The 42,510-nt window shown below is 70.1% G+C and carries 48 protein-coding genes and 1 pseudogene; 26 read left to right on the top strand and 23 right to left on the bottom strand.

What is annotated here, in order from left to right:
• Window positions 1-256: pseudogene (locus AC5L3X_RS38395) on the bottom strand (hypothetical protein); the annotation flags it as partial.
• A gap of 401 nt (window positions 257-657) precedes the next feature.
• On the opposite strand from AC5L3X_RS38395, the gene AC5L3X_RS38390 reads away from it, so the two are divergent.
• The 3 genes from AC5L3X_RS38390 (at window position 658) to AC5L3X_RS38380 (ending at window position 1,983) form a co-directional block, all read left to right on the top strand.
• Complete coding sequence (locus AC5L3X_RS38390) at window positions 658-855, top strand: SHOCT domain-containing protein (protein ID WP_494863651.1); 198 nt, start codon at window positions 658-660, stop codon at window positions 853-855.
• A gap of 415 nt (window positions 856-1,270) precedes the next feature.
• Window positions 1,271-1,705, top strand: a complete 435-nt coding sequence (locus AC5L3X_RS38385) for a GNAT family N-acetyltransferase (protein WP_494863650.1) — start codon at window positions 1,271-1,273, stop codon at window positions 1,703-1,705.
• 35 nt (window positions 1,706-1,740) lie between these two features.
• Complete coding sequence (locus AC5L3X_RS38380; protein WP_494863649.1) at window positions 1,741-1,983, top strand: hypothetical protein; 243 nt, start codon at window positions 1,741-1,743, stop codon at window positions 1,981-1,983.
• Window positions 1,984-2,412: 429 nt separating this feature from the next.
• Here AC5L3X_RS38380 and AC5L3X_RS38375 read toward each other — a convergent pair whose 3' ends face one another.
• Window positions 2,413-2,916, bottom strand: a complete 504-nt coding sequence (locus AC5L3X_RS38375) for a hypothetical protein (protein ID WP_494863647.1) — start codon at window positions 2,914-2,916, stop codon at window positions 2,413-2,415.
• A 208-nt stretch (window positions 2,917-3,124) separates the two neighbouring features.
• On the opposite strand from AC5L3X_RS38375, the gene AC5L3X_RS38370 reads away from it, so the two are divergent.
• A complete protein-coding gene (locus tag AC5L3X_RS38370) occupies window positions 3,125-3,433 on the top strand; it encodes a hypothetical protein (protein ID WP_494863645.1) in 309 nt (102 codons plus the stop codon).
• An 80-nt stretch (window positions 3,434-3,513) separates the two neighbouring features.
• Here the strand turns inward: AC5L3X_RS38370 and AC5L3X_RS38365 are convergent, their stop codons facing one another.
• Complete coding sequence (locus AC5L3X_RS38365) at window positions 3,514-4,248, bottom strand: DUF8817 family protein (protein ID WP_494863644.1); 735 nt, start codon at window positions 4,246-4,248, stop codon at window positions 3,514-3,516.
• A gap of 25 nt (window positions 4,249-4,273) precedes the next feature.
• Window positions 4,274-4,861 carry a PadR family transcriptional regulator gene (locus tag AC5L3X_RS38360; protein WP_494863643.1) on the bottom strand — a complete coding sequence of 196 codons (588 nt, stop codon included), beginning with the start codon at window positions 4,859-4,861 and terminating at the stop codon, window positions 4,274-4,276.
• 319 nt (window positions 4,862-5,180) lie between these two features.
• Here AC5L3X_RS38360 and AC5L3X_RS38355 point away from each other — a divergent pair, with 319 nt between their 5' ends.
• A complete protein-coding gene (locus AC5L3X_RS38355) occupies window positions 5,181-7,319 on the top strand; it encodes an SPFH domain-containing protein (protein ID WP_494863641.1) in 2,139 nt (712 codons plus the stop codon).
• A 183-nt stretch (window positions 7,320-7,502) separates the two neighbouring features.
• A complete protein-coding gene (locus tag AC5L3X_RS38350) occupies window positions 7,503-8,693 on the top strand; it encodes an FAD-dependent monooxygenase (protein WP_494863640.1) in 1,191 nt (396 codons plus the stop codon).
• A 39-nt stretch (window positions 8,694-8,732) separates the two neighbouring features.
• Here AC5L3X_RS38350 and AC5L3X_RS38345 read toward each other — a convergent pair whose 3' ends face one another.
• A complete protein-coding gene (locus AC5L3X_RS38345; RefSeq protein WP_494863639.1) occupies window positions 8,733-9,257 on the bottom strand; it encodes a DinB family protein in 525 nt (174 codons plus the stop codon).
• A 122-nt stretch (window positions 9,258-9,379) separates the two neighbouring features.
• On the opposite strand from AC5L3X_RS38345, the gene AC5L3X_RS38340 reads away from it, so the two are divergent.
• A complete protein-coding gene (locus tag AC5L3X_RS38340; RefSeq protein ID WP_494863638.1) occupies window positions 9,380-10,033 on the top strand; it encodes a TetR/AcrR family transcriptional regulator in 654 nt (217 codons plus the stop codon).
• Window positions 10,021-10,317 (top strand): DUF6204 family protein, encoded by a 297-nt coding sequence (locus AC5L3X_RS38335; protein WP_494863637.1) that lies wholly within the window; start codon window positions 10,021-10,023, stop codon window positions 10,315-10,317. Before AC5L3X_RS38340 ends, AC5L3X_RS38335 begins: the two co-directional genes overlap by 13 nt.
• Window positions 10,318-10,326: 9 nt before the next feature.
• Here AC5L3X_RS38335 and AC5L3X_RS38330 read toward each other — a convergent pair whose 3' ends face one another.
• Together AC5L3X_RS38330 and AC5L3X_RS38325 are read right to left on the bottom strand one after the other, a co-directional pair.
• Window positions 10,327-11,316 (bottom strand): NADPH:quinone reductase, encoded by a 990-nt coding sequence (locus AC5L3X_RS38330; RefSeq protein WP_494863636.1) that lies wholly within the window; start codon window positions 11,314-11,316, stop codon window positions 10,327-10,329.
• Entirely contained in the window at window positions 11,316-11,783 is a 468-nt protein-coding gene (locus AC5L3X_RS38325; protein WP_494863635.1) for a pyridoxamine 5'-phosphate oxidase family protein, read from the bottom strand. The genes AC5L3X_RS38330 and AC5L3X_RS38325 overlap by 1 nt, the downstream gene beginning before the upstream one ends.
• Before the next feature lie 168 nt (window positions 11,784-11,951).
• Between AC5L3X_RS38325 and AC5L3X_RS38320 the strand changes: the two genes are divergently transcribed.
• The 3 genes from AC5L3X_RS38320 to AC5L3X_RS38310 all read left to right on the top strand — a co-directional run bounded on the left by AC5L3X_RS38320 (window position 11,952) and on the right by AC5L3X_RS38310 (window position 13,636).
• Window positions 11,952-12,395 (top strand): hypothetical protein, encoded by a 444-nt coding sequence (locus AC5L3X_RS38320; RefSeq protein WP_494863634.1) that lies wholly within the window; start codon window positions 11,952-11,954, stop codon window positions 12,393-12,395.
• Window positions 12,396-12,524: 129 nt separating this feature from the next.
• The gene (locus AC5L3X_RS38315) at window positions 12,525-13,187 is read left to right on the top strand and encodes a DUF433 domain-containing protein (protein ID WP_494863633.1); all 663 of its coding nucleotides are present in this window, start codon (window positions 12,525-12,527) and stop codon (window positions 13,185-13,187) included.
• The gene (locus AC5L3X_RS38310) at window positions 13,184-13,636 is read left to right on the top strand and encodes a PIN-like domain-containing protein (RefSeq protein WP_494863632.1); all 453 of its coding nucleotides are present in this window, start codon (window positions 13,184-13,186) and stop codon (window positions 13,634-13,636) included. The genes AC5L3X_RS38315 and AC5L3X_RS38310 overlap by 4 nt, the downstream gene beginning before the upstream one ends.
• A gap of 115 nt (window positions 13,637-13,751) precedes the next feature.
• Here AC5L3X_RS38310 and AC5L3X_RS38305 read toward each other — a convergent pair whose 3' ends face one another.
• Together AC5L3X_RS38305 and AC5L3X_RS38300 are read right to left on the bottom strand one after the other, a co-directional pair.
• Entirely contained in the window at window positions 13,752-13,919 is a 168-nt protein-coding gene (locus AC5L3X_RS38305) for a VOC family protein (RefSeq protein ID WP_494863631.1), read from the bottom strand.
• Between the two features lie 48 nt (window positions 13,920-13,967).
• Window positions 13,968-14,705, bottom strand: coding sequence for an SAM-dependent methyltransferase (locus AC5L3X_RS38300; RefSeq protein ID WP_494863630.1), 738 nt, complete (start codon window positions 14,703-14,705; stop codon window positions 13,968-13,970).
• Window positions 14,706-15,009: 304 nt separating this feature from the next.
• On the opposite strand from AC5L3X_RS38300, the gene AC5L3X_RS38295 reads away from it, so the two are divergent.
• A complete protein-coding gene (locus tag AC5L3X_RS38295; RefSeq protein WP_494863629.1) occupies window positions 15,010-15,741 on the top strand; it encodes a class I SAM-dependent methyltransferase in 732 nt (243 codons plus the stop codon).
• Window positions 15,742-15,764: 23 nt separating this feature from the next.
• Here AC5L3X_RS38295 and AC5L3X_RS38290 read toward each other — a convergent pair whose 3' ends face one another.
• On the bottom strand, window positions 15,765-16,073 hold the full coding sequence (locus AC5L3X_RS38290; RefSeq protein ID WP_494863627.1) for a winged helix-turn-helix transcriptional regulator: 309 nt from the start codon (window positions 16,071-16,073) through the stop codon (window positions 15,765-15,767).
• Between the two features lie 71 nt (window positions 16,074-16,144).
• Complete coding sequence (locus AC5L3X_RS38285) at window positions 16,145-17,449, bottom strand: MFS transporter (RefSeq protein ID WP_494863626.1); 1,305 nt, start codon at window positions 17,447-17,449, stop codon at window positions 16,145-16,147.
• A 57-nt stretch (window positions 17,450-17,506) separates the two neighbouring features.
• Here AC5L3X_RS38285 and AC5L3X_RS38280 point away from each other — a divergent pair, with 57 nt between their 5' ends.
• The gene (locus tag AC5L3X_RS38280) at window positions 17,507-18,592 is read left to right on the top strand and encodes an ArsR/SmtB family transcription factor (RefSeq protein ID WP_494863625.1); all 1,086 of its coding nucleotides are present in this window, start codon (window positions 17,507-17,509) and stop codon (window positions 18,590-18,592) included.
• A 19-nt stretch (window positions 18,593-18,611) separates the two neighbouring features.
• On the opposite strand, the gene AC5L3X_RS38275 is transcribed toward AC5L3X_RS38280, so the two are convergent.
• The 3 genes from AC5L3X_RS38275 to AC5L3X_RS38265 all read right to left on the bottom strand — a co-directional run bounded on the left by AC5L3X_RS38275 (window position 18,612) and on the right by AC5L3X_RS38265 (window position 21,055).
• The gene (locus tag AC5L3X_RS38275) at window positions 18,612-19,595 is read right to left on the bottom strand and encodes an aspartyl/asparaginyl beta-hydroxylase domain-containing protein (protein ID WP_494863624.1); all 984 of its coding nucleotides are present in this window, start codon (window positions 19,593-19,595) and stop codon (window positions 18,612-18,614) included.
• 45 nt (window positions 19,596-19,640) lie between these two features.
• A complete protein-coding gene (locus AC5L3X_RS38270) occupies window positions 19,641-20,843 on the bottom strand; it encodes a CgnE/CgnB domain-containing protein (RefSeq protein WP_494863623.1) in 1,203 nt (400 codons plus the stop codon).
• A 77-nt stretch (window positions 20,844-20,920) separates the two neighbouring features.
• Window positions 20,921-21,055, bottom strand: coding sequence for a hypothetical protein (locus AC5L3X_RS38265; RefSeq protein WP_358471862.1), 135 nt, complete (start codon window positions 21,053-21,055; stop codon window positions 20,921-20,923).
• 381 nt (window positions 21,056-21,436) lie between these two features.
• Here AC5L3X_RS38265 and AC5L3X_RS38260 point away from each other — a divergent pair, with 381 nt between their 5' ends.
• Window positions 21,437-22,870, top strand: a complete 1,434-nt coding sequence (locus AC5L3X_RS38260) for a M28 family peptidase (RefSeq protein ID WP_494863622.1) — start codon at window positions 21,437-21,439, stop codon at window positions 22,868-22,870.
• Between the two features lie 109 nt (window positions 22,871-22,979).
• Here the strand turns inward: AC5L3X_RS38260 and AC5L3X_RS38255 are convergent, their stop codons facing one another.
• Both AC5L3X_RS38255 and AC5L3X_RS38250 read right to left on the bottom strand, forming a co-directional pair.
• Complete coding sequence (locus AC5L3X_RS38255) at window positions 22,980-23,852, bottom strand: SPFH domain-containing protein (RefSeq protein ID WP_189124438.1); 873 nt, start codon at window positions 23,850-23,852, stop codon at window positions 22,980-22,982.
• Between the two features lie 61 nt (window positions 23,853-23,913).
• Window positions 23,914-24,987: a class III extradiol ring-cleavage dioxygenase family protein gene (locus AC5L3X_RS38250; RefSeq protein ID WP_494863620.1), complete on the bottom strand. Its 1,074-nt coding sequence runs from the start codon at window positions 24,985-24,987 to the stop codon at window positions 23,914-23,916.
• 195 nt (window positions 24,988-25,182) lie between these two features.
• On the opposite strand from AC5L3X_RS38250, the gene AC5L3X_RS38245 reads away from it, so the two are divergent.
• From AC5L3X_RS38245 to AC5L3X_RS38235, 3 genes are all read left to right on the top strand, one after another.
• Entirely contained in the window at window positions 25,183-25,722 is a 540-nt protein-coding gene (locus AC5L3X_RS38245) for a MarR family winged helix-turn-helix transcriptional regulator (protein WP_189124440.1), read from the top strand.
• Window positions 25,723-25,913: 191 nt separating this feature from the next.
• Window positions 25,914-26,111, top strand: a complete 198-nt coding sequence (gene thmT, locus AC5L3X_RS38240; RefSeq protein WP_189124441.1) for a 2-hydroxymuconate tautomerase — start codon at window positions 25,914-25,916, stop codon at window positions 26,109-26,111.
• Window positions 26,108-27,553 carry an aldehyde dehydrogenase gene (locus tag AC5L3X_RS38235; protein ID WP_494863617.1) on the top strand — a complete coding sequence of 482 codons (1,446 nt, stop codon included), beginning with the start codon at window positions 26,108-26,110 and terminating at the stop codon, window positions 27,551-27,553. The genes thmT and AC5L3X_RS38235 overlap by 4 nt, the downstream gene beginning before the upstream one ends.
• 62 nt (window positions 27,554-27,615) lie before the next feature.
• On the opposite strand, the gene AC5L3X_RS38230 is transcribed toward AC5L3X_RS38235, so the two are convergent.
• On the bottom strand, window positions 27,616-29,172 hold the full coding sequence (locus AC5L3X_RS38230; protein WP_494863615.1) for an MDR family MFS transporter: 1,557 nt from the start codon (window positions 29,170-29,172) through the stop codon (window positions 27,616-27,618).
• Window positions 29,173-29,322: 150 nt separating this feature from the next.
• Between AC5L3X_RS38230 and AC5L3X_RS38225 the strand changes: the two genes are divergently transcribed.
• A complete protein-coding gene (locus tag AC5L3X_RS38225) occupies window positions 29,323-29,913 on the top strand; it encodes a TetR/AcrR family transcriptional regulator (RefSeq protein WP_494863613.1) in 591 nt (196 codons plus the stop codon).
• A 33-nt stretch (window positions 29,914-29,946) separates the two neighbouring features.
• On the opposite strand, the gene AC5L3X_RS38220 is transcribed toward AC5L3X_RS38225, so the two are convergent.
• The gene (locus tag AC5L3X_RS38220; RefSeq protein WP_494863611.1) at window positions 29,947-30,534 is read right to left on the bottom strand and encodes a DUF305 domain-containing protein; all 588 of its coding nucleotides are present in this window, start codon (window positions 30,532-30,534) and stop codon (window positions 29,947-29,949) included.
• A 196-nt stretch (window positions 30,535-30,730) separates the two neighbouring features.
• Here AC5L3X_RS38220 and AC5L3X_RS38215 point away from each other — a divergent pair, with 196 nt between their 5' ends.
• Window positions 30,731-31,747, top strand: coding sequence for a hypothetical protein (locus AC5L3X_RS38215; protein WP_494863609.1), 1,017 nt, complete (start codon window positions 30,731-30,733; stop codon window positions 31,745-31,747).
• A gap of 19 nt (window positions 31,748-31,766) precedes the next feature.
• On the opposite strand, the gene AC5L3X_RS38210 is transcribed toward AC5L3X_RS38215, so the two are convergent.
• Both AC5L3X_RS38210 and AC5L3X_RS38205 read right to left on the bottom strand, forming a co-directional pair.
• Entirely contained in the window at window positions 31,767-32,780 is a 1,014-nt protein-coding gene (locus AC5L3X_RS38210; RefSeq protein WP_494863607.1) for a zinc-dependent alcohol dehydrogenase, read from the bottom strand.
• A 65-nt stretch (window positions 32,781-32,845) separates the two neighbouring features.
• A complete protein-coding gene (locus tag AC5L3X_RS38205; RefSeq protein WP_494863605.1) occupies window positions 32,846-33,199 on the bottom strand; it encodes an ArsC/Spx/MgsR family protein in 354 nt (117 codons plus the stop codon).
• A 163-nt stretch (window positions 33,200-33,362) separates the two neighbouring features.
• On the opposite strand from AC5L3X_RS38205, the gene AC5L3X_RS38200 reads away from it, so the two are divergent.
• A complete protein-coding gene (locus AC5L3X_RS38200) occupies window positions 33,363-34,583 on the top strand; it encodes an NAD(P)/FAD-dependent oxidoreductase (RefSeq protein WP_494863604.1) in 1,221 nt (406 codons plus the stop codon).
• A 106-nt stretch (window positions 34,584-34,689) separates the two neighbouring features.
• Here AC5L3X_RS38200 and AC5L3X_RS38195 read toward each other — a convergent pair whose 3' ends face one another.
• Together AC5L3X_RS38195 and AC5L3X_RS38190 are read right to left on the bottom strand one after the other, a co-directional pair.
• Window positions 34,690-35,340 carry a carboxymuconolactone decarboxylase family protein gene (locus AC5L3X_RS38195; RefSeq protein WP_494863602.1) on the bottom strand — a complete coding sequence of 217 codons (651 nt, stop codon included), beginning with the start codon at window positions 35,338-35,340 and terminating at the stop codon, window positions 34,690-34,692.
• Window positions 35,337-35,735, bottom strand: coding sequence for a rhodanese-like domain-containing protein (locus tag AC5L3X_RS38190; RefSeq protein ID WP_494863600.1), 399 nt, complete (start codon window positions 35,733-35,735; stop codon window positions 35,337-35,339). Before AC5L3X_RS38190 ends, AC5L3X_RS38195 begins: the two co-directional genes overlap by 4 nt.
• Before the next feature lie 100 nt (window positions 35,736-35,835).
• Here AC5L3X_RS38190 and AC5L3X_RS38185 point away from each other — a divergent pair, with 100 nt between their 5' ends.
• The 5 genes from AC5L3X_RS38185 to AC5L3X_RS38165 all read left to right on the top strand — a co-directional run bounded on the left by AC5L3X_RS38185 (window position 35,836) and on the right by AC5L3X_RS38165 (window position 41,530).
• Window positions 35,836-38,292: an ATP-binding protein gene (locus AC5L3X_RS38185; RefSeq protein ID WP_494863598.1), complete on the top strand. Its 2,457-nt coding sequence runs from the start codon at window positions 35,836-35,838 to the stop codon at window positions 38,290-38,292.
• A 132-nt stretch (window positions 38,293-38,424) separates the two neighbouring features.
• Window positions 38,425-38,688, top strand: coding sequence for a hypothetical protein (locus AC5L3X_RS38180; RefSeq protein ID WP_494863596.1), 264 nt, complete (start codon window positions 38,425-38,427; stop codon window positions 38,686-38,688).
• 46 nt (window positions 38,689-38,734) lie between these two features.
• On the top strand, window positions 38,735-39,679 hold the full coding sequence (locus AC5L3X_RS38175) for a DNA polymerase domain-containing protein (RefSeq protein ID WP_494863594.1): 945 nt from the start codon (window positions 38,735-38,737) through the stop codon (window positions 39,677-39,679).
• Window positions 39,680-40,022: 343 nt separating this feature from the next.
• Window positions 40,023-40,391 carry a hypothetical protein gene (locus AC5L3X_RS38170; RefSeq protein WP_189124453.1) on the top strand — a complete coding sequence of 123 codons (369 nt, stop codon included), beginning with the start codon at window positions 40,023-40,025 and terminating at the stop codon, window positions 40,389-40,391.
• A 146-nt stretch (window positions 40,392-40,537) separates the two neighbouring features.
• Complete coding sequence (locus AC5L3X_RS38165) at window positions 40,538-41,530, top strand: NAD-dependent epimerase/dehydratase family protein (protein WP_494863592.1); 993 nt, start codon at window positions 40,538-40,540, stop codon at window positions 41,528-41,530.
• 458 nt (window positions 41,531-41,988) lie between these two features.
• Here AC5L3X_RS38165 and AC5L3X_RS38160 read toward each other — a convergent pair whose 3' ends face one another.
• A complete protein-coding gene (locus tag AC5L3X_RS38160; protein ID WP_494863590.1) occupies window positions 41,989-42,255 on the bottom strand; it encodes a hypothetical protein in 267 nt (88 codons plus the stop codon).
• A gap of 63 nt (window positions 42,256-42,318) precedes the next feature.
• Here AC5L3X_RS38160 and AC5L3X_RS38155 point away from each other — a divergent pair.
• Window positions 42,319-42,510, top strand: a 192-nt coding sequence (locus AC5L3X_RS38155; protein ID WP_494863588.1) for a hypothetical protein, incomplete at its 3' end; no start/stop codon positions are given.

Raw genomic sequence — 42,510 nt, 5'->3', positions numbered from 1 at the left:
CGGCGACGGCCACGGTGAGCGAGGCACTACGCGTCGCCTTCCTCCCGAACCCTCCGTCGCCGGTGGGATGACGCCTCGCGGGGCGCGAAGCCGGGGCGCCGAGTGCGCGCAGGACTTTCAGGCCGACCGACTCCACCACGATCGCGAACAGGAACATCAGCATGGTGGCGGTCTGCGCGCCTGAGTATGGGAGGGCGGCGGCGCCAGGTGGGACCCCGTGCCGGCGGCGCATGCCCCAGAGGACGAAGCTGTCCACGCCGTTGACATCAGCGCCATGAGGCGAGGGATCACCTCCGGGACCAGGTGCTCATACGCGGCGTGCCAGGCGGCGCGGCGGCGCTTCCCGGTGCGGCGTTCGGCCCGGTACAACCGGAACGCGACCGTGCCCTCCAGCGCGAGCACCGCGAACGCCACCGCCTCAGCGGCCACGATCGCCGGCCGCGGGACCGACACGCCGGATACCAGCAGGACCACGAGGAGAAGTGAGCTCCCCCCTGTTCGCCACTACGGGACCATCAGCACGCTCCAGTGGGACCAACGGCCCTGCCGGTCGTTGTCTCCGTCGTGACACGTTCGAACGGAGACCTCCTGAAAGGAGGGCTAGGGGCAATGATGTGGGGTTACGGGACTGGCTATTGGCTGGTCATGGGGATAACCATGATCCTGTTCTGGGGATTGATCATCGCTGGGATCGTGGCGCTGGTTCGCTACATCGGCGGCTCGCGGAAGACGGAAGCACGTGGGGTCCACGGCCCACAGCGGCCAGAGGACATGTTGGCTGAGCGGCTCGCCCGAGGCGAGATCGACGTCGACGAATACAAACGTCGTCTGGAGTTGCTGCGGGAGCGCAGATGAGTGTCCTGCGGCAGAGAGGATGGCTGGCGGCTGGTGCGTTGGCCGCGGTCGTGCTAGGCACCACGTCCACGACGGCCCTGGCGGGACTGGCGGCGGAGCAGGAGAGTGCAGGATCAGTCTCCCCGCCGGTCAGCGAGTGCCAGGTACCGGCATTGCCCGGCACCGTGGTTCAATCGCCCCCGGCTCCATGGGCTGGACGACTTTGACGCTCAAGCCGGGCCGTTACGAGTTGATCTGCGATCTGCCTGGTCACTACGGCGCCGGCATGTACGCGGAGCTGGACGTCAGGGCGTAGGGCGCCGGAAGATCGCTGACCGGCCTCGATCTCGGCCTCGGGACCGGTCCCGGCGGATGGCGCTCGGCCACGCGAAATTCGTTCGCTCCGAACCGGGCGCCGCTGACATACTCCACCAGCGTGACAGCGGACTCTGTCTCGACCTTGGTCGTCGGCGACGACGATCCCGAGTTGAGCAAGCGACTCGACGATGCACTGACGGCGTTCAACGAAGCCGCCACCGGCACGGCCTACGGTGACTCCTTCTCCATCAAGGTCACCGACGGAAACCGCGAGTTGGTCGGTGGCCTGACCGCCTGGACCTGGGGCGGGCTCTGCGGGATCTCCCTGCTCTGGGTCCGCGGGGACAGCCGCAAGCAGGGATGGGGCAGCAAGATCCTGCGAGCCGCCGAGGCGGAGGCCGTACGACGAGGGTGTGACCGGGTCGCCGTCTCCTCCTTCACCTTCCAGGCTCCCGGCTTCTACCAGCGGCACGGCTACGTCGAAACCGGTCGGATGCTCGGTATTCCCGACGGTCACGAAGACGTGCACCTGTTCAAGCGGCTGACCGCCTGAAAGGGCGCCTCCGGCGGGGGCGCTCCGACTCCAGGGTGATCATCAAGGACGTGCTCATCTTGCGTTGTAGGCGACGGCGTGAACGCCTGGGGTTCACGCCAGATCACGCCGAACAATGCTTCGGCGCAGTCAGCTCGCCCCGCGCGGCGGCCGGAACTGAACGCTCGGCCAGCTGGGTGAGTCAGTCAGAGCTGCTCACGCCGCCACCGTACCGCCTCACCCAGCTCGAACCGCTGCACGGCGACAACCAGAATGCCGCTGCCGTGGAGAGCCCTTAGGGACTTCGCGGTTATCCACCCAACAAAGTCGCCAAGCGGATCCACAACGGGGACGAGCATGACCTTGAGGCGTTCCTCAAGTACGCCATGACAGGCCGTGAAAGCCTTCGGACGCTTGCTCATTCGGGGCGACGTCGTCTGGGGCGATGCTGAGCGGCACGCTCCACCGCCACGCGTTCCCGTCGTTTCTGATCTGCGGCCTCACGCAAACTCGGCACCCGCCGCTTCTCATGTCTCATTGCCAGTCGGATTGTCCAGTAGAGCAAGAAAAACAACAAAACGGCTGGAACGACCCATATCACTAGCACAAATAGAAACTCGGCGAACCCCATCGTCATCTGAACCTCCGCACAGGGAGAAACCAGCATGCCGGACCTTGCCGGTCGCGTCCATCGATGACTTCACCCGGCCATCGCCCTGGGTCAGTCTTCACATGTCGTCGGGGATCTCGGAGCGCCGAACACCTTCGGGCGCGGCTGGTGGATCTCCGCATGTGACACCGCCAGGACCGAGTTCATCCGGTAGCCGAGCAACAGATCGCTGCACCGGCCGATCAGGTCGCGGCCGTTCGCCGCTCGCTGCGTCGTCGGCAGGGTCGAGGAGACCACAGGCCCCCTCGATCTCTCCCGACCCGATCAGGTCACGAATCGCAGCCGCCATCCCCGCGAATCCGGCGTCCCTGATGATGATCAAATCGGAGCACCAGAAGTACCGGCCACCCGAGCACTCACCGGTGCGCGCGTCCTTGCTCATGACCTTCTGGATCACGTCCGACGTCATGAAGGTGGCGTATCTGCGGGAACCATCAGGAAAGGTGATCGTGGCGTCCGCCGCATCGGCCGTGTCCGGCTCATAGCCGTCCCAGGCCGGGATGCTCATCTCGAACTGAGGATCCGTGATCGTATAGAAGGTCCCGTCGAAACTGATCAGCACTTCGTCTCTCTCTGCTGCCGGTCCGGCTCCAAGCAGGCATCCCGCCGACGACGATCAGCCCACCGCGGAGGCACCTGCTTAAAACGTTTGTACTGAAGGGATAGCTGATGCGAGACTTGCCCGGTTTACGAAGGTGACTTCACCCCTTGGAGGAATCGTGCGCCGAGCCGCCATGGCTTTACTCGCGCTGGTCACTGCCACAGCCGCTATGGTCGCGACGACCCAGCCGGCCAATGCCCAGGTCACTCACACCTGCCGCCCCGACTACTGGACGAACAAGTGCGCCAGCGGCTACGCGCCCGCGAACCGCACCCTCAACCGCGTATGGATCGGGATCGACAGCACCAGCATTGTGGACTGGGAGGTGTGGGACAGGGAGACGGGGGCCCGCGTCGGATCAGGACGGGTGTCGCCGGACAAGCAGTTCCGTCACGGGATCTACGGACTGTACGGCAGCAAGTACCAGCTGGTCATGAAGGGCTCCTGGGGCAACTACGGCTTCATCTGCGACTGCTAGGACCGGTACCGGAGTTGAGATGACGGGGATTCGCCTGCGCTTGTGAACGCCCGCGGCGGTCCCCGGGCCGGACGTGAGGGTCAGGGCCGGTGCGCGGGCCCGAGAATGGCCTCCAGGTCTTCCAGCGCGGCCAGGATGTCGGCGAGCTGGCCGCCGCGCTCGGCTTCGGAGAGGGTGAGCGCGCGAGCGCGAGCAAGGGCGTCGCGGGCGGCGGCCGAATCCTCGGCGCGGAGTGCGAGTTCGGCGCGGTAGGCCAGCGCTTCGAGCAACTCGGCCGCCGTCGCGGTGTCCTTGTCCCGCTCCAAAGCCGCGTCCAGGATCTGAGCCGCTCGTACGTGCTTGCCGTGGGAGTCGCCCATCACGACCGCCTTCTGCAGAGTCGTGGCCAGCCTGCCGGAGGCCGCCACCTTCTCCTCGGGTGCGGGTTTGGCCGCCACGATCCTTATCCAGTTCCCGCCGGGGTCGACGACGGTGAATCCGGAAAGGTTCTCGGCGTTCTTGCGCTTGCGGGGCCGGGTCATCCGGGGGATCCCCGAAACCAGGAGCTTGCCGTGGGCCTCGCGCATGCCCGCCGCGAACGCCTCGAAGAGCTCCCCGGTGTCGGGCACGATGACCAGGCAGCTCCCGTAGGAGTCCTCGGGCTTGAAGTCCGGGATGCCGAAGAAGTGCAACTGGAGGTCTTCGCGTTTGAGCGACACGTACGGGTTCGGGCGGAGCTGGTAGTAGGTCCGGACGAAGCCCAGCATGGTGTAGAACTCGACGATCTCATCGATGGACCGGCAGGGAAGCAGCGGTACGGTGATCTCGTTGGCCATGGTTTCTCCGTTCTGATGAAGGCCGCTATGCGCCCTGCCGTGCGGGTGCAGGGTCCTCGCCGGCCATGGTGAACGCGCCCTCTTCCAGGCGGCGGATCAGCCGGTGGGTCCATTGGGCGCGGGCGTCGGCGGTGGTCAGCCATAGAGACAGGACCTCGCCCACCGGCCCCCAGGTGTCCAGATCGGCGTCCGCAGGCAGGTGCGAGGTGATGCTCGTGCGCCACTCGCGCATCGCGCGGGCTCGCTCGCGCAGCATCCGCAGGGCATGCTCCCGGGGAAGGTCCTCGATCAGGCCGACGGCGGCGCCCAGCACGTCCAGGCTCGGCTCGCGGTCGGCGAGGGCCTGGCTCAGGAGGGTGAAGTACTCCTGTTCGCCCTTGTCGGTCAGCTCGTATTCGATCCGCGGCGGGCCCGCGGCCTCCGAGGGGACACCCTCGTACGTCGCCAGCAGGCCCTGGTCGGCCATGCTCTTGAGCGCGTGGTACACCGAGCCCGACGTGGCGGTGGACCACTCGTGCGCGCCCCACGACTCCAGATCCGTGCGGACCTGGTAGCCGTGTGCGCGACCGCGCCTGCGCAGCGCTCCCAGCACCAGCAGCCGTACCGGCTTCATCCAGCTCCCTTGATCTTGAGCTAACCAAATTTGGCTAGTCTCTCTGCCGAGGACAGTACCCCCAAGCTCCCCCATAGCCAAATTTGGCTAATCGGCACAGGAAGCCCACCGTCGTGATCGGCAGGATGGAAGCCACCGGTCCGCACCGACACTGACATCGACATGATGCTCCGACGATCGCCCCTCTAGGATCGTCTGCGAAGACCCCACTGACGACGCGCGCAGTACGCCGCCGCTGGCCTCCCAGGGTGACTGTCCCGTTTCTCGTACTGACCGCTCCATAACGTTTCCAGTTGGCCCCCGGGCTGGACGGAGTGACATGGTCTGGTATCTGGCCGCCGCGGTGCTCGCGGTCCTGCTCGTTCTCCTTCGCGGAATGCACCGGATCCCACCGGATCGGGTGGGCGTCGTGTACCGCAGGTTCGGGCGGACCTCCGCCGAGGACCGGGCCGCGGTCAAGGTCGCTGGGTCACCGGGTGCCCAGGCGGCCCTGCTACGGAGCGGGCAGGCGTATTTCCTGCTCCCGTGGCTGTACCGGGTCCGGGAGAGGCCGCAGATCAGTGTCCCGGCGGGCACGGTGGGGGTCGTCGTCGCCAAGGCCGGCGCCCCGGCCCCGCTGCTGGAGCCGCTGGCCCGGTTCACCGAGTGCGACGACTTCCAGGACGGGCGGGCCTTCCTGCTCGACAGGGGCCAGATGGGGCGGCAGCCGGCGGTCCTGCCGGGCGGCGCCAGGTACGCGGTCAACCCCGAGCTGTTCGACGTGTGGACCTCTGAGGCGGACGACGCGGAACTCGCCGGCCTCGGGCTCACCCGCGAGAGTCTGCGCGAGGTGGAGGTCCCCGTGGGCTCGGTCGGCGTCGTGGTGACCTTCGCCGGCCAGGAGCCGGTCGACGGGCAGGAGGGGCCCGCGCTGGGCGAACCCGTACCGGGCCACCGGAACTTCCAGCTTCCGTGGCGGTTCCTGGAGGAGGGCGGCAGGCGCGGGGTGCAGGCCGAGGTGCTCCGACCCGGCAGCTACCGGATCAACCCCTGGTTCGCGACCGTGGTCCTCGTGCCGACCAGGATTCTGATCGTCGAATGGCGGGACCGCGGCCCGGGCGGGCCGCCCGACCTTCACGACCTGGTCTTCGGCTCGCTCAGGTTCAACGTCGAGGGGCACTGGCTGAGGGCCGGCCTCACCCAGACCGTCTCCATCCGGCCCGAGACGGCCCCCCACCTGGTCCAGTCGTTCGGCTACCTGCGGGCGGAGGCCGGAACACCGCCGGAGCCGGTGACCGCGACGGTGCGGCGCTTCGCCGAACGCGTGCTCGGCAGCGTGGTGGCGGGCTACCTCCAGAGCGCCGCGGCGGAGTACGGCGCGCTGGAGCTGCTGGCGTCGACGCAGGAGATCCGGACGGAGCTGGCGGCCCGGATCCGGAGCGCGCTCTCGGCATGGGGCGTCGACGCGATCGACACCACGCTCACCGAATTCGAGGCTGAGGACCCGGAGTTGGAGCGGACGCGCCGCCGGCTGTTCGACCTGGAGGGGTCCCGGCGGGCCGCCGAGGTGGAGCTGCGGGTCGACGAACTCCGGATGGACCTGGAGCGGAACCGCATCCGGACCCAGACCGTGGAGCTTGAGGAGCAGATCAGAGTCCTGGGCCGGGACCAGATCGCCATGGAACGGCTGATCCGGCAGATCAGCGAGATGAAGGTGCCGGCGCACGTCTCCGCGGAGGCACTGGCCGACTATCCGCCCGTCCGGCTCCTCGAACCCTTCCTGGCCTCCTTCCGAGCTCGGGAGGGCTACGAGGAGCACGATCCGGTCTCTCCGGTCGTCGTCTCGACGCCCGAGGACCGCCGACCCGTCAGGTGGGGAAGGATCGAGCGGGCGATGGTCGAGGAGCTCGCCCGGCGGCGCCAGGACGCGGCCGGCGACCCGGTCGCGGACGAGCACACGATCGTCGTCTATCAGGACGACGACCTGATGCGGGACGAGGTGCGGGAGGCGATCGGGCGGTTCGCCGAGAGCGTCGGCTGGGAGGTGATCGACAGTTCCGACCCCATCCACGGGTCCTGGTTCCAGATCTTCCGGATCAGGGCCGCCAAGACCGTGGGCGAACACCTGACCGCGGACGAGGTGCTGGCGAGCTTCAAGCGGGCCGCCGAACTGCGGCTGGTGCACGAGGCCCAGGCGGGCGTGGACACCGCGCAGGCCGACGCCGCCTCCAAGCTGATCGAGTCGCTGGCGAGCACCGCCCGAGCCGTCGCGCTGGTCGGCTCGATCCTGGTGGTGAAGGACGACGGGCTGCTCGCGGTGCGGACGTTGTCTCCCCGGCAGTTGATGCATCTGGAGCGCAACCCGCACATCACCGACCCGCTGGCGGTCCTGATGTCGCTGCGCGAGGCCGCCGAGTTGGATGCGCCGGCACCGCCGCGACTCGACCCGGGATCGGCGCATCCGGAGGAGAGCGCCTGACCGGGCGGCGGTCAGGCGCTCTCGTGGTCGGCTTACCACCGGTTCGGCGTGGACCCGCCTGGAGGCGGTTCGCTAATTGGCCATCTCGTGACCGGCGGTTCAGCTGGACTAGATCGTCCCGCCGTACACACTCTTGCTACTCTATGTTGTTAATTGATCACTTTGAGTAGTAGGAGAGATGTTGTGAAGATCGCGTGCGTCGGCGGTGGGCCCGGCAGTCTGTACTTCTCGGTCCTGATGAAGCGGGTGGACCCGTCCCACGACATCACCGTCTACGAGCGGAACCCGGTCAATTCGACGTATGGCTGGGGCGTGACCTTCGGCGACGAGCTGCTCAGCTATCTGCACGTCGCCGACCCCGAGTCCGCGCGCGCCATCGGCGAGAGCCTGGTCTCCTGGGACAGCTGGGTCACGCACGTGCACGACCGCGCGACGGTGACGGAGCAGGCGGAGGAGGGCTTCGGCATCAGCCGCCACCGGCTGCTGGCCATCCTCACCGAGCGGGCCCGCGCGCTCGGCGTGCGCGTCGAGTTCCAGCGTGAGATCGCCGGTGAGGCCGAGCTGGCCGACGCGGATCTCGTCGTGGCCGGTGACGGTGTCAACAGCGTGCTGCGCGAGCGTCACGCCGATCACTTCGGCACCGAGGTGACGGTCGAGCGGAACACCTACATCTGGCTCGGCACCACCAAGGTCTTCGACTCCTTCATCTTCGCCTTCGTGGAGACCGACCACGGCTGGCTGTGGTGTTACGGCTACCGGTTCAGCGAGGACCGGAGCACCTGCGTCATCGAGTGCTCCCCCGCGACCTGGCGAGGACTCGGGCTCGACCGGACGAACGAGACCGACAGCCTGGCCCTGCTGGAGAAGCTCTTCGCCGACATACTGGACGGGCATCCGCTGATCGGCCGGTCGCAGGCCGACGGCAGCGCGCACTGGCTGAACTTCCGCACCCTGACCAACCGCCGGTGGTATCACGACAACCTCGTGCTGCTCGGGGACGCCGCGCACACCACGCACTTCTCCATCGGCGCGGGCACCGCCCTCGCCCTGGAGGACGCCGCCTTCCTGGTCAACGCGCTGCACGGGGACCCGCGACTCCAGCCCGCTCTCGCCCGCTACGAGCGGCAGCGCAGATCAGCGATCCGCAAACTGCAGCGAGCGGCCCGCTACAGCGCCCAGTGGTACGAGAACCTGCCGCGGTACATCGACCTGCCACCGCTGGAGCTGATCGCTCTTCAGGCCCGGCGGGAGTCGGCGCTGCTCGCGCACGTCCCGCCGCGGCTGTACTACCGGATGGGGCAGACCATCGAATCGTTGTACGGCTGCAAGCACTGGCTCGGGTCGAAGCTCGGACGAACCAGGCACGCCGATTGAGAGCACGTACGCGCCCGCCAGCGGCGGACCTCGGGACCGTCAGGCAGAGGCGGCACGCGTCAGCCGAAGCTGGCCGATCTCCGCGGCGTTCTTCAGCAGTTCGGTGTTGACCCAGGCCACCATGTGGGCCACCGTGTGCCCGGAGTCCTTCGGCCAGGGAAACGGGGCCGCGGCGTCCAGATCGGCGTCGGAGAGTCGATCCAGCACCGCCAGCCATTCCACGCGAAGGCCGCGCAGCCACTCGACGGCGCTCGTCCCGTCGCCCGGCCAGGTGATCTCGGTCCTCTCACGGGGTGGCCGTTGCTCGGCGTGATCGATCGTCACGCTCCACCACCAGCCGATGTGCCAGCTCAGCCAGGCGATCGTAGGGACTGGGACAGGGTCGGGCTCGGTGTCCGCCCAGTCCGGCACCCATTTCCCGGCCACGTCATGACGCACCGTCCAGCAGTGGGCCGCCGGCTCCCACAGGAAGTCATCAGGCTTCAGGCGCTCCAGGTGATATTCGAAGAGCGACCACGTCAGGTCGAACTGCCAACGCAACAGGTCACATCGGGTCAGGTTCATCGGGCGATGCTGGCACAGTGGCGCTCCGCCCCGAAAGCGATTAACCGCCCCCGGCCTGGCCATGCCCGGATGACGATTGAATGAAAGTGCAGTCCACTTCAAAAATACAGTACGCTCCAAAGATGTCAGAGGGACTGCGGGAGCGGAAGAAGCGGCAGACTCACCGGCGCATCTCGGACGTGGCCCTTGGCCTCTTCGTGGCACACGGTTTCGACAGGGTCACCATCGCCCAGGTCGCCGAGGCCGCCGAGGTGTCGGTCAATACCGTTTACAACTACTTCTCGTGCAAGGAGGAGCTCGTCCTGCCTCCGGAGGAGGCGTCCCCGCAACGGCTGGCCGACATCGTCCGGCAGCGGCCGGTCGGGCAGTCGGCGGTGGGCGCGGTGCTGACTCGGCTTCGGGACGACGTACGCGGGCGCGACCGCGCGGTCGGGCTGAGCGCCGGATTCGGGCGGGTGCTGGAGATGATGCGGGCCGCCCCCACGCTGACCGCCCGCCTGGAGGACCTCGGCCGTGAGATGACGGAGGCTCTCGCCCTCGTACTGGCCGAGGAAACCGAGACGGAGCGGGACGATCCGCTGCCGCGTGCGGTGGCCTGGCAGATCGGAAGCCTGCACGCGCTGGTCTACGCCGAGGTCGGACGGCGGACGACCGCGGGCGAGTCCGCCGACGCGATCTCGGCCGCCTTGCTGGAGCTGCTGGACACCATCGAGACACTGCTCGGCGAGCGCATCCTCACCTATGCCGTACGAAAGGACGACCCATGTTCAGAGTGACGATCAGTGGCAAGTTCAAGGGGCTCGACGAGGCCGGCCGAGCCGCCGTGCGGGCGGCGAGCGAGATCGCCTACACGGAGGCAGGGACGTTCACCCATGACCACAGCGTGTCCGCCTTCACCTTCCGCTGCCAGGTGCCCGCGGGACCGGACGACGGTGAGGAGGAGGCGTTCCTGGGAGCGATGGAGGCGCTGGACGCGCACGGCTACCCGCACGAGGTTCTGAAGATCGCGGTGACGGACATGCGCGACATCAAGATCCGCCGCAGGGCCCGGTCCGCCTGAGCGCCCCTGTCACGTCAGGACGACGATGCGCCCGCGAGGGCTGTGCGGCTCGGCGCCTTCTTGGAGGCGGTGAGACCGGGCGGCCTCGGTGAGCGGCAGCCGGGTGCCGATCCGGGAGACCAGGGCGCCACGGGCCAGGAGGTGGTTGATCGCCGTGGCCGCCGCGGTGAGCTCGGCGACGGTGGCGTTGCTGATCGCGAAGCCCCGGAGGCTGGCGTCACGCGTGTAGAGCTCTCCGACCGGCAGCGCGGGAGTGGCGCCGAGGCCGGCCGCGATGATCATCCGGCCGCCGAGGGCGAGCAACGGAACGGTCCGCTCCAGGTGGTAGTGGCCGGCGCTGTCCCAGAACACGTTCACCCCGTTGGGGGCGAGTTCGGCGATCTCCGGGTACATGTCCGGGTCGTGGTAGTCCACGACCTCGTCGGCGCCGCACCGCCGGCACCAGTCGAAGTCGTCCGGACGCGCGGTCGCGATCACCCGCGCCCCATAGGCCGCGGCGAGCTGAACGGTGGCCGAACCGACCCCGCCGCCCGCGCCGGTCACGACGACCGTCTCCCCGATCCGCAGGCCCGCCTCCCTGAACAGGCCGAGGTAGGCGGTCGCGGCGGTGTGCAGGGAGGCGACCGCGTTCTCCGGATCGACGCCGCGGGGCAGGTGATAGAGCCGGTCGGCGGGCACCGCGGCGTACTCGGAGAAGGCCCCCTGTCGACCGTCGAACCCCAGGCTGTCGCACCACACCGGGTCGCCGGGGGCGAACCCCGGCGCCGCCGTCGCCACGGTCCCCACCAGGTCGCGGCCGATGACGAACGGGTACGGCAGGGGTGTCCGATAGGCGCCGGAACGGACGAAGGTGTCGACATGGTTGACGGCGAGCGCCCGCACCTTCACCAGGACCTCCGACGGGCCGGGCTCGGGCACGGGCAGCCAGCCGATCCGGATCTCGTCCGCCGGGCCGGGCCGCGTGATGTAGGCCGCGGTCATGGTCTCGCGGACGCTCATCATCGCTCTTCGTCCAGGTCGGCGAGGTACGTACGCGCCCATGCCCGCCTGAGATCGACCTCGTCGGCGCCGCCGAAGGTGTAGGCAGGAGACAGGATCGGCAGCGCCCGCTCCACGTGCACCAGGATCGCGCGATGAGCGGGGTAGCCGGGACCGTTCAGGTCGAGCAGCCAGGCGTGCAGCCACTCGTACACAGGGTCGCCGGGCTCGCGGAGCTCCGCGGTGCCCTTGAACCGGTAGCCCCGCCTGCGGAGGAAGTCGATCGAGTTGATCTCGATCCGCGGATCGCGTCGGAGGTTGGCGACCGTGTTCGGGGACGCGATGTCCATGAAGGCGAGGTGCGCGTCGTCGTACACCCGCATCGATCCCTTGGGCGAGAGATTGGGCGAGCCGTCGGGGCACACGGTGGCCACGAAGGACAGCCGCGCGGTCTCCACGATCAGCCGCATATCGTCGTCGATTGTCATCCTCATCCTCCCTCCAGTGAGGTACCCATGCTTCGGCCTCGGGAAGGAGTCGTTCTCCGCGGCTCCGCGCAGGTCACGACCGGTCATGGGGCTTACGACAGTGCGGGGCCGCCGTGAGGCGACGCGGAAGTCGGGATCACCAGCACGATCTGGGTGTCTCGGAGGACGGTGGAACGAGAGAAGGCCGCCACCTCGCCCGCCGTTCCGGGCACCACGAAGATCCCATGGGCGCGGCAGATCGCCGCGCGGGTGGCCGGAGCGCTACTCGTCTGGGTGATGACCTATGCGTTGTTCGCGGGCATCTGGGCTGTTCTCGCCGCCTCGATGGGGTTCGCGCCGGCCGTGGTTTTCACGCCGCTGTTCTTCCTCCTCAGTTCGCCGTCCGCCATCTGCGCTCTGGTCGCCAAATCGGCCACGCTGGGCGGGTTTCTCGGCGGCGGATTCCCCCTCGGGCTCTACGCACTGGAGGCGGCGGCACAGGACACGGTCCAGACCCCGCCGCTCACCTGGTTCGTGGTCTTCTTCATTCTGGGCGGAATGCTCGGCGCGCTCGCCGCCACGATCGCCGTGACCACGGCTCGCAGGCTGCACGTCCCCTTGCCGCGAAACTGAGGACGGCCGCACCCGGAACTCGTCGCCCTCCGGCAGGTCCGTCGCTTGCGACCACCAGCTCCGCTCGGCGTCCGGAAGAACATGAACGCCGAGGAGATCTTTGCGATGATGGCCTGGTAACCGTTCCGCATGCACGGCATGGAGGGGGTGAAGCGGATGTCCTACAGTCCGCAGCTCGCTGCGGCGCTGTCGGGTGCCACGCTTCGCCAGCTCGCCCACTGGCGTAAGGCTGGTTCGGGCCGTGGAGCGGTGCTGGTTCCCGAGATTTCCGCCTTCCGTCCCGTTCTGTACTCATTCCGTGACGTGATGGCACTGCGAACATGCGTCAAGCTGCGCAATGACGCTTCCCTGCAGAAGATCAGAAAGGCGCTGGACACGCTCCGCGACGATCTGGGAGAGCGAGATCACCTCTCGGCATACCGCCTGGTGGCCGATGGCAGCAGCATCTACCTGGCGGGGCCCGATCAGGCGATTGATCTGGTGCACAGTAGGGCCAACGTCGTGATCCATGAGATGGTGGACGTCCTGCGGCCCTTCTATCGTGACGGACGCCATATCCCTGACCTCCTGCGACCACGTGATCATGTGACGGTCGATCCGGCGGTCCGAGGTGGGATTCCGGTGATAGAGGGCACACGGGTGCCCTATGACGAGGTCGCCGCGCTTCTTCGAGACGGTGTTCCCGCTGATCGGATCCCCGATTACTACCCGAGTGTCACGGCGACGGCCGCACGGGAAGCCGCGGATTTCGCCGACTATGTCGACAGCTATGCCCCGCAGAGGACCGCGTGAGGCTGCTACTGGACGAGAATGTCCCCAAGCCGCTCCGTCGAGCTCTCACCGCCTTCATCGTGCACCACGAGATTGTTCATTTGCTCGATCTCCCTGGCTGGTCTGGGACGCGTGACGAGAGCCTCTACCCGCTTGCGGCTGCCGAGGGATTCCACGCGGTCGTGACCAACGACGGACGGCAGATGCAGCGCCCGCGGGAGGTCGCAGCCATCGCGGCCTCGGGCCTGCACCGGATCGAATATCCACACAAACAACAGGGCCTGGCGGGGATGGGGCTGGTCATCGCGACAGTCTCCGCGGGGCTGCCTGGCGCCTTGACCGTGTTGGAGGAGGCTGATGGCCAGAGGCTGATCACGCTGCGGAGCATCGACCCCACATCGACGGCTCGGTTACGGGTGATCGATCCCCTGGTGGATCCGCCTAAGTTCTGGATCTCCTCTGCAGGCTGAACCATACGGTCCGACCTGGCGAACTCCGCAGGCTATGGGTTCTGGAAGCTCGGCGATCATGACAGCACCCATGAGACCCGCCAGACATCCTGGGCCGACGCGGATCGGCGGCGCCTCAGAGCGACGTCGCGGCGACGCAGAACTCGTTGCCCTCCGGGTCGGCCATCACGATGTGGTGCTCGTCGACCTCCTCCAGCACGCGCCCGCCCGCCCGCACCAGCCGGTCGGCCTCCGCTCTGATCCGCTTCCACCGCTCCTCGGGAGTGCAGCCGCGGGCCGGCACCCTGATGTCGTACGTGCGCGTGGGCCGATCCGCCGGGACGCGTCGCGGTCAGGCGGGTGTCTCGCGGAGCACCAGGCAGACAAAGCCCCAGATGTCCCGGTAGACGCGTAGCCAGTCGGAGCGGTTGGTGGTGGCGACCGCGAGTGCCTGCGCGCTGTCCGGATCGGACGGATGGTCCAGTGCCCAGGAGGCCAGTGACCCCCAGCAGGCCCACTCGTAGTCGTCCAGCTCCTCGCGGGTGCTGATGTGCCCGTGGACGGGGGTCCATCTGTCGGCGACGACCTGGTCCAGGGTGGTGGACAGGTCGGCGAGGTCTCCGAGCATCTCGATGGCCTCCTGAGAGGGGGCGCCCGTCCAGAATCCATCACCGATCAGGACTCGTCCGCCGGGCGCCAAGTGCTTGCGTGCCGCCGCGAGGGTCGGCGGCAGCCCGCCGAAGGCCTGCGTGGCCCCGACGCTGAGCACCAGGTCGAACGGCGACGAAGAGGTGAACGTCGCGGCCTCCTGGCTGTGCAGGACGAGGCGGTCGTGAACGCCGAGATCTCGCGCGGCGTCACGAGCCCGGCCCAGTGCCTCTTCGGAGACGTCGACGCCATCGGCCCGAACGCGCGGACGCGTGGCCAGTGCGCGCAACAGCCATTCCCCTCCCCCGCATCCGAGGTCGAGCACGCGTTCGTCGCCGCGCGGCAGTCCCTGTTCCAGCAGGCGGCGCACCGACTCCTCGCCGAGCGGCGCTTTGATCGGGTGATCAGTATGAGCGATCCTGGACATCTGTTCGTGATTCATCCGGGCAGCTTGGCAGCGACAGAGATCTTGCGCATCTCGTTTCCGCGACCACGGGATCGATGTCGGCGGCGCCGCCGACGTGCCATGTCCCGCCGGTCTCGGCATAGGAGGTGATCGGGTTGCCGGACAGCGTCAGGGCGAATTCCTGCTGGCCGCGGTGTTCCCGGAAGCCGGGAGGACGCATCTTTCCGTCCTAGTCGAAGCACTGGCCCCCGTTGCCTCGCGACCCGATGATGAAGCCACTGCTGGCGCGCGGCTGAACGCGAACCACCACGGGAACCGGCAGCGTGAGGAAGGATCTGCGATGAACGAGCCGAACGCAGCCGGTGAGTGCGAGCACCTGATCGACGTCGAGGACGTCTACGTCACCAGGGGGACCAAGCCCGTTGTGGCGGCGCTAGGCCGCCTGGCCGCCGGAAGGGCCGTGTTGGAGCTGAGCGCCGGCTTCGACGCGGTCGGCCTCGCCCTCGCCGAAGCCGGGTTCGACGTCACCGCGATCGACTCCTCCGCGCACGTGCTCGATTCGCTGGAGGGCGAGGCCAGGGCCGCCGGAGTCGCGATCTCGACGTTGCTGGGGAGCATCCACGACTTCCAGGGCGGCCCCTATGGCCTCATCTGCCTTCTCGGCAACAAGATCTCCCGGCTGCTCAGCCAGGACGACCAGGTGGCCTGTTTCGCCGCGGTCAGCCAGGCGCTGGGCGAGAACGGTCTGTTCGTCATCGAGACCACGCTGTCGCCCGGGTGGCGCGACGGGAGACCGTCGGTGGGGGTCGCGGACGGCAACGTGGTCCTGCACACGGAGAGCTACGACCACCTGACCCAGATCAGGTCCATGATCACGCTGGTGGGCAAGGAGCAGGTGACCCGGATCCTGCCCAGCCGGCTGCGTCACACGTCGCTCGCGGAGCTGGACCTGATGGCCCGTCTCGCCGGGCTCGACCTGAAGGAGCGCTGGGGCACGTGGACGGGTGATCCCGCCACCCGGTTCAGCCCGTACGTCATCTCCGTCTACGCCCTGCAGACGATGCTGTGGTGACGGTCGCCGCGTGGCGCGGGGCGTCACATGGCGTCGTCCAGATCTCCGGCGGCCAGCGTGCGAAATTGGCAACAACAGGCAAGGACGGCTTTGCCGCGTGGCGTGAGCGTGTAGTAAACGCGTATCGGCGGAGTGGCCTCATGCACTTTGCGATGCACCAGGTGTTTGCTCACCAGTGGTCGCAGCACCCGTGCCAGTTGCTGATGGTTGGCATCGATGGCGCGCGCCAGGTCATTGTGCGACCGCGCTCCTCTCGCCAGCTCGTCCAGGACCGGAAGCGTCCATTGCCGTCCGACGAGATTGAGCAACTCAGTGACGTTCTTCTCATCCACGTCATCCCCGTTTCTATGGTCTTTTCCGCCCGTGCTTGATATTCCTCCGTATGTCGAAAGGGCTGTGCCGGTCACACGTGCGTGATCGGCGAAACGTCCTCGCCGGCCTTCCGGCCGGGCAGCAGGTGGCGCCTGAGCAGCAGACCGGCGGCGATCACGAGAACTCCGAACACCGCTATCGACAGGCCCGCGCCGACGATCCCGGTCAGCGCGCCGACGGCGACGGCGCCGAGCGCCTGACCGGACATCAGGCCGGTGCTGACCAGGCCGAACGCCTGACCACGAGCGTGCTCGGGGAGCGCCTGCAGGAAACGCCGCTGGAGCCCGATCTCGTAACCCAGCCCGGCCGAGCTGGCGGCGGCCAGCGCGACGGCCGCCGGCAGGCCGGGCTGCAGGGCGAAGGCGACCAGGCCGCCGCCGGTCAGGTAGATCAGCGGGAGCACCAGCCGTTCGGCCGTCTCGACGCTGGCGAACCGGCCTATCAACACGTTGCTGAGCAGCATGCCGCCGGCCATGGCGGAGAGCAGTAAACCGGCCGGAGCCTGTCCCATGTCGGCGGTGTAGGGGACCACCGCGCCCTCGGCCCCGACGGCCAGCGAGGTCGGCACCAGAATCGCCAGCAGCAGCCCACGAATGTGCCGGTCGGCGAGCAGTTGCCTGTTGACCTGCCAGGTCGAGGCGGCCGCCCCGGTCCGCAGCAGCCGTCTCAGCGGGGAGGTGCCCGGCGCGGACGCGGGCCGGTCAGCGCGGTCGGCCCGGTCGGCGCGGTCGGCCCGGCGTCCTGGGCTGTCACGCAGCCCGAACCAGGTCACCACGGCGGCGACGAGGCAGAAGGCCGACGCGGTGGCGAGCACGCCGTAGGCGCTCATCGTGATGAGCAGCAGCCCGCTGATGCCATGACCGATGACCTGGGAGGCGGCCGCGGCCGCGGTCATCAGCGATCTGCCCGTGATGTAGCTCCGGTCGCGGAGAACGTCGGCCAGCAGTGCCGTCGCGTTGCCCTCGGCGACGGGGCCGAACAGGCCGATGACCGCGGCCAGGATCAACACGACCGGCACCGGCAGGACCACGAAGGCCAGCACCCCGATGACGCAGAAACGGACCAGGTGGAAGGTGACCAGCAGCGGCCGGGTGGAGATCCGGTCCGCGAGCGAGAGCAACAGCGTCCCGCCGACGAGGTAGGCGAGCATGCCCGCCATGTACGCCACCGCCGCCATCAGCGGCGACCCGGTGCGGGCGAAGACCAGCAGCGACAGGGCGAGCATCTTCATCGCCTCGCTGATGACCATCAGAGTCTGGCCGACGAACAGAGCGCGGAACACCCCCACGGCGAAGACGTCGCGGTACGGCACCGGCGAACCCTCGTTCGTTGTCATGCAACTATTGTTCGAAAGTCACTGTCTCCGAGCCATGCCTTCGACGATGATGGAAACGTGCTCGAATTCGATGTTGACCCGCAGGATTTGGCGGCCAGCAGATTCGCCATCTCGCCGATCAACGAGACCGGCAGAGCGCTGGACATCCTCAGCGGATACCGCGGCGACGTCGCGTTGCGCCCATGGGCCGACCGCGCACGGGCACGTTTCAACGACCTCTGCCGTCAGGTCCCGCCGGTGCGCGCCCTGGTGACGCTCGGGCACACCGACGGCTACCAGCCCGACTTCATCTCCCCGCCACCGACCGGGCCCCGCGAGACCATGGCCAACCAGCTGGAGATCGTCCGGGCGACCCCCTTCGACCAGGCACGGCAGGAGCTCCATCGCACGATCACCGAACGAAGCAGGCCGGTCCCCGAGGAGGTGCGGGCCGCGCTCCAGACGCCCGACGTGGTGGCGCGGCTGGCCGCCGGCCTCGAAGCGGTGTGGCACGAGCTGATCGAGCCCGACTGGCCCGCCATCCACGCCATCCTCGAACAGGACCTCCTGCACCGGGCGGGGCTCCTGCTCGCGTACGGCTGGGCCGAGGCGCTGACGGATCTGTCGGCGCACGTCAGCTGGCGCTCCCATGAGAACGGCGGCTCGATCACGGCGGACGTGCCGTGGGACGAGCGGTGCCCACCCGACAGCGACGGCCTGCTGTTCGTGCCCACGATCTTCGGCCCGCTGGCCTTCTGCACGGACCCGCCGTGGCGCCGCGCCATCCTCTACCCCGCCCGCGGCAGGGCGACGCTCGCCCACCGGCACGTGCAGGAGGATCACGGCGACGCCCTCAGCGAGCTCGTCACCCGGACCCGGGCCCTGCTCCTCAGGGCGATGCGCCAGCCTGTGACCACCACCCAGCTCACCCGGCAGCACGGGATGAGTCTCGGTACGACGGGCCACCACCTGTCCATCCTTCGCCGAAGCGGTCTGATCATCAGCACCCGGTCAGGGAAGTTCGTCCTCTACCGGCGTACGGCGCTCGGAGATGCCCTGGTCGCGGCCAACACCTCGGCCAACACGTCGCCCAACACCTCGGCCGACACCTCGCTAGGCGCCGGCCGAGAGACGTCCGGGCTGCCCCGAACCGTGGAGGGTTAGCGAACCCGGCCGGAAGCCATCACGGCAGGCACGACCAGCGGCCGGTGAGCTCGGTCTCGCCCACCACTCGGCCGCCCTCCCGGAAACGCCAGACGATGGCCGGGGGCATGCCGACGGCGCGGCCGATGGTCAGCGTGTGGGCGTCGGTCCAGCCGAGATATCTGAACGTGTGGTCACCGACGTGCACGAGCGTCGCCTGGAAGCCGTCGCTGGTCGACAGGGCCAGCCGCCCGTCCGGGGCGGGGGTGACCGTGACCACGCAGTCGTCTCCGGGCGACGACCGCCACGGCTCGATGGTGGTCAGGCACTCCCCCGCGGGCACCCTGAAGACGCAGTTGAGGCCGTGGCCGGTGGGCAGGGGCACTTCGGGTCTGTTGTGCAGGATCCGGTCGTCCCCCAGCGCTTCGAGGAACGAGTCGGGGAAGATCCGCGTCATCTCCGGTGAGACCTCCACGTCGATGACCAGATGCACGCGCGTCGTGTCGCTCTCGTTCGCGACGTGGTGGGGCTGTGAGACGTCGCCGTACCAGAGGGCGCCCGCTTCCCAGTAGTGGCGGTTGCCGTTGATGGTGATGGTGCACCGCGGGTTGGTGATGATCGGCACGTGCAGCCGCACCCAGCCGAAGGCGAACCCGCTCGGATAGTCGGTGTGCACCGGCGAGCACGCGCCCGGCGCCAGCGCGAGGAACTCGATCGCCCGATGCCTCCCCGGCACCTCGCCGATGACGCTCTGGACGTACGGGAGATGATCGATGATCGGCGTGTAGCCGAAATCCACGGTGCCGGGGCCGCCCGGATCCGTCCGTGACACGTCACCACCGGGACTCCGCACCGGAAGGCACTTCCAACCGGGAGCGGCCGGGGCGCCCGGACCGTCCTCGGACGAATACCACGTCTTGACGCCCCAGGTGAGGCGAGAGGCCTTTTCCAGATCGCGTTCCAGGCGCTCGACGTCGTAGCCGGAGCGCAACTGGACGGCGTCCAGCGCAGCGACCATGCTCATCGACCGACCCTCCCTTCGTCTCGCCGAGATCCCCGGCGAACTCGCTTACCGCTGCTGACCCCTGCTCGGTTCGATCCGGCAGGATCGTTCGTAGTCTTCCCTGGCCTTGGCCACCTCGCGGGCGATCACGCCGCAGCAGTCGCCGTCGATGTCCTGGTCGTCGATGTCGTCGTCGAGGATCGGCGGATGCTCTTCGGAGGCGTACCTGGCCAGGTCATGTGTTTCGATCACCGTGTCGTGGTCCACCGTGATCGTCGCGTTCGGCGCGATGAGGTCGAGGTGGATGTCGCACATGTACGAGACCGCGTCGATCTTCTGGCCGTGCTGCCCGAGGCCGAGGTGCACTCCGGGGTGCCGCTCGTTGATGTGGGAGTTCATCGGGATGAAGCCGGTGACGCCGATGTTGGTGCCGAATCCCAGCTCGCCGATGCGGTCGGCGTTGGGCCGCTCCAGGCACCGGTCGATCAGCGTCGACACCGCCGGGCTGTCGCACGTGTAGGCGACGACCCTGCCCTTCTCGATCTGCAGGGTGACCGGGTTGTCGCGCAGTCTGGCGTCCGTCTCGGTGTAGGCCGTCACGTTGAACGCGCCGTCCGCGACGAGCACCCCGTTGATGTCGGCCGGGTACGTGCTGACCTCGCCGGAGGGCGTGATGACGAAGGTGCCCTGCCGCCACAGGCCGCGGTTGCTCAGCCACCTGTAGCGCTCGGTGTCGGTCGACACCTCGAGGTCGGTGCCGCTCGCCGTCCGAATGCGCAGGTGACTGGCCGGCATCATCCGGTTGAGCAACGCGCCGTTGATCGCGGAGAGCATCTGGGGCGTGGCGTTGACCGCGCGCTCGAAGAAGTCGCTCGACGCGTTGATCAGCCGGTAGACAGCGACGGACGCCTCGTCGTACGGCGCCAGCGCCCTGCGCAGCTTCAGGGAGTGCGACATCGAGTCTCTTTCGACGGTGAGCACCACCAGCCGCGAGCTCAGGTCGCGCGGATCGGGGAGCGCGTCGCGCAACCTGGCCTCGAGCCCGTCGTCGTCGACCGGGTTCATCCCGCCGACGCCCGAGGTGATGCCCCGCGTCGTCAGCTCCGCGGCGAGCCAGGCCGCCGGCGCCCGCGCGTCGAGCGTGTAGAGAATGAACACCCTGTCGTCGGCTCGAATAGCGGGGTAGTCGTCGAGAAAACGAGAAACTCCCCGCCAGGTGGCGTCGGACGGTGTTTCGATATGGGATTCCCGGACAATGGCCTCGGTCATATCGCTCTGCTTTCTTGTCGCCCGGACGCGCCGGACCGCACCCATGATGCGGTCCGGCGCGGGTCTCCGTATGGTGATTAGGACTGGAGAATGTTCCACGGAGCCTGGGTGTGGCCGTCGGTGACGATGTCGCCCGAAACCTGGGCGAACGACATCAGGCCATCGGTGGGCATGTTCGCCAGAGCCGCGACCAGAGCTTCCTCACGTGCCATGATGTGACCTCCCGTTGTTGGACGGCGGCCGATCGAGCCGCCGGAGACGACGTTAAGCGCCGTCCGGGGGGCCGTCCAGATTTCATTTGGTGGACCAGATGACATGACCGGCAGGTAGTTACGCCGGCGTGACCACGCTAATCCGCCCGGCATTCAGCAGGTTTTTCCGTCAGGTTATCGACCGGGGGCCGCCCCAAGCCCGTTTCAGCGATCTGGACAACCGGACATCCGTCATTTAGTGTCATGGACGCCGTACCGCTCCCCCGCGATTCCCATTTCCGGATGTTCACGCGTTCGGCTATCCGTCGATATCGAGTGCGATGTCCAGGGTGAATACGAGGCAGCCGGCGTGTTCCCCCGCCCCACCTTCTGGAGGCACCCATGACCGTAAGGCAAGCCGTGGCCTGCGTGATGCTCGCGCTCCTCGCGCTCGCGCCGGCCCCCGCGACGGCGGCCTCGTCCTCCGGTGACCTCGCCGGCCTGCTCGAACGTCAGGTCGACGTGGACGCGGTCATGGCGCACCTGCGGCACTGGGAGCGGGCGGCCGACCGCCACGAGGGCAACCGCGCCAGCGGCACCGAGGCGCTCGCCGAGTCGGCCGACCACCTCGTGCGACGCCTGACCGGAGCCGGCTACCGGGTCACCAGGCAACCGGTGCCGTACGAGGACTTCGCGTTCGACGCCGAGCGCGCCGCGCAGACCGCTCCCGCGACCCGCGAGCTACGGGTGCTGATGGCCAGATGGTCGCCCTCCCTGCCGCCGGGCGGGCTCGACGCGGGAGTCGCCGCACCGGGTGCCGGCTCAAGCCACGGGTGCTCCGCGAGCGACTACGCGGGCCAGGACCTGACCGGCGCGGTGGTGCTCCTGCGGTGGGGCGACTGCGCGATCGACGGGAAGATCCGGACAGCGGCCGAGCTCGGCGCGAAGGCGGCGCTGCTCTACTATCCGTCGCCGAGCCCGGACAACGTCTGGCGGATCGCGGTCGTCCCCCACTACCAGGTCGAGCTGCCCGTCGCCTCCGTCTCCGAGGCGGCGGCCCGGCGGCTGATCGGCGAGCTGACCGGAGGCGCCGTGCGCATGCGGCTCGACCTGCGCGGCCACGCCGTCACGGGCACGGCGGAGAACATCCTGGCCGAGACCTCGGTGGGCGATCCCGGACGCGTCCTCATGGCCGGAGCCCATCTCGACAGCGTCACCGAGGGGCCGGGCATCAACGACAACGGCAGCAGCGCGGCGGCCCTCCTGGAGACCGCGCTGGCGCTCGCTCCCCACCAGTCCCGCCTCAAGAAGCAGGTCCGGTTCGCCTGGTGGGGCGCCGAGGAGCTGTTCGGGGTGGGCTCCGCCCATTACGTGGCGGGGCTCGACGAGGCCGGGCGCCGAGCCGTCGCCGGCTACCTCAACTACGAGCTGATCGCCGCGCCCAACCATGCCCGGTTCGTCCTGGACGGAGACGACAGCGACCACCCTGGCGAGGGAGGCGGACCGGGCCCCGACGGCTCGGCCGAGATCGAGGCGGTGTTCGCCGGCTACTTCCGGCAGCGCGGGCTGCCTTTCCGGACCCACGACCTGCTCACCGTCCGGTCGGACCACGAGGCGTTCATGACGGGCGGCATCCCGGTCGGCGGGCTCGACGGAGGCGACGGGCTGGGCGTCAAGACCACCGACGAGGCGCGCGTCTTCGGCGGCCGGGCCGGGGCCCTGTACGACCCCTGCTACCACCAGCCCTGCGACCGGACCAGCGGCCTGAACACCAGGGCTCTGCGCGAGAACTCCCGCGCGATCGCCTGGGTCCTGGGCCGGATCGCGACCGGCTGACGCCGCCGTGCGCCACGTCGGCGTCAGCCGAGAAGGTCGCCTGTCGCCTGCGGCGCGCTGAGCCGACAGGGCCGAACGGGAACGGATCCATCCGCTGACCGGCTCCCGGTCAGTTGCCGCCGTTCTTGTTCGGCGTGACGTTGATCTGGCCGCTGTCGGAGACGATGATCTGGATGCGGCCGTCCTTGACGGCCTGCCACATGACCGCGCCCTGCGCGCCGAGCACGTCCTTCAGCGCCCTGATGGCCTCCAGCTCGGTACGGGCCTTCTCGTTCTTCGCCTTCTGCGCGACGTTCTCCTCCTGGGCCTGCTGGACGGCGGCCATCGCCTCGCGCACGTTCAGCGGCGGCTGCGGCTGCTGCAGCGTGACCGAGAACTTGTCGAAGAACTCGGCGCCGCCCTGCTCGCGCAGGAACTGGCCCATGTACTGGGCGACCTTCGCCTCCCAGTCCTGCTTGGACTGTGGCTTGAGGTAGGCCAGGTCACGCCAGGCGAACTCCTTGCTGGCCGCGTCGAGGGCCCGGTCGAGCGGCTGTCCGATGTAGACGCTGAGCAGCTTGTTCCAGCCACTGTCGGTGTAGGCCTCGTACTTCAGCCCGATCTGTTCGTGGAAGAGCCGTAGCGTCTTGCAGTCGCTGGTGAGGGAGAACGTGACGACGCCCGTCACGCGCATCTCCAGCGGGTCCTTGGTCCACATCGTGAGCGGCCCGGCCTCGGCCCCCGGCTTGGTCTGGACCCCCGCCGGATCGTTGGGGTCGGCCGCGAACTCGAAGGTTCGCTGCCCGGCCGGATAGACGTAGCCCTTGTCGCCCCAGCCGGACACGTCGCGCACACCGGGCTCCACGCAGTTCTGGAAGGTGGTGTCGGAGAACATCCCCGCGTCGTAGACGATGCCCTTCTCGTCGGGCTCGGGGGTGGTCATCGAGCAGCCGGTCACCAGGACGGAGGCGACCAGTAATGCTAAGACGGCCTTCTGCCTCATCGAATCTCCCTCTCCACGAGCCGGATGGTCTGGCGCATGCCGGGAGCGTAGCGGCGGCAGGTTACGCGGAGGGGCCGTAGATCGCGAACACCTTGTTGGAGTTGAACACCGCGGTCTCCACGAACTTCGACCAGACCGGCGTGGGGTGGCCGAGCTCCTCCATCGCGGCCACCAGCGGGAACCAGTTGAGCAGTTCCTGCTGGCCGGCCGCCTCGATCTCCTGGAGCGGGGTGGCGCGCCATTCGTCCAGGTCGCCGCCGGCCAGGGCCTGGTAGAGCCGTACGTCGCTCCGGGTGTCGGGGTGCAGCCGCCAGGTGCGGTCGCAGAGGAACGCGTGCGACCAGCTCGACGAGGCGACCAGGGCGATGCGCCACGGCGACTCGGCGCACAGCCGGGCCACCTCCGCCCCCATGCGCATGAGCCGGCGGGGCGACGGCGACGGCGGGTCGAGCTCGCGCACGTCGCCGAACTCGCTCATGAACCCCCGGTAGCTGACGACCCGCCTGCCGTAGCAGTTGATGGGGAAGGGCACCACGGGATAGTCGAAGCCGGTGCGGTGGTAGTCGAGGTAGAGGACGGCGTTCAGGAAGGCGTGCGGCAGGCCGGGGTGGTGCGCCGGCCGGTAGGCGTAGGAGACGTCGATCTCCCGCTCCAGCAGCCCGGAGGCCAGGTACTTCGCGATGTCCGGACGGCCGCGGACCTGGAACGTGGTGCTGTGGTCCTCGCCCCAGACGTTGGGCCGGTCGCGCATGTCCGACGAACGGTCGGCGTGCGCCCAGGGCTTGAGGTCCATGGTCGGGTACGCCAGCACGGCGTAGGGCGGGATGATGTCCTCTTTGAAGTTCTCGTACTGGTCGTCGCCCCAGATGACCAGCGCGTCGGGGTTGAAGTCGTCGATCGCGGCGCGGACCCGCTCGAATCCGTCGACCATGGCGGCGCGGTGCTCCTTGGCCGCGGCCCGGCCCTCGTCGTCGGCCCATTCGCGGCGGGCGAGCTCCGGCCAGTTGGCCACGTCCTTCGCCTCGGCGGGGATGCCCGGGTCGGTGAGGGTGCGCTGGAGGAGGCTTGCCATGTTCTCGTCCAGCCCGCCGAAGAGGGGATAGTGGGACAGGCCGACGCCCAGTACTTCCGCCATGACCGCTTCCTTCGCTGGAGCCGTTGGGCCCGTTGGAGCCGTTGGGGCCGCTCCGCCGTCGGCATCGACGCCCGGCGCGGAGCCTCAAAATAGTTCCGATCTTGTATTATCGTCAACCATAAATATCTTCGATCCAAGTAATCGGCCCCGGCGCCGCAGGGTGCCGGCCACGCCGACAACGAGCTGGAGGCGGGCGTGTCCCATGACACCGATCCGGAGGAGTCGACGGTCGAGTGGCAGGTCGCCCGAGCGCAGGCCGAGCACGGGCCCGGCTTCGACCCCGACCTGCTGACGCTGACCCTCACCCTCTACCGCGCCATGTCGGCGTTCGACCGCGCCGGGGCAGCCGAGCTCTCCGGGCATGGGCTGTCGGTCAGCCAGTTCAACATCCTCAACGTGCTGCACCGGGCGGACCGGCCGCTGAACATGGGCGAGCTGGCACTGGCCATCTCCATCCGGCCGGCCAACCTGACGAGCGTGATCGACGGGCTCGTGCAGCGGTCCTTCGTGGAGCGGCGGATCAACCCCGACGACCGCCGTTCCTACCTCATCGCCAACACCGCCACCGGCGAGCGATTCCTGGAGGGCTTCCTGCCGTCGCACTGGCGCTATCTGGAGGCGCTCGTCTGGCGGCTCGACGGCGAGGACCGCCGCGCTCTGACCGCGTTGCTGGACAAGCTGCGCGAGTCCATCGAGACCGCCCAGGTCGACAGGGGCCAGGTCATCTCGCCGTAACCCTCCTCGATTTCCGGCCGTGGCGACACCTTGATGTCCGCGACGCGCCACAACTAGTATCCGATCATAAATATTTCGGTCCGGGATAGTCATGTTTCATGGCTTTCGAGTCCGCTCACGTACGCACAGGCATGGAGAGAACGTGAATCCTGGACGACGTCTCGGTGCCGTGTTCGTCTCAGGTGGTGCGCATGCCGCTCGTTGAAGTCACCCTCATCCAGGGCCGGACCGCCGAGGACCTCCGGGCGCTGATCTCCGGCCTCACCGACGCGGTGGTCACCTCCATCGGCGCCCCCAAGGAGAGCGTGCGCGTCATCGTCCGGGAGATCCCGGCCACCCACTGGGCCGCCGGCGACGTCACGATCGCGGAAAGGTCGGCAACGCGATGACCGATTACCACGGCCACATCATCGACGGCCGCGAAGTGGACTCGCTCGACGGCCGGCGGTTCGCCAGCGTCGACCCGTGGACCCGCGAGCCCTGGGCTGAGGCCGCCCTGGGCGACCCGGCCGACGCCGCCGTGGCCGTGGCCGCGGCCCGGCGGGCCTTCGACGAGGGGCCGTGGCCCCGGATGGGGTACGCCGAACGCGGCCGGATCCTGCACCGGCTCGCCGACCTGCTGGAGGAACGTCAGGCCGAGATCAGGCTGGCCGACACCCGCGACATGGGCAAACCGGTCACCCAGAGCGGCCACGACGTGCAGCGGGCCGCCGCCAACTTCCGGTTCTTCGCCGACCACGCCCGCCTGTCGACCGGCCAGCTCCTCCCGATGGACTCCGGGCACCACGCCTACACGCGCTTCGAGCCGTCGGGGGTGACGGCGGCGATCGCGCCCTGGAACTTCCCGCTGATGCTGGAGAGCTGGAAGATCGCTCCCGCACTGGCCTGGGGCAACACGGTCGTCCTCAAGCCGGCCGAGGACACCCCGGTGTCGGCGACGCTGCTCGCCCGGCTGGCCCTTGAGGCCGGTATGCCGCCCGGCGTGCTGAACGTGGTGCACGGGTTCGGCCCCGACTCCGTGGGCCAGGCGCTCACCGAGGACCCCCGGGTCGATCGCATCACCTTCACCGGGGAGTCGGCGACCGGCCGGGTCATCGCCGGAGCCGCGGCGGCCAATCTCACCCCGGTCAGCCTGGAGCTCGGCGGCAAGGGAGCGAACATCGTCTTCGCCGACGCCGAGCTGGACAACGCCGTGCACTGGTCGGTCGAGGCCATCTTCCGCAACGCCGGGCAGGTGTGCCTGGCCGGCAGCCGGCTGTTCGTGCAACGTGCCGTCTACGACGAGTTCCTGAGCCGCTTCGTCAAGAAGGCCGAGGCACTGGTCTCCGGCGACCCGTCCGATCCGGCCACCGAGCTCGGCCCGCTGGCCAGTGAGACGCACTTCGCCAAGGTCAGCTCGTACGTGACGGACGTCGGCGAGGGCACGATCCTCACCGGAGGGCTCGGCGAGGGCTGGGCGGTCAGGCCCACCGTGATCGTCGGCCTGGAGCCGTCCGCCCGGCACTGCCGGGAGGAGATCTTCGGACCGGTCGTCGTCGTGCTGCCCTTCGACACCGAGGAGGAGGCCGTCGCCCTGGCCAACGGCACCCCCTACGGCCTCAACGCCATGCTCTTCACCGAGAACGTCAACCGGGCGCACCGCGTCTCGGCCGCGCTGAGGGCCGGCACGGTCTGGCTCAACTGCTTCTTCATCCGCGACCTGCGCGCCCCCTTCGGCGGTGTCGGCGACTCCGGCATCGGCCGGGAGGGTGGCGACTTCGGCCGGGAGTTCTTCACCGAGCCGAAGGCGGTCGTCATGCAGATCTCGCGGGATCAGCCGGCTGCACGCTGAGGCCGGCCTCACGCGGGGACAGCGCGGCAGCCAGGCCGCCGGCGCCGCCGGCGGCCTCCCGGTCAGGCGCGGGTCGTCTCCTGGCTCGCGGAGACGGCCGTCTCGCCGGTCGTGGGAGCGGGCTTCAGGTCGACGCTGTCGCGCAGCCGCGTCGGCTTGAGGAACAGGGTGGCGATGACGCCGAGGGCGGCGATGCCGGTGGAGACGAGGAAGATGTGCCCGGTGGCGTCGCCGTAGGCGGCGCGCACGATGGTCCTGAGCGGCTCCGGCATCTGCGCGATGTTGAGCGAGCCGCTTGCGCCCGCGGCCTCGGCCTTGATGCCGGCCTTGGCCAGTCCTTCGACGATGCTGGTCGCGACCTGGTTGGCCAGGATCGCGCCCAGCACCGAGACGCCGATGGTGCCGCCGAGCGAGCGGAAGAACGTGATCGCGCCGCTGGCCGCGCCGAGTTCGTTGAGCGGGACGGTGTTCTGGATGGCCAGGACGAGGTTCTGCATGGACATGCCGACCCCGACGCCGACCAGCATCATCGCGGCGCTGACGAAGACCAGCGACGTCTCGTGGTCCAGCGTGGACAGGCCGAGGAACCCGATGGTGAGGACGATGCCGCCGGTGACGATGTACGGCTTGACGTTGCCGCTCTTGGAGATCATGCGACCGGAGATCGTGGAGGAGAGCAGCACGCCGAGCATCATGGGAATGGTGAGCAGGCCCGCCTCGGTCGGGCTGTAGCCGCGCCCGATCTGGAAGTACTGGCCGAGGAAGACCGAGCCGCCGAACATGGCCATGCCGACCGCGAGGCTGGCCAGGATGGCCAGGGCCGGGGTGCGACGGCGGATGACGTGCAGCGGCACGACCGGCTCGGCGACCCTCGTCTCCACCCAGGTGGCCAGCGCGAGGACCAGCACGCCGCCGCCGACCATGGCCGCGGTCTGCCAGGACATCCAGTCGAAGGAGTTGCCGACGAAGGTCACCCAGATGAGCAGGACGCTGACGCCGAGGGCGATCAGGGTGGCGCCGACGTAGTCGATCTTGACGTCGGGACGGCGGACGGTGGCCACGCGCAGCGTCTTCTGCAGCAGCGCGAAGGCGATCACGGTGAACGGCACCGAGATGAAGAAGCACCAGCGCCAGCCGAGCCAGGAGGTGTCGGCGATCACGCCACCGATCAGCGGCCCGCCGACGGTGGCCACGGCCATGACGCCGCCGAGGTAGCCGTTGTACCTGCCGCGCTCCCTGGGGCTGATCATCGCCGCGATGATGACCTGTACGAGCACCTGCAGGGCCCCCATCCCCAGCCCCTGCAGCGCCCGGAAGGCGATCAGCTGGCCGGTGTCCTGCGCGAACCCACAGGCGACCGAGCTGACGATGAAGATGACGATGGCCACCTGGAGCAGCAGCTTCTTGCTGAACAGGTCGGCCAGCTTGCCCCAGATCGGCGTGGAGGCCGTCGAGGCGAGCAGCGAGGCGGTGACCACCCAGGTGTACTGCGACTGGGTGCCGTCGAGCGCGCCGATGATCTGCGGCAGCGCGACCGAGACGATCGTGGCGCTGATCATGGCCACGAACAAGACGAGCAGCAGCCCGCTGAGCGCTTCGAGCACTTGCCGATGGGTCATCGGCTCAGATGGTGCGGCCGTGGCTGTAGGTGCGCTCACGCGCGTCCTCCCCCTGGTGATCTTTCTGTGACAAGGAGCCAGCATATATGCCCAATGGGCAATTTTGCGCATTGGGCATATATGTCTGACTCGCGGTACGCTTACCGCAACATGGACATCCAGGTGGGGCTGCGCGAGCGCAAGAAGGCCGAGACGCGGCAGGCCGTGCACGAGGCGGCGCTGCGGCTGACGGTCGAGCACGGCTTCGACGCCGTCACCGTCGAGGCCATCGCCGACGCGGCCAACATCTCCCGGCGCACCTTCTCCAACTACTTCGCCGGCAAGGAGGACGCGGTCCTCTACGGCGAGGAGGAACGCGTCCGGCTACTGGTCGAGCGGATCCGCGCCCGGCCTTCCGCCGAGCGGCCCTGGCAGGCCATGCGCGCCGCCATCCACGACGTCTACCGCGAGGTGGGGGCCCCTGATCACGAGTGGGCCGCGCGCACCCGGCTGGCCCGCAAACACCCCGCGCTCCTGGCCAGGCAACTGGCCAACCACGCCGCGCTCGAACGCGAGCTGGCCGAGGCCATCACCGAGCGCGCGGCGCCAGGCGACGCCGTGATCCAGCCGCGCCTCATGGCCGCCGCCTTCCTCGTCACGTTGCGCATCGGCACCCACCTCTGGGTCGAGGAGCAGCGGACGTGTCCACTGCACGAGGTCATCGACGAATACCTCACCCAGATGGCCCAGCCGTTCGTCTGACGGCCGGTCTCGACGCTCATACACGGGACGAGGTCAGCCCACCCGCTTGACGATCTCGGCGATCGTCGCCTTCTGCCCGCTGATCAGCTCGCCGGCGAGGTCGACGGTCGGCTTGTGACTGCCCATGGTCTGCACGGTCTGGGCCATCTCGACGCCGGCGTCCAGGTGCTTGGCCAGCAGCGTCAGCCACGTACGGTCGAACTCCGCGCCCGACTGCCCCTCCAGCACCGAGATCTGCGCGGCGGAGATCATGCCGGGCATGGAGTGGCCGTCGTCCGCGCCCTCCGGCGGCACCTGCGCCTTCCACGACCGCAGCCACGACTCCATCAGCTCGATGTCGGCGCGCTCGTCGGCGATCAGCTTCTCGCTGAGCTTCCGTACGTACGCGTCGGTGCTCCGGTCCGCGACCAGCTCGGCGATCCGGATGGTCTGCCGGTGATGCGGGATCATCTCCTGGGAGAACTGCACGTCGGGGTTCACCTCGGCCGCCACACCGGCGGCGGCGACGGGCTCTCCGCCGGCCGGCGCGCACGCGCCCAGCAAGGGGACGCACAGCGCCATGGCCACCACGGCCACCACGGCCGACCGGACCCCCGACACCCGCCGCGCGCGCACCCGCATGATCGCCCTTTCCGTCCGGCAAAAGGTTGATGGTTACCCGGGGATACGCGGCCCGATCCGGGAAGGTTCACAGTCCGGCACCACGCGGCAACCGGAAAATCCGTGGAGGATCCGTACGGAACGGACGATGATGCTGCGCAGGCGGACCACGGGGAGGGCATCTCCTGACGCGTCCTCCCCGCTGGGAGACAGGGCATTGACGGGTCATCGCGAAGACAGCACGCACGCGGGCGGAGTCCTCGAGATCGCCTGCGACGAGTCGGGCTCCGAGGGTGACAAGCTCATCGGGGGCAACACCGACGTCTTCGCCCATGCCAGCGTGCGCCTGAGCGCCGACCTCGCGGCCCGGTGCATCGAGGAGACGCGCGACCGGGCGCCGTCGCCGACCACGGAGTACAAGTTCAGCATCCTCCGGCGCGCCAAGCACCGCGAGGCGCTCATCTGGCTGCTCGGCCCGCGCGGGCCGCTGCTCGGGCACGCTCACGTGCACCTGACCGACAAGACGTTCTTCGTCGTCGGCAGGGTCGTCGACCTGCTGGTGACGGAGGCGCCCTACCCGCCCGCCATCGGCCTGCGCCAGGACCGGCGGGCCCGGTCCATGACCGCCACCCTGCGCCGCGAGGGTCCGCGCGCGTACGGAGCCGAGCGGTGGGAGTCCTTTCTAGCCGCGTTCAACGGCCTGATGCGGGCCCCCAACCACCGCAGCGCGCCCGCGTCCGTCACGGCGTTCTTCGACCTGGTCGACGACCTGCGCCGGTCCGGCGCGCGAAGCCCGGCCGGCGAGGCGATGGAGCTGCTGTGGCTGGCCAGACCGCGCGTGGCCGCCTTCCGCGAACGCCTGCTCGCCGACCCGGGAGTGATCCCCGCCCTCGACACCCTGATCCCGGCCATCGTCGGCGCGGTCGCCTACTGGGGCGCGGGCGGCAGATCCGTCGCGGTGGTGCACGACAGGCAGACGCTGCTGACGGACGAGCGGATCGGCCGGCTCAAGGAGCTGCTCCACGCCCGCGAGCCCGGCGGCCGGTTGACCGGCCTGACGCTCGTCGACTCGCGCTGCGACCCCCGGATCCAGGTGGCCGACCTGCTGGCGGGCGCGGCACGGAAGATCGCCTCGGACGAACTCAACGGCCGCGGCGACGCCGAGCTCACCGCGCTGCTGCGGCCGTACGTGGACACGTCCTCGATCTGGAGCGACGACCGGCACAGCCGCTGAGGCGGCCTCGGGGCCGGCGTCAGCGGCGCGGGTCCACGTGGACCTTGGGAGCGTCGCCCCACTCCGGCGGACGGCGGCCGGCCAGGACGGCGGCGACCTCGTCCAGCGCTACCGTCGCGGCGACGAGCGGGCGCGGATCGACCGTGCCCGAGGCGTACAGCTCGACGGTCTCGGCCAGCCCGGCGGAGGCGCCGAGCACGCCGACCGCGGTGACGTCCTTGAGGGCGACGGCACGGGTGTCGACCGGGCTCGGTGTCCCGGCCAGCCCCACGAAGACCACCCGGCGGCCCGGTTCGACCAGCTCGACGGCGAGCGCCGGCAGGCCGGGCGCGTTGGAGGCGTCCACGACGGCGTCGTAGCGCAGGGCGGGCAGCGTCTCCCGGGTCCACACCTGCTCGAAACCGACCGAGCGGGCGAAGGCCAGTGAGCTCGCGGTCTGCCCGAGCAGGTGCACCTCGGCGCCGCGGGCGGCGGCGATCTGGGCGACGAGCAGCCCGATGGTGCCGGGGCCGAGCACCAGCAGCCGTTCGCCGGGGGCCAGACCGGCGCCCCGCACGGCGCGCATCGCGTTGCCGCCGGGCTCGACGAGCGCGCCGAGCGCCGGGTCCACGGCGGCGGGCAGCGGGTGCAGCGCGGTCACGGGCACGGGCAGCCGCTCGGCCAGCGCGCCCGGCCAGCCGCCCCGGATGCCGATCTCGTACCGGTCGGCGCACACGTGCCCGCGCCCGGCGGCGCACCGCGCGCAACGACCGCAGCCGAGCATGGTGTCGCCGGTGACGCGGCGGCCGAGCCAGGACGGGTCCACGCCGTCGCCGACCGCGCGCACGGCGCCGGACCACTCGTGGCCGATCCGCAGCGGGTAGGCCGCCTGGCCGGTGTGCAGGTAGGGCAAGGTGCCGGTGAAGAGCTCCACGTCGGTGCCGCACACCCCGACCCGCTCGACGTCGACGACCACCTCGCCGGGGCCCGCCTCGGGCGGCTCGACCTCCCGAACACCGGCCTCGCCGGGCCCGGTGATCACTAAGGCGCGCATCCGGCCAATCTATCCACTGCGGGCCCCGGTTCATGACGAGCCTGCCCACGACCTGGCGCCGCCGGTCACAGTGTCGAGCGGACGGCCTCCTCCGTGCGGGCCACGACGGACGGCCCGTCGGCCGCGGTGATGATCGGGCGCTGGATCAGGATCGGATGGGCGGCCAGCGCCCCGATCCAGCGGTCACGGTCGGCCGGGGTGCGCGACCAGCCGGCCAGGCCGAGCTCGGTCGCGACGGGCTCGCCGAGCCGGGTGATGTCCCAGGGTTCGAGCCCGAGCCTGGCCAGCACCTCACGCAGTTCGTGCTCGTCGGGCGGGTCGTCGAGGTAGCGGCGCACGGTGTAGTCGGCCTGCTCGGCGTCCAGGATCGACAGCGCGGAACGGCACTTCGAACACTCGGGATTGATCCAGATCTCCATGAGGCTCCTTCTGAGGGTGCGGGCGTCCGGTGAGGGCGCGCGAACGTCGACAGGGTTACGATGCGCCCGCCGGGAAGGTAGCCGACGTGGGCGACGCCCGTGAAGAGGCAGCAGGTGATGCTCGCGCGTCGAGCCCGGCATCTACCCGACAGGAGTCTGAATCATGACATTCGTGATCGCGGGTGGCGGTCTGGCCGCCGCCAAGACCGCCGAAGCCCTGCGCGAGCAGGGGTACGACGGCCGGCTCGTGCTGGCCTGCGCGGAGCCCCACCTGCCCTACGAGCGTCCACCGCTGTCCAAGGACTACCTGCAGGGCAAGTCCGAGCGAGACAAGGTCTTCGTCCACGACGCGGCGTGGTACCAGAGCCAGGAGGTCGACCTGCGCCTGCGCACCGAGGTGACCGCCATCGACCGCGCCGGCCACGCGCTCGGCCTGTCCGGCGGCGAACGCCTCGGCTACGCCAAGCTGCTGCTGGCCACCGGCGCCACACCCCGTCGCCTGCCCGTGCCCGGCGCCGACCTCGACGGTGTCCTCTACCTGCGCACCGTCGACGACAGCGAGCGGCTGCGCGACACCCTGGCCGCCGTCTCCAGCGTCGCGATCGTCGGCGCAGGCTGGATCGGCCTGGAGGTGGCCGCCGCCGCCCGCGCCGCCGGCGTACGGGTCAGCGTGCTGGAGGCCGAGCGGCAGCCGCTGCTGCGCGTGCTCGGCTCCCGGATCGCCGCCGTCTTCTCCGCGCTGCACCGCGAGCACGACGTCGACCTGCGGCTCGGAGTGCAGGTCAGCGAGATCACCGGCGAGCACGGCCGGGCGACGGGGGTGCGGCTGGCCGACGGCGCCCACGTCGCGGCCGACGCCGTCATCGTCGGCATCGGCGCCGCCCCCGACACGGGCCTCGCGGCCGCCGCCGGGCTCAGGGTGGACGACGGGATCGTGGTGGACGCCGGGCTGCGCACCTCCGACCCCGACATCTTCGCCGCGGGCGACGTGGCCAACGCCTACCACCCGCTGTACGACGCCCATGTCCGCGTCGAGCACTGGGCCAACGCCCTCAACCAGCCCGCCGTCGCCGCCCGCTCCATGCTCGGCCAGGACGCCGTGTACGACCGGCTGCCGTACTTCTACACCGACCAGTACGACCTGGGCATGGAATACACCGGCCTCACCCGGCCCGGTCACAACGACGACGTCGTCGTCCGGGGCGACCTGGACTCCCGCGAGTTCATCGCCTTCTGGCTCGACGGCGACCGGGTGGTGGCCGGCATGAACGTCAACGTCTGGGACGTCACGAGCCCCATCCAGGAGCTGATCCGCTCCGGCCGCCCGGTCGACCGCGCCCGGCTCGCCGACCCGGCCACCCCACTCCCCGAAACCACTCTCTGACACGAACGGCCGTGCCCGCCCCTGCCGTGATCCGTCCGCCGACGACGAGCCACCTCAAACGGGCCCGTACCGGCCACGAGCAGGCCGGGACGTCCGTGGGTGGCCCTCAGGCGTCGGAGATGGGGCGGCCGTAGGTGACGGCGTCGAGGACGGCCGCAGGGGTGGTGGCGCGCAGCTCGGCGTCAGGGCGCGCCCCGAGCGCGGCGTTGACCGTCGAGAACGCGACGCGCAGCGCGACGAACACCGTCATCGCGAAGATCTGGGCGTCATCGAACCCGGCCTCGCGCAACCTCCGCACGTCCGCCGCGCTCGTACCGCTGGGATCGCGCGCCACCGCGCGCGCCCAGTCGGCCATCGCCCGCTCACCCGCCGTCAGGCCACCACCGCCCATCGAAGCATCACCACCCGGCAGAGCGTCGCCGACCGGCGGGGCGTCGCCGGGAGGGAGGGTGTCGCGGAGGACGGCCGCCGCGGTGAGGGCGTCGGACTGCGTGGCCAGCCGGCCGCCCCACACCAGCGAGCAGTATGAGTCGCCGAGCGCCGAAGCGCAGGCGGTGACGAGAACGCCGCGTCCCCGCAGGCCCAGCCCGTGCACCGCGCCGGTCGCCGTCATCAGGTCGAACAGCCCGTTGAGGACGTCCGGCTGGTAGGCCCAGAGCCGGGACAGGTTCATCACGTAGCCGACCTCGGCGATGTCTTCGTCGAACACCTTCCGTCCCTCGGCCGTCAGAGGCGGGACGGCGAGGAAACCGCTCACGACGCGTCACCGGCCCGGAAGGTCACCGGGCGGCCGTCGGCCTTCCAGGCGGCCAGCCCGCCATCGAGGTGCGAGACGTCGGCGTACCCGAGCGCCTGCAGGGTGCGGGCGGCGAGGGCGGACCGGCCACCGGAGGCGCAGTAGAGGATGGTCGGCGCCGACGGGTCGAACTCCGCGCGGTGGTAGGGGCTGTCGGGGTCGGCCCAGAACTCCAGCATCCCGCGCGGCGCCCGCACCGCCTCGGGGATCGCGCCCTCGCGCTGGACCTCGTCGGGCTCGCGGAGGTCGACCAGCGTCACGGTGCCGGTTTCGAGGGCTGCCGCCACCTCCGCCACGGACAGGTTGCGGACCTGCTCGCGGGCGCGTGCCACCAGTTGCTTGACGGACTCGCTCATCATGCCTGCCTTCCGGTAAAGGGGTCGCCCGGTCATTGGACACCGGGGGCGCGATCATCCACATCCGTGCTCAGTACGGAAATAGCGGATACTCCGTTCCATGGATGCCGATCCGCTGCGGGCGGCCGGGGTGACGCCGCGCGAGCTCCAGATCTTCTGGCTCGTGGGCGACCGCCTGCACAACCGGGAGATCGCCGACAGCCTCCAGGTGTCGGAGCGGACCGTGGAGAGCCACGTGTCGTCCCTGCTGCGCAAGCTCGGCGGGTCGAGCCGGCTGGCGCTGGTCGACACGGCGGTGCGGCTGCGGGCCCGCCGGGAGCCCGGCACCGTACTGCCCCGGCCGCTGTCGTCGTTCGTGGGTCGTGACCAGGAGACGGACGACCTGGTCAGGCTGCTTGGAACGCACCGGCTGCTGACGCTGACCGGCCCGGCGGGCACCGGCAAAACCCGGCTGGCGTTGCGGCTGGCGCAGTCGGTGTCCACGCTGCCGCCCGCCGTGCTGGTCGATCTCGCCTCCGTCCCTCCTGGGGACGACGTGGAGCGCGCGTTCGCCGACGCCCTGGGCGTGTCCGGGGACGAGCGGAGGCTGCGGTCCCTGATCCGCGAGGCGCTCGCCGAGGGCCGCCACTGGCTGCTGGTCGACAACTGCGAACACGTCACCGGCACCGCGGCGGCGTTGCTCGCCGACCTGCTGGCCACCACGGAGCGGCTGCACGTGCTGGCCACCGGCCACGGCCCGCTCGGCGTCGCCGGGGAGGTCGTCTACGAGGTCGCGCCGCTGCCGGTGCCCGAGGAGACCGACGATCCGGCGGTGGTGCTCGGCGCCGCCGCCGGACGGCTGTTCGCGGACCGCGCGAGCGCCGTCTCACCCGGCTTCGAGGTCACCCCGGGCAACGCCCGGCACGTCGCGATGGTCTGCCGCCGGCTGGACGGCCTGCCGCTGGCCATCGAGCTGGCCGCGGCCCGGATCCGGTTCTTCTCGCCGGCCGAGTTGCTGGGCCGGCTGGACGACCGGTTCGCGCTGCTGACGGACGGGGCGCAGGGGCGGCACCGGACGCTGGAGGAGGCCCTCCAGTGGAGCCACGACCTGCTGGGCGACGGCGAGCGGACGCTGTTCGAGCGGTGCTCGGTGTTCCCCGGGGAGTTCGACTACGACACGGCGGCGCAGGTCCTGGCCTACCCGCCGCTGGGCTCCGCCGACCTCGTCCGGCTCTTCCCTCGCCTGCTGGACCGCTCACTGATCTCCCGCCGCCGCCGCGACGAGACCACCGAGTACCGCCTGCTCGACAGCGTCCGCCAGTTCGCGCACCGGCGGCTGGTGTCCCGCGGCGGCGCCGAGACGGCCCGCGAGCAGCATGCCCGCCACCACCTCCGGCACGGCGTGAGCCTGCTGCCCGACCTGCGTGGGCGGGACCAGGCGAGCGCGATGCGCTGGTTCGACCGCCACTGGGGCGATCTGCGGACCGCGATGCGCTGGGCCCTCGACCGGCCGGACACCGTGCCCGCGTGGGAGTTCCTGGCCGGCGTCGGGACGGGGTGGGAGATCCTCGGCGCCCGTGGCGAGCTGTTCGGCTGGATCGACCGGCTGCTCGAACGCCCCCTGCCGGCCGGCTCGCTCGGGGTCCGGGCGGCCGTCACCTGCTCCGTGCTGCTGGCGTACCAGGACACCGGGCGCGCCCTGACGTTCGCCGAGCAGGCGTACGAGCGCGCGGGCGACGGGGCCGGGCCGGACCAGGCGCTCGCGCTGCTCGCCCTCGGCTGGGTGAAGATGTACGGCGAGGACCGCGCGGCCGCCGCCGGCCACCTGGAACACGCGGCGGCCCGCTTCGAGGCGCTGGGCGACGACTGGCACCGCGCCCTGACGATGTCCGCCCTCGGGCACGCCGGCAGCGGCACCGCGACCGCCCTGGCGCGTACGGTCGAGGCCGCCGACCTGTTCGGACGGCTGCGCGACCACGTGAAGCGGGCCAACTGCCTCAGCCAGCTGGCCGTCCGCGCGATCGAGGAGCACACCCGCCTCGACGACGCCGCGACCTGGCTGGCCGAGGCCGGACGGCTGGCCCGGCTCAGCGGCAACGACCACGAACGGTTGCACGCCGAGGTCTTCCGGGCCCATCTCGACCAGCAGCGGGGCGACCACGCGAGCGCCGCGACGAGCTACGCGGCGCTCCTCGGGCAGTTCCGGCGGATCGGCGACCGCCGCTGCACGGCCCGTTGCCTGCTCGGCCTCGGCCGCGCCGCGACCGAGGGCGGCGAGCATGACCTGGCCCGGCGCCGGCTGACCGAGGGCCTTGAACTCGCGCTCGGCGTCGGCGACCTGCGCGCCACGATGACGGGCCTGTGCCTGCTCGCCGAGTGCGAGCGCGCGACCGGGCGCTTCGAGCGCGCCGCAGTCCTGCTCGGCGCCGCCGAACGCCTCGACCCGGAGCTGCGCGCCCGCCTGTTCCCCGGCGACGCCCCGCACGCGGCTCTCCGGGACCGGCTCGGCGCCGCCGACCTTGAGGCCGCTCTCGCCGCGGGCGGCAGGACGCCGCTCCCCGACCTCCTCTCTCCTTGAGCCGCCGTCCCGCTCGCCCGCCGAGCGGATGGGAGCCTGCCGGATCTCGCGGGCCGGGAACCCGTGCGCGCGGCGCGAGGGAGGTGGGCGACAATCGTCGCGGGCGAGGAGGAGACCGGCGAGGAGGAGACCATGGAGGCGGTCGTGAAGTGGGTCGCGAGCTGGGTGGGGCTGGCCGGTCATCTCTGCACGCTGCCGTTCTACCTCGCGAGCGGGCTGGTGGCGCCACTGTGGGCGATCGTCGTGCTGCTCGCGCTCTGGCTGGCGCTGCTGGGCGTCTCCGTCTGGGCCGTACGAGCGCGCTCGCCGTGGGGGCTGCTGGTCCCGGTCGCGGCGGTGGGCCTCTGGCTGGGCGGCGTCTCGGCCGGTGAGGCGTTCTTGGGGTGGACGGCGTGATCCGCTGTTGTTGACCCGCGCGGCGGAGATCGGCATCGTGGGGCGGGTGACCAGCGATGAGACGCGAGACGGAGTGTCGCTGACCAATCTCGACCAGCCGCTGTTCGACGAGGCGAACGCGACGAAACGGGATCTGGTCGACTACCTGGACGCGGTCCGTGATCGCATCCTGCCGGTCCTGCGGGACCGCGCGTTGTCGGTGATCCGCGTGCGGCCGGGCCAGGCGCCGTTTATGCAGAAGAACGTCCCCAAATACGCTCCTTCCTGGGTGCGTACAGTGTCCGTCTGGGCGGGGTCCTCGCAGCGGCAGGTGTCCTACGCGTTGTGCGACGACCGCCGGACCCTGCTGTGGTTCGCCAACCAGCGGGCGGTCGAATACCACCCGGCGCTGTTCCGCGGCGAGCACGCCACCCACCTCGTGCTCGACCTCGACCCGCCGGTGGACGACGCGTTCCCGCTGGCCGTGCGAGCCGCCCGGCTGGTGCGGCAGGCGCTGGACGACGCCGGGCTGGCGGGCGCGGTGAAGACCAGCGGCGCGAAGGGGCTGCACGTGTTCGTCCCGGTGGTCGAGGGCACCGCGATGGACGACCTGGCCGCGGCCACCCGGGCCCTGGCCGCCCGCGCCGAGCTGATCGACCCTGCACTGGCCACCACGGCGTTCATCCGGGAGGACCGCGCGGGCAAGGTGTTCCTCGACTCCACCCGGGCCGGCGGCGCGACGGTGGTAGCCGCCTACAGCCCGCGCATCCGGCCGGGCACCCCGGTGTCCTTCCCCGTCGCCTTGGACGACCTCGACCGGGTGACGCCGGCCGACTTCACCGTCCACACGGCGTTGGAGCTGCTCGGTGACGGCGACCCCTGGGCCGAGCAGATGCCCGAGCCGCAGCGCCTGCCCGCCGACCTGGTCGAGCAGGGGCACACCATCCCGATCGCCCGGGTCCAGGCCATGCACGAGGGCAAGCGCCGCGCCCGCGCCCGCCGCGCGGAGTGAGCCCACCCGCCCGGACCACGTCAGCGGAGTCGTTCGAACCAGCGCAGCACGATCGGGAACGAGCGGAACGCGGAGCTCTGGTGATCCACCTCGCCCACGCGCCCTGCCGGTAGCCGGGCCGCAGTAGGGCGAGTTGTGCTTACGGTGGTCGCCGATGCCGTGCGGCCTGGCGAGGGCTGCGAGGCTTGGAACGACCTCTAAGGCAGGAGCCTGACTCGGAGGCGGACGTCCGTCCGTCGCACTCCGTCTTTCACTATCCGTGACTACATTGATTCAGTGTGTTACAACAGATGGTTCCAGACGCTCAGCCGCTGGATGCCAGCGGATGGAGAGAGGAGTTCGTGTGCGTTCCCACCTACGCACGATCATGGTCGTGGCGGCGTTCGCCTCGCTGGCCACGGGGGTCTCGGTGGCTCCGGCCGCCGCTGACGGTGTGCCGACCGACCGGGCGGGTGACTCCGCTGCAGCCCGCATGGTCGGTGAGTGCACCGATCCGGGATACGTCGGCGCCATCCGCTTCCGCAACCCTCTGGGGCTGTACGACGTGGACTGCATCCGGCCCGAGAGCGTCCGATACCCCGGGCCGGTCTTCGTCACCCACTGCAAGCCCACCAACGGCGGGTGGCTCAACCTGCACATGCCCGGCGGCGAGGTGCTCGAATGCCCAGCCACCGTCTACCGGGACGCCATCGGGTACAGCGCCTGGGCCTGACCGGCGCGACGCTCGACGGTGCAGGACGGCAGGTCCGAGCCCGAGAGCCGTAGGCCGTGGGCGGTGACGTTGTTTACGCTTTGGGCGATTCCGCTCAGGGCGTGCGCCCATGGCGCGGCGCTCGGCCGGTAAGCCAGGGTGAGGGCATGAGACTGCTGGTGCTGGGCGGGACCGAGTTCGTGGGCCGGGCGTTCGTCGACGAGGCGCTGTCCCTCGGCCACGACGTGAGCGTGTTCAACCGGGGCACCCACGAGCCGCCCGACGGGGTGACGGCGTTGCGCGGCGACCGGACGGCGCCCGGCGGGCTGGCCGCGATCGAGCGGGGCGAGTGGGATGTCGTCGTCGACACCTGGGCCTGGGCGCCGTCCGCCGTGCGCGACGCCGCACGCCTGCTGGCAGACCGGGCCGGCCACTTCGTCTACGTCTCCACCCGTTCGGTCTACCACTACCCCACGCCACCGGGCGCCGACGAGACCGCGCCCCTGGTCGAGGGCTCCCCCGACGACGACATCGCGCTCGAGTACGCCCGCGCCAAGATGGGCGGCGAGTTGGCCGCCGTGGCGGCGTTCGGCGACCGGGCGCTGCTGGCACGGGCAGGGCTGATCCTCGGGCCGCACGAGAACATCGGCCGGCTGCCGTGGTGGCTGCACCGCGTCGCCCGGGGCGGTCCGGTGCTCGCCCCCGGCCCCGCCGACCTCGGCCTGCAGTACATCGACGCCCGCGACCTGGCCCTGTGGTGCCTGGCCGCCGCCGAGCGCGGCCTGAGCGGGCCCTACAACACGGTCAGCCCGCCCGCCTTCACCACCATGGGCGAGCTGCTGGAGACCTGTGTCCGGGTGACCGGCTCCGACGCCCGGCTCCAGTGGGCGGAGCCCGAGACGATCCTCGCGGCCGGGGTGGCCGAATGGACCGACCTGCCGATCTGGCTGCACGGCGAGACCCACGGCGCCATGCACCAGGGCGACGTGTCCAAGGCCGTCGCGGCGGGACTGCGCTGCCGTCCGGTCGAGGAGACCGTGGCCGACACCTGGGCCTGGCTGCGCGGCCTGCCCGGCCTGCCGTCCACGCGGGCCGATCGCCCTCCCGTCGGGCTTGACCCCGAGGTGGAGGCCAAGCTTCTGGAGCAAGTGCGGCCGTAGGCCGTCGTTCGGGCCTCCGACCGGCCCATGCCGACCGCCGTGCCGCCCGACCGCCGTCCGGCCGACCCCCGTCCCGGCCGACCCCCGTGCGGGCCGACCCCCGTGCGGGCCGCGGAGGCGGGTGGGCGTTCCGGCCGACCGCGATTGCCCGGGGTCTGGTGATTTTCGCCTTCGGCCTCCTACGGGCGCGGGGGTACTTGGCACGGTCTTAAGTCGGCCGGAACGCCCACCCGCCTCCGCTTTCGGCTGTCCGGCCGTTCTTCTTGGGCGCCGAAGTTCCTGTTCGGGTTCGTCGTCGTTCTTCTCGCCGATGCTGAAGCGCCTGTTTCCGTCTTTGGCGGTTTGTCGCCGTAGCTGAAGCCCTGGCTTTCCGGCACAGTGCGGGTCGGGCGCCGAAGCAGGCGGCGTTCACTCAATCACGTGGCGGCGGATCACGTGCGCGGTGCGGACCTGTGGTGTCAGGTGAGGTGGCGGGAGAAGAAGCGGAGTGTGCTGTCCAGTTCGAAGGCTGGGACTCGCGCGTGTTCGCCGGGGTTGGCGTGCAGTGTTTTCTCAGGTGAGGCCAGGGCGTCGAACAGGGCCAGGCTCTGTGCCCGCGGCACTCGTTCGTCGTCCCACTGCACCAGGAACTCCACGGGGACGGTGATCCGCGCGGCGGCCTCGGCGGAGGCCGAGGCTCCGCCGAGGCCCAGCACCGCCGCGCGGTCCCGGGGTTCGGCGGCCACGTACGGAACGCCGAGTCCGCATCCGAGCGAGAGCCCCCAGTAGCCCACCGGGCCCGGGCCGACGTGCTCGAGTCGCTGGACGGCGTCCAGGGCGGCCTGCCATTCCGGGACGGTCTGGCGGGCTACCAGCGCGTCAGCTTCTCAGCCCTGAAGGGACTGAGCTTGCAGCTCCTGGCCGTCGGTGGTTTCGACGGTTTGGTCCGCGTCAGGCAGCGTGACTCACTGCCCAGCCCGTCTCACCGCGTGCGGCGATGT

This window comes from Nonomuraea sp. CX421, from assembly GCF_059358955.1.
This window is presented reverse-complemented; position numbering and strand designations above follow the sequence as displayed.

What these genes read in the sequence shown, in the direction of transcription:
- AC5L3X_RS38370 (WP_494863645.1), top strand. Translation starts at nt 3,125, where the DNA reads ATGGTCGCGACGACCCAGCCGGCCAATGCCCAGGTCACTCACACCTGC.
- AC5L3X_RS38205 (WP_494863605.1), bottom strand. Translation starts at nt 33,199, where the DNA reads ATGGAGATCTGGATCAATCCCGAGTGTTCGAAGTGCCGTTCCGCGCTG.
- AC5L3X_RS38235 (WP_494863617.1), top strand. Translation starts at nt 26,108, where the DNA reads ATGACCGATTACCACGGCCACATCATCGACGGCCGCGAAGTGGACTCG.
- AC5L3X_RS38275 (WP_494863624.1), bottom strand. Translation starts at nt 19,595, where the DNA reads ATGAGCATGGTCGCTGCGCTGGACGCCGTCCAGTTGCGCTCCGGCTAC.
- AC5L3X_RS38220 (WP_494863611.1), bottom strand. Translation starts at nt 30,534, where the DNA reads ATGCGGGTGCGCGCGCGGCGGGTGTCGGGGGTCCGGTCGGCCGTGGTG.
- AC5L3X_RS38300 (WP_494863630.1), bottom strand. Translation starts at nt 14,705, where the DNA reads ATGAATCACGAACAGATGTCCAGGATCGCTCATACTGATCACCCGATC.
- AC5L3X_RS38225 (WP_494863613.1), top strand. Translation starts at nt 29,323, where the DNA reads ATGGACATCCAGGTGGGGCTGCGCGAGCGCAAGAAGGCCGAGACGCGG.
- AC5L3X_RS38165 (WP_494863592.1), top strand. Translation starts at nt 40,538, where the DNA reads ATGAGACTGCTGGTGCTGGGCGGGACCGAGTTCGTGGGCCGGGCGTTC.
- AC5L3X_RS38345 (WP_494863639.1), bottom strand. Translation starts at nt 9,257, where the DNA reads ATGAACCTGACCCGATGTGACCTGTTGCGTTGGCAGTTCGACCTGACG.
- AC5L3X_RS38250 (WP_494863620.1), bottom strand. Translation starts at nt 24,987, where the DNA reads ATGGCGGAAGTACTGGGCGTCGGCCTGTCCCACTATCCCCTCTTCGGC.
- AC5L3X_RS38210 (WP_494863607.1), bottom strand. Translation starts at nt 32,780, where the DNA reads ATGCGCGCCTTAGTGATCACCGGGCCCGGCGAGGCCGGTGTTCGGGAG.
- AC5L3X_RS38185 (WP_494863598.1), top strand. Translation starts at nt 35,836, where the DNA reads ATGGATGCCGATCCGCTGCGGGCGGCCGGGGTGACGCCGCGCGAGCTC.
- AC5L3X_RS38325 (WP_494863635.1), bottom strand. Translation starts at nt 11,783, where the DNA reads ATGACAATCGACGACGATATGCGGCTGATCGTGGAGACCGCGCGGCTG.
- AC5L3X_RS38180 (WP_494863596.1), top strand. Translation starts at nt 38,425, where the DNA reads ATGGAGGCGGTCGTGAAGTGGGTCGCGAGCTGGGTGGGGCTGGCCGGT.
- AC5L3X_RS38330 (WP_494863636.1), bottom strand. Translation starts at nt 11,316, where the DNA reads ATGAGCGTCCGCGAGACCATGACCGCGGCCTACATCACGCGGCCCGGC.
- AC5L3X_RS38365 (WP_494863644.1), bottom strand. Translation starts at nt 4,248, where the DNA reads ATGGCCAACGAGATCACCGTACCGCTGCTTCCCTGCCGGTCCATCGAT.
- AC5L3X_RS38230 (WP_494863615.1), bottom strand. Translation starts at nt 29,172, where the DNA reads ATGACCCATCGGCAAGTGCTCGAAGCGCTCAGCGGGCTGCTGCTCGTC.
- AC5L3X_RS38360 (WP_494863643.1), bottom strand. Translation starts at nt 4,861, where the DNA reads ATGAAGCCGGTACGGCTGCTGGTGCTGGGAGCGCTGCGCAGGCGCGGT.
- thmT (WP_189124441.1), top strand. Translation starts at nt 25,914, where the DNA reads ATGCCGCTCGTTGAAGTCACCCTCATCCAGGGCCGGACCGCCGAGGAC.
- AC5L3X_RS38335 (WP_494863637.1), top strand. Translation starts at nt 10,021, where the DNA reads ATGTTCAGAGTGACGATCAGTGGCAAGTTCAAGGGGCTCGACGAGGCC.
- AC5L3X_RS38355 (WP_494863641.1), top strand. Translation starts at nt 5,181, where the DNA reads ATGGTCTGGTATCTGGCCGCCGCGGTGCTCGCGGTCCTGCTCGTTCTC.
- AC5L3X_RS38390 (WP_494863651.1), top strand. Translation starts at nt 658, where the DNA reads ATGATCCTGTTCTGGGGATTGATCATCGCTGGGATCGTGGCGCTGGTT.
- AC5L3X_RS38265 (WP_358471862.1), bottom strand. Translation starts at nt 21,055, where the DNA reads ATGGCACGTGAGGAAGCTCTGGTCGCGGCTCTGGCGAACATGCCCACC.
- AC5L3X_RS38200 (WP_494863604.1), top strand. Translation starts at nt 33,363, where the DNA reads ATGACATTCGTGATCGCGGGTGGCGGTCTGGCCGCCGCCAAGACCGCC.
- AC5L3X_RS38270 (WP_494863623.1), bottom strand. Translation starts at nt 20,843, where the DNA reads ATGACCGAGGCCATTGTCCGGGAATCCCATATCGAAACACCGTCCGAC.
- AC5L3X_RS38340 (WP_494863638.1), top strand. Translation starts at nt 9,380, where the DNA reads ATGTCAGAGGGACTGCGGGAGCGGAAGAAGCGGCAGACTCACCGGCGC.
- AC5L3X_RS38255 (WP_189124438.1), bottom strand. Translation starts at nt 23,852, where the DNA reads ATGAGGCAGAAGGCCGTCTTAGCATTACTGGTCGCCTCCGTCCTGGTG.
- AC5L3X_RS38190 (WP_494863600.1), bottom strand. Translation starts at nt 35,735, where the DNA reads ATGAGCGAGTCCGTCAAGCAACTGGTGGCACGCGCCCGCGAGCAGGTC.
- AC5L3X_RS38260 (WP_494863622.1), top strand. Translation starts at nt 21,437, where the DNA reads ATGACCGTAAGGCAAGCCGTGGCCTGCGTGATGCTCGCGCTCCTCGCG.
- AC5L3X_RS38315 (WP_494863633.1), top strand. Translation starts at nt 12,525, where the DNA reads ATGCACGGCATGGAGGGGGTGAAGCGGATGTCCTACAGTCCGCAGCTC.
- AC5L3X_RS38295 (WP_494863629.1), top strand. Translation starts at nt 15,010, where the DNA reads ATGAACGAGCCGAACGCAGCCGGTGAGTGCGAGCACCTGATCGACGTC.
- AC5L3X_RS38285 (WP_494863626.1), bottom strand. Translation starts at nt 17,449, where the DNA reads ATGACAACGAACGAGGGTTCGCCGGTGCCGTACCGCGACGTCTTCGCC.